Below are 57,671 nucleotides of genomic sequence, written 5' to 3' on the forward strand. Positions count from 1 at the left end.
GTGCCCTGGGAGAGGTCAGCGCCCATGTGCGGGCAATAGGCATCCAGGATGCTGATAGTGCCCTGGCTGTCGGCAAAAGCCACCAGCCGGGTACCGAAGACCTCCAGTGTGTGGGGCTTGCCATCGCGGTAATCTCCGGCATTGCCCAGGCAGTGCCAGCCGCGGGCGTAACGGTGGGTACGCTGGGAGTTTTCGATGTTGATTTCAGCGAGTTTGGTCATTGTTATTGTTCCTCGATTGCAGACTTCGGGGCAGGCCATACCCCCAAGAAATACAGGGTGATCCCATGTCAAACATCATTGAGCAGCCGCGCAAGCAGGGCATCGTTCAATCGGACTAGAGCAAATGCGATCTGCTCGCAGCGGGCGCCCGGTGAGACACGGACGCCCTGCTCCGGCGTTACTGACCGAAGCGGCGGGCGGCCTCAGGGCCGAAATCCTTGGGGCTGAAACCCGGCTTGTTCAACAGGTAACCGTTGCGCTGTTCATTGATCAGGTTGAACGCCAGATAGCTGCCGGCGTTGAGGTCGTAGTACAGGCCCACACCTGCCTGCATTCGGCGGGTTTCATAGGCGTAGAAGAAGTTGAGCATCGAGGTGCGCCACAGCTCGCCACGGTTGTCGTAGTTGTCTGCGAGCATCGGGTACCAGGTATCTTCGTCGATGTACAACTTGCGTTTGCCATACAAGTGGCGATAGCCCGGCTTGAGGGTGCCTTCCAGTTCCCAGACCCGGTGGCGCTCAAAACGCAGGGCATCCGGATTGATGTGTCCGGGCGTCAGCAGATCGGCGTACTTGAGGTTGGGGGCGTGCAGGCGATAGGTGTCGTAGGGAATGAACATCTCGCGCTTGCCGACAATCTTCCAGTCATAGCGCTGCCCCGAGCCATTGAACAGGCGCACTTCGTCGACGGTGATCGAACCGCCGCTGCCCGGAAACGACATATCGAAGCCATAACCTGGCGACTGGCGCACACGGCGCGTGCCCGGATCGTAACGCCAGGCCTGGCGCGGTTCGGTCTTGTCGTTCCAGAATTCGGTGCCGGTGTTGATTTCGCCCTTGTCCCGTTGTGGCAGCAGGGTTTCGTTGAGGTAGTACGCCGAGTTGCCAACGGTATCGCCAAGCTTGCCAGGCTCCAGCGACGGCGCCAGGTTGCGCGAATGCACGCGGCCCCAGTTGATGTTGCCGTCCTTTAGCACATACGCGTTGTCGGAGGTGTATTCCTCGGTCCAGGCGCGCAGGGTGAAGGTAGAGGCGTTTTTCAGCAGCTCCAGGCCACTGCGCGGCACCGGGAATGGCGTGCCGCCGGTCTTGCCCACCACGCCTTCCCCCTCATCCACCAGGCGCGCAATGCTGGCGTTCTCGCGGGTGGCTTTGCACACCGCGTCGTCCATACGGAAATCACGGTGCGACGGATAGACCGGCATCTTGTAGGTGTTCGGGTACAGCTTGAACAGGGCTTTTTGCCCGTCGGACAGCTGCTCGCTGTACTGCGCCATGTTCTGCGCGGTAATCACCAACAGTGGCTTTTCCTCCGGGTACGGATCTATCGGATGGTTGCCCGTGCCCTTGAAATCAACGTGAGGCGGCACCCCCAGCCATTTGCCGCTGAACGCCGGAATACTGCCGTCGGCATTGCCGGCCGTTTCGGCGCCCATACAGGTCAGCTCATTACCCAGGCGTGCGACGTCTTGCGGTGCGGCATTCGCCATGCCGATGGCACAGCATCCCAATAACAAAAAGGCCCGGCCGGGGGACTGATTACTGCCGATCATTTTTTATTCTCCTTATCAAGGTTCGACGTCGGTTCCCAGTATCGACAGGCCAGGTTGCCGGCAGCATCGTCCGCACGGACTAACGCATTCTGCTGCGGGGCGCGCGTCACACCCGGCCCACCGCCGGTGGCTGCGGTGCGCCCAGTGCCACCACGCTGTTGAGCATGATCCGCACCAGTTCGGTCTGACGCCGAACCCCGGTCTTGGAAAAGATCGAACGCAGGTGTGCACGGGCGGTGTTGCGGCGGATATTCAACGCCTCGCTGGCTTCCTCCAGCGACAGGCCGTTGGCCAGTTCCAGGGCCAGCGCGGTTTCCGCAGGGGTCAGGCTGTACAACTGCGAGGTCAACACCGTACTCACCAGAGACTTGCTCACCGCATCACGTACATACACCACCACGGTAGGCTTGCCGCTGCCCTCGTGCAGTTCCCTTGAGGGAATCAACTCCACCACAACGCCCAGGCTGACTTGTCCTGAAGGGCGGGAAATCGAGGTCGCTTCGGCTATCTGGATGCCTCTGCCAGCACCTTGCCTGGCGCGTTGAAAGGCATTGCGCACCAGGCGCGACAACTCCCGATTGTCACTGGGGTAAGTCGCTTCCAGTCGGCCGCCCACGACCTTGAGGCCGTCCTGGCTGTCGAGAATCTGTCGAGCCACGGGATTGAGCTGCACCACACTGCCGTTTTCATCGAGCACGATGGTCGCCACGGCGAGACGGCTGATCGTCTGCGAGTACAGAGTGCCCAGCGACTCGCTGCGGTCCAGTAGCGAGTTCATGTGCAAGGCCCGGCGCAGGTGCGGCAACAACATGGCGCACATGCCCCGCTCGGCATCACCGAAGCCCGGTGCACTGTGCGGGCGATTGATCCGTAAACGGACAACGCCACCATCGGGCAGGCGGATATCGGCACCGAGCATGTGGTAGCAACCATAGGGTTGGCAGTACAACAGGTAAAACGCCGAACGGGCCCATTCGCTATCACTCATCAGGTCGTCGATGGTGAATACCCTGTCGGTGGGAAGGCCATCGAACAGGCTGGACTCGGCGCAGTACGCGTAGTGATTGATGCCGCCCTCACCCAGCTCGATATCGCCTGCAATGACCATTGGAGACAGGAGCGGTTGCTCCTGGACACGCAGGATCAGGGTGACGAAATTGGCCTTGAACAAGGCTCGCACCTGGCGCAACGCTTCGCCCAGGCGGCGAGTGTTCACCGCCGAGTCGTAGATGTCACCGATCAGGCGCTCGTACTCGACCAGCTCAAGGCCCATATGCGCCAGGACATGTGCATTGGGCAAACGTGGGTGCATAAGCATTCCCCCGGCAGAAGGCCTACCGACCGGCAGGCCCTCGGCGCGTCAGTTGAAGGAGCAACGCCTCACGGCAGTTCGAACAGCCCGGCGGCGCCCATGCCGCCACCGATGCACATGGCGATCACCACATAACGCACGCCGCGGCGGCGCCCTTCGAGCAAGGCATGGCCAACCATCCGCGCACCGGACATGCCAAAGGGGTGACCGATCGCAATCGCCCCACCGTTGACATTCAGCCGATCGGCCGGGATCTGCAGCGCGTCACGGCAATGCAGGACCTGACAGGCAAAGGCTTCGTTTATTTCCCACAGACCGATATCCGCCACGGTCAGGCCGAAGCGCTTGAGTAACCTGGGAATCGCGATCACTGGACCGATACCCATTTCCTCGGGGGCGCAACCGGCCACGGCAATGCCGCGATAAATGCCCAGCGGCGTCAGGCCCCGGCGTTTGGCCTGCGCGGCACTCATCAACAGGCTGGCCGAAGCGCCGTCTGAGAACTGCGAGGCATTGCCGGCGGTGACGAACTCGCCCTGCCCGATCCATTTACCGTCCTTGAACACCGGCTTCAAACCGCTGAGTTCTTCCAGACGTGTATTGGGTCGGTTGCACTCGTCTCGCAGCGCCTGCACCCGCTCATGGCCGTCAGGTTGGCCGTCGGCGGCGAACAACAGCTTGTCCACGCTCAACCCGGCGATTTCCTCGTTGAACAGGCCAGCCCGTTGTGCGGCGGCGGTACGCAGCTGGCTTTGCAGGGAATACTCATCCTGAGCGGCGCGGCTGATGCCATAACGACGAGAGACAATCTCAGCGGTTTCAAGCATCGGGATATAGGCACTGGGCATCACGTGCAACACCGCCTCAGACTGGGCGCGGTAGGTGTTCTTGTGCTTGTTCTGGGTCAGCGACAGGGACTCCACACCGCCACCAATCGCAATGCTCATCTCGCCGCTCATGATGCCCTTCGCCGCCACGCCGATACTCATCAGGCCCGAGGCACACATGCGGTCCACGGCCATCCCCGGCACGCTTTGCGGCAAACCGCCGGTGTAGGCGCAGAGCCGGCCGATGTTATAGGCCTGGGTACCCTGCTGCACCGCCGCGCCCATGATCACGTCTTCGACCTCTGCCGGGTCGATGCCGGCGCGTGCCACGACCGCCGCCACCACGTGCCCTCCCAGCACCGGGGCCTCGGTATCGTTGAACGATCCGCGAAATGACTTGGCCAGTGCGGTACGGGCAGTGGCGACGATAACGACTTCATTCAGGTCCATGACGAACTCACTTGGAAATTGGGTTGAAGGTGTAGCGGCTGATGGTGTCGATCACGCAACCGGGTCGCGCCTGACCCTCGACTTCTACGGTGATGCGCACCACCAGTTGCACGGCGTCGCCCAGCTGTTCGGCGCGGATGATCCGGCCGCTGCCGCGCACCCGTGACTCGACCTTCACCGGCGCCGGAAAGCGCACCCGGTCACTGCCGTAGTTGACGCCCATTGCCATGTTGTCGAGGGTCAAGAGTTGCGGCATGAACAGGTTGGCCAGCGACTGGGTCAGATAGCCGTGAGCAATGCAGGCACCAAACGGGCCTCTGGCAGCACGTACCGGATCGACATGAATCCACTGGTGATCACTGGTGGCTTCGGCGAACAGATCAATGCGCTGTTGGGTGATGGTCAGCCAGTCGGTGTGACCCAGGTCCAGGCCCTCGGCTGCAAGCAACCCCTGGGCGGTACTGAAAACGTGACTCATGAGTCGATCCTCACGCTTGTTGCGAACTGACGGACAGCACTTCGCCGACCATATACGAGGCGTAGTCGCTGGCCAGGAACATCATCACGTTGGCCACTTCCCAGACTTCTGCGGCGCGACCGAACGCCTCGCGTCCGGCCAGGCTGGCCAGCAACGCTTCGCTGGAGGCTTTCTTGAGAAAATCATGCAAGGCAATCGATGGCGACACCGCGTTGATGCGCACGCCGAACTCGGCGGCTTCCAGGGCACTGCAGCGGGTCAGCGCCATCACTCCGGCCTTGGCGGCGGCATAATGGGCCTGCTCCTTCTGCGCCCGCCAACCGAGCACCGAAGCGTTATTGACGATGGCCCCAGCGCCGCGCCGCTGCATGTGCGGCAACATGGCCCGGGTCATGCGGAAGGTGCCGGTAAGGGTGACGTCCAGCACGCGCAGCCATTCTTCGTCGCTCATCTCGACGACGCGTTTCTGGCCGCCGAGGCCGGCGTTGTTGATGAGCACATCGACCCCACCCAGCGCCTCTTCGGCGGCCGCCACCAGGGCCTGGACCTCGGCCTCGACGGTGACGTTGCACAGCTGGCCATGGATCGCCTGCAGACCGGTCTCGCCCTTGAGGCGCTGCACCGCCTCCTCCAGACGCCGCGGATGCACGTCGGAAACCATCAAGGCCCGGCAACCCTCCTCGGCACTGCGCCTGGCCGCCGCATAACCGATACCGGCGCCTGCGGCAGCGGTAATCAACACCGACTTGCCGGCCAGCAATTGATGACCGGGAACATAAGGGGGGGCTTGTTTCACAGCGTCTACCTCCGAAGAAATCAGTACGCTGCAGTTGTACGCAGAGGGGGCAAATGGCGCATCGTCAAAACGGGGTATGCCGGGTGCCGCGAACGACACCCGGGTCAAGCGGTGTACAGCCGCTGGATGATCTGGCGCCTTAGCTTCCCCAAACCTTCTGTGCCTTCGGCGCCTGGGCGAGGATCGCGTCGACGGCCGCGCCGATTTCTTCCACCTGCCACAACGCGCCCTTGTCGCGGGTGACGCCAGTGCGCCAGCCGTCGCCCAGGGAAATCCGTCCGCCCTGGCTTTCAAATACCTGGCCACTGACATGGGCCGACGCCGTGCTGCCAAGCCACACCACCAGCGGTGCAACGTTTTCCGCAGCCCAGGCGTCGAAGCTGCCATCCTCGGGCTTCTTCACCACGTCGGGCATGGCGCTCTCGGTCATCGAGGTCCGTGCGGCCGGCGCCAGGGCGTTGGCGGTGACACCGTATCGCGCCAGTTCCGCCGCTTGCACCAGGGTCAGCGCGGCAATACCGCCCTTGGCCGCCGAATAATTGGACTGCCCCACCGAACCTTGCAGGCCGGCACCGGAGCTGGTGTTGATGATCCGCGCATCCACCGGCGTGCCAGCCTTGGCCATGTCGCGCCAGCGTCGGCCAAGAATATTGGCCAGGCAGTAATGGCCCTTGAGGTGGACGCGCATGACCATGTCCCAGTCTTCTTCAGTCAGGCCGATGAACATGCGGTCACGCAGCACGCCGGCGTTATTGATCAGCACATGCACTTCGCCGAAAGTCGCCAGCGCCGCATCGACGATGCGCTGAGCGGTGTCCAGGGTGGTGATGTCGTCGCTGCTGGCAATCGCCTGGCCGCCGTTGAGACGAATCTCCCCCACAACGTCCTCTGCGGCCTGGGCGCGAATATCGTTGACGACCACATTGGCCCCTTGCCCGGCGAACGCCAGAGCATAGGCGCGGCCGAGCCCGCCGCCGGCACCGGTGATGATCACGGTGCGGTCTGCACACATCGTCATGTTTGATTCCTCAGAAAGTGGAGCGGGCCACGCACTCCAAGCGGCGGCCCGCGGGACGCACTACAAGCGTTCGATAATGGTCACGTTGGCCAGGCCGCCGCCTTCACACATGGTTTGCAGGCCATAGCGACCCCCGGTGCATTCCAGTTCGTTGAGCAGCGTGGTCATCAAGCGCGCCCCGGTTGCGCCCAACGGATGGCCCAAAGCGATAGCGCCGCCGTTGACGTTGGTACGCGCCGGGTCGTAATCCAGCTCCTTGGCCCAGGCCATGACCACTGAAGCAAACGCTTCGTTGATCTCGACCCGGTCGATATCGGCCATGCTCAGGCCGCTCCTGGCCAGGGCCCGGTGAGTGGCGGCGATCGGGGCGGTGAGATGCCAGATCGGATCGTCACCGAGCACCGTCAACTGATGAATCCGCGCCCGTGGCGTCAGGTCGTACCGTTTGAGTGCCGCTTCCGAGACCACCAACAGCGCCGCCGAGGCGTCACAGGTCGAGCTTGACACTGCGGCGGTAATGGAAGGGAACCGCGGGTCCACGGGTTGCAACTCGGCCATTTTGGCCAGACTGCTCTGGCGCGGGGTCTCATCCACCGCCAAGCCCTGGTAGCTGACGATTTCCCGGGCAAATCGCCCACTGGCGATAGCCGCCAACGCTCGATCGTGGCTTTGCAGGGCAAAGGCCTCCATCTGTTCGCGGCTGATGTGCCAATGATCGGCGATGCGTTGCGCCGCGTAGAACTGGTTCACCGGCTGCTGGCCAAACCGCGCACGCCAGCCAACGCTGCCCGAAAACGGATCGGCGAAGCCCAGCGGCTGGCCGGCCAGCATCGCCGATGAGATGGGGATCTGGGTCATGGTCTGCACCCCGCCGACGGCGATCACATCCTGAGTGCCGCTCATCACTGCCTGAGCGGCGAAATGCACTGCCTGTTGCGATGAGCCGCACTGGCGATCCACCGTGGTGCCGGGCACCGCCAATGGCAAGCCGGCGGCCAGCCAACTGCTGCGGGCGATGTTGCCAGCCTGTGAACCGATGGTGTCGACGCAGCCGAATATCACGTCGTCGTAGTCCTCGGCGGGAATCACATTGCGCTCCACCAGAGCCTTGAGCACATGAGCGCCCAGATCAATGGCGTGGACCGTGCTCAAGGCACCTTTACGCTTGCCGGTGGGAGTGCGCAGTGCATCAACGATGTACGCTTGGGCCATGACTCATTCCTCGAAAGTATGTCCCGGCCCCAGGCCGGTGGCGTCGGCAAACAGATAGTCGCTGACACGGGTTTTATGAAAGCCGCGCTCGCCCCAGAACGCATCGAGGGCCCAGGCGCGCTTCATGAACATCTGCAAATCCACTTCCCAGGTGTACCCCATCGCGCCGTGCACCTGAATGCCCTTGCGCGCGGCGATCCAGCTGGCCTCATTGGCCGCCAGGCGCGCTTGCGAAACCCACACGCCAGCGTTCACGTCGCCCCGGGCCAAGGCATGAGCGGCGCGGTACAGCACCGGCTTGGCCTGTTCGATGTAGCGCGCGACATCGGCCAGGTGATGCTTGACCGCCTGGAAGCTGCCGATCGGCTTGCCGAACTGCTTGCGCTGGGCGGCGTAATCCACCGACAAGTCGAGCATGCGCTGCGCAAGCCCCAGCAACTGCCCGGCCACCGACAGCGCGCCTCGATCGAGCAAACGTTGCTGCAACCCGCGCCCAAGCTCGCCACCGGCAATGCAGGTTGCCGGCGACGGTGTCCAGGTCACCAGGCCCAGACGGCGCGATGCATCGATGCTCGGCCGGGTCTGCACATTCACCTGTGCACGCGGCACCACGTGGACGTCATCGCCGTCGGTGAGGATCAACACCTCAGCCGATTGCGCATCACTGACCAGGGCATTGACCGGATGCCCGATCGCCATGCGCAGGCTGCCGTCGGCAATGCGTGGCAACAGGTCGGCCCGGGCTGGATGGTCCTGGGGCAGACCGGCGAGCAGCCCGGCGGCGACATAAGCGGTGTCAGACAATGAGTCCGGGATGGCGTAATAGCCCAGCTCCTGAGTCATCAGCGCCCAGGTCACGTCATCCATGCCCAGACCGCCTTCGGCCTCGGGCACTGACAGCGCGGTCAATCCCTGCTCGGCAATCTTGTTGCGCAAGTCGCGGGAGCGACCGATATCGGTCTCCCAGATTTCCCGCAACATCTCCGGTGCGGCTTCGGTCATCAGAAAACGGCTGATGGCTTCGCGAAACGCCAACTGCTCATCGTTGAAGGTGAAGTCCATGGCGGTTCCCTATTTCGGCAAACCGAGCATCCGCTCGGCAATGATGTTGCGCTGGATTTCGTTGGTGCCGGCATAGATCGGTCCGGACTGGGCGAACAGGAAGCCTTCCAGCCAGCCAGCCGCATCGCCCTGCTGCGCACCCTCGCCCAGCAGTTCGCCGCGCGCGCCGAGAATGCGCATGGCGGTCTCGTGCATCTTCAGGTCCAGCTCCGACCAGATGATCTTGTTGATGCTCGACTCGGCGCCGATCTGCTCGCCCCGACTCAAGCGGCCCACGGTGTGATAGGCAGACAACGCATAGGCCTGGGCGCCCATCCAGGTTTCCAGCACTGCATCGCGCAGCGCCGGATCGCGGTCGGCACTGGCGCGGTGAGCCTTGTACAGTTCGACCAGTCGGCGCGCCGTGGCCTGGAAGCGCGCCGGCGAGCGCAGCAGCAGGCCGCGCTCGAAACCTGCGGTGGCCATTGCCACATGCCAGCCCTGCCCTTCGCCACCGATGCGGTTGGCGACCGGTACGCGCACGTCGTCGAAAAACACCTCGGCGAAGGCGTCCTTGCCGTTAAGCGCCTTGATCGGTCGAATGCTCACACCAGGCGCATTCAACGGCACCATGACAAACGACAAGCCGTGATGCCGGGCCGATCCCGGCTCGCTACGAAACAAGCCGAACAGCCAGTCCGCATAAATTGCCCGGGTCGACCAGGTCTTCTGCCCGTTGATCACATAGTGCTCGCCGTCGAGCACGGCTTTGCTGGTGATCGCCGCCATATCGGAGCCGGCATTGGGTTCCGACCAGCCCTGCGCCCACATGTCCAGGCTGGCGGCCATGCGCGGCAGGAAACGTTGCTTCTGCTCCGGGGTACCGAACTCCATCAGAGTCGGTCCCAGCAGCAGCTGACCGTTCTGGTTGACGCGCATGGGTGCCCCGGCGCCGTAATATTCTTCCTCGAAGATCAGCCACTCGATCAGATCGCTGCCGCGACCGCCCAGTTCGGCAGGCCACATCACCATCGACCAGCGGCTTTGGAACAGCTTCGCCTCCCAGGCGCGGTGCTGCTCGAAACCTTCCCGGGTGTCGTAGCTGGCCAGCGGCTCGCTCGGCACGTTGCCGGCAAGCCAGGCGCGTACTTCGGCGCGAAAGGCGATTTGCTTGGGGGTGTAAGTCAGGTCCATGGCTTGATCTCAGAACTTGGCGTCGCGTTTTTCGACGAAGGCCCGGCGCGTTTGCGCCGAATCCGGATTGCTATAGGCCAGCAGGGTGAAACCCTGTTCCCAGCGGTACTTGTCTTCCAGATTGCCGTCTTCGATGCCGTTCAAGGCTTCCTTGGCGATACGGATCATGCCTGGGCTCTTCTGCGCGATTTTGGTGGCAATGGCCAGGGCGGTTTCACGCAGTTGATCTTTGCTGACAATCCGCTCGATGAAGCCGTATTGCAGGGCCTCGGGGGCACCGATGCTGTCGCCGGTAAAGAACAGGTAGCGGACTTTCTGCACCGGGAACAGACGCTGCAGATGCGCACCACCGCCCATGGCGCCACGGTCGACTTCCGGGAGGGCGAAGGTTGCGCATTCGGAAGCGATGACGATGTCTGCTGCCCCGGTGATGCCGATGCCGCCGCCCAGGACAAAACCATGTACCGCGACAATCACCGGCACCGGGTTGCGATGTACGGCCTTGAACGTTGCGTAGTTACCGGCGTTGACCTCGACGATGCGTTCCGGATGCTTGTCCAGTTCCTTGATGTCGACACCGGCGCAAAAACCGCGGCCTTCGGCACGAATCACGATGACCCGCACTTCGGGATCAGCGCCAAGGGCCTCTATCTGCCGCGCCAGCGCCTGCCACTCCTGACTGTCGAGGGCGTTTACCGGCGGTTTGGCGATCACCAGTTCAGCGACCCCCTGATTGAGTTGTGTCGTAAATGCCTGGTTCACAGGGGTTCTCCAATACTGGCGGGGTGAGTCGAGGGTTGCGCCTGGCTGCGCGCCAGGAGTGCGTCCAGGCATTGCCGCGCTTCGCTGGCAATGCCTTCGATGACTTCACGGCAACTGAGCAGTTCGCCGATGGCTGCTGCCACCTGGCCGCTGGGCAGGATGCCTTCGTCGGGGGCGCCATCGACCATCGAGCGCTGCAGGAGCACGGGCTGGTTGGCGGCCATCACCACCTGCGACAGTGCTGAAGGGTCTTCACCCAAGGCACGCAGGAACACCGAGGCCATGTGCCCCAGACTCATGCCGGTCTGTTGCTTCCATTGCCAGGCACTGCCCAGGGCGATGCGCAGGCGTCCTAGCGGGCCGGCGTTTTCCAGGTGATTGATGAAACGGTTTTCGATCATCCGGTGACGCATGCCGTCCACCGCCGTGGTGACCCGCACCCGTTGCGGATCGTTGACCTGCAGATAGCGTTCCAGGGTCGCGGCCGGTGTCGGCGATTCGCGGGTCATGAGGAACCGCGTGCCCATGGCGATGCCGGCACCGCCGGCCGCCAGCACCGACGCCAGGCCGCGACCGGTGGCAAATCCGCCGGCTGCGATCACCGGTACGTTGACCGCCGCCAGCACCTGAGGCAGCAGGATCGAACTGGGCACCCCGCCGGTGTGACCGCCGCCTTCACCGCCCTGTACCGTGATCAGATCGGCACCCAGCTCCAGCGCCTTGAGTGCATGTTTCAATGCGCCGACCGTGGGGATGCACAACACCTTCGCCGCCTTGAACCGAGCAATGGTGTTTTTGTCCGGTCCACGGCCGTAGCTGACAGCGCGCAGCCGGTATTTAATCGCCAGGTCGACGCACTGGCCGGCGTTGTCCTGAAACATATGAAAGTTAAGGCCGAAATTGCTGCCGCCGGTGGCGTCGATCACCCTGGCGATTTCGCCCTCCAACCGATCGGCAGCCAAGGTCGCCCCAGCCAGGAAACCGAAACCGCCAGCCTCGGTCGTGGCGATCACCAGGTTGGCGTCGGCGACCCAGCCCATGGCGGTTTGCACAATCGGGTAACGGCAACCGAGCGCTTCGGTCAGCGGCGTGTCCAGCCAGCGGTTCATTGAGGTTTGTCCTCGGCCTGTTTGTTGGCCCGGGCCATGCCCTTGGCGTCGAAGCCGCCCAGTTTGTCACCGGACAGCAGCTCGTTATGCGCGTGGGCAAAATGGTGCCAGGCGAATACCGCGTCCATCGCCGTGCGCTTGCCTTGCAGGTCTTCGACGTGGTTGATCGCCTGTTTGGTCAAGGCCAGACCCATGCGCGGCTGACGGGCGATGCCCTTGGCCAGGGCATAGGTGGCCTGCTCCAGTTCCTCGCGAGGTACCAGGCGGTTGACCATGCCCACTTGCCAGGCGCGCGTGGCGCTCATGCGATCGCCGGTGAAGAGAAACTCCTTGGCCAGGCGCGGGTTCATTTCATAGGGATGGGCGAAATACTCGACCCCCGGAATACCCATGCGTACCACCGGATCCTGAAAGAACGCGTCGTCACTGGCGACGATCAGATCACAGACCCAGGCCAGCATCAGCCCACCGGCGACACATGCGCCCTGCACCATGGCGATGGTCGGCTTGGGCAGTTCACGCCAGCGCCGACACATCCCCAGGTACACCTCTTGCTCGCGTGCATAGAGCTGCTCGCCACCGGGCTTGTTGGTGTGATCCCACCACAGGTGCGCGCGCTCGAACGGCTTGTCGATGTCCCGTCCAGGTGTACCGATGTCATGACCGGCGGAAAAATGCTTGCCGTTCCCGCGCAGCACGATCACCTTGACGCTGTCGTCATCCACCGCCTGGCGGAAGGCTGCGTCCAGGGCGTAAGTCATCTGCGAGTTTTGCGCGTTATTGAAGGCCGGTCGATTCAGCGTAAGCGTGGCTATCCCCTCGTCCACCTCGTACAGCACCGGGGTGTCGGTCTCGTACGTCGCGTTGTCCTGGCGGACGATGAATTCATTGTCGCTGCGGTGCATGTTCCCTTCCTTGCCCTAGGCGGTACGGATACCGGGTGGGTTGCCCTTGATCGCCGTGGCGCGGTAATCGTGGGGGTCGAGGCGGCGGATCAACGCCAATTGCTCGTCGGTGGGGTATGCGGTTTCGTGCAGCTGCGCTGACTTGAGCAGCGCAAAGCCGGTGTTGTTCTGGACTTGCTCGAAGCTCACTCCCGGATGCAGCGAGCGCACCTGTACCGCCCGCTGCGGGCCGTTGAAATCAAGCACGCACAGGTCGCTGATCACAACATGGATGTCCATCAGGTCGCGGCGCACACCTTCGGGCCAACGCTCGGCCTTGAAGCCGACACCAGAGACCATGTCCACTTCGTCGCTGACGAACACCCGCGTGTTATGGCTGGGCACGAAGAACGAGTTAAGGTGGTTGATGCTGTTGCCCGGCAGGCCGCGCACGCCGAGGATCGCGGTCCTGGGCTTCTGGTAATCGCCGACGCAGGACAGGTTGGTCTGGCCCCAGCGGTCGATCTGGGTCGGCCCGATCATCGCGTGACGACGTCCACCCCAGACGCATTCGAAGACCCGTTCGAACGACAAATAGCCGGAGTACTGCGCAACGAAGTCGCCGCGCGGACCCAGCGGCACAGGCTCCTCTACCAGAAACGCCTCACTGTCCGTCATCAACAGCTCCGGGCTGTGCGTTAGTTTTGCCAGGCTTGCCCCCAGGCGCGGAATCACGCCCAGACCCGAGGCAATCACTTCACCATTGCCACGCCAGGCTTCAGAGGCGGCGACGATCATCAGTTCCGCGAGGGTGAAATCACAGGTTGCAGACATAATCGCTACTCCTCAGAACACGGGAAGGGGCAAGGCGCCCATGGATTCGGCGCCGCCGTTCTGTGCCTGATAAGCCTGTTCGCCACCGGCGACCCAGGTCTGCACATACTCCTGCCAGCCGTCTTGCGCCTGACTGCTGGCGACGTAATCCTTGAGGTGTTTGAGGTCCCAGCCATAGTCAGGGGCGCAAGCGGTCGGGTGCGCACCGAGCGGGGCATGCACCACGCCGCTCACCAGGTAGCGTTCAAACGTGTTGAAGCGAGCCTGCTCGGCGCTCAACGCCAGGCGCTCCTCCAGACGTTCGCAGGAGACGAAGCACTGCTGGGCGGCGCGGGCGAACAGGTGATCGAAATACGGGTCGGGCCCTGTGACCAGGGTATTGCCCAGACGGTCGGCGACGTTGACGTGAACAAATGCTACGTCCAGGTTCAGCGCCGGCATCGCCAGCAGCACCTCACCATCGGCATACGGCGATGCGACGGTCTTGAGTTGCGGGTTCAGGCGCGTGACGTCGGTGGCCAGGCCGCAGCGGGTTGGCAGAAACGGCAGGCGCATCCCCGCGGCGCGCAGCCCCCACTGGAACATCCCTTCATCGAGCTCAAGCAGCTCGAGTTCCCCGGCCTCGCGGGCCTTGCGGTAATAAGGTTCCAGCGGGATGGCATCAAGGGTGGCGAAGCCGAATACCAGTTTCCTGACCTTGCCAGCGGCGCACAACATACCGACTTCAGGGCCGCCGTAGGCGACCACGGTCAGGTCCTTGACCGCCGAGCGCAGGATCTCGCGCACAATCGCCATCGGCTTGCGCCGCGGGCCCCAACCACCGAAACCGATGGTCATGCCATCGCGCAATTGAGCGACCGCATCGGCCGCTGTCAGCTGTTTGTTCATCATGACGACTCCTTACTGTTGGCCGACCGAAAAGTCGTGCCCCCAAATGCTCACGCGGGTGAACTCGAATGCCGAATGTTCGGCCCAATCGACCAGCAATCCGCCGTAGCCGTACTCGAGATCGAAGCCGGACGGGGTCTTCATGTAAAAACTGGTCATGCGGTCGTTGAGGTGCTGCCCGAGGGTGGCTGACAGGTTCACGTCATGGGCCTGCAAACGGTCATGGGCGCGACCGACTTCAGTCATCGAGTCGACCTCGACCATCACGTGCACGCAACCGGAAGGCACCGGGTACTCGGCCAGCGCCAGGCTGTGATGACGGGCGTTCTGGCAATGCAGGAAGTGAATGCGGATGGCTGGCGCGGACAGGTCGGGACGGAAGTTGAAGATGTCCGACAGCGCGAAACCGAGCACGTCCTTGGCAAACGCCAGCGTCGCGTCGAAATTCGGCGCCGGCAGCACGGTGTGGCCCAGGCCCATGTCCCCGGTAATGAATCGCGGCACGCCTTGCGGCGAAACAAACGGCAGGCAATCGGAGCGATGGCCCCAACTCAGTTCATGGCAATTACCCGACGGGTCGATGACCTTGACCAGCGCCTGTACCCCGCGCTGATCGATCTCGGCGGCGCTGCCCGGTTGCCACTCGATACCGGCAGCGGTCAGATGCTCCAGCGCGGCCTGAAACGCTCGCTCGTTGGCCAGTTCCCAACCGGACGCCAGGTACTTCGCCTCACCGCCCTCGACGATCAGCATGCGAAACGGGCGCTCGTCCATCTTCACGTACAGGCCACCGCCTGGCGCTGGCTGCACCTGCATACCCAGCACGTCTTCGGCGTAACGCTGCCACTGGCTGAGGTTTTCGATCTGCGAGACAAAATAGCTCAAACCGCGAATGTCGATCATGCCTGGGTCTCCTTGGCTGATTCGCTTACGTGGCGAGCATTTTGCAAAGCGCGGCCCGCCGCTTCATCGTCCATTGAGACTAAGCAGCGCTGGCCTTCGGCAGAACCGATACCGGCACGGCACCGACGCTCCCATGGCAACGAGCTGCCTTGCAGCTGAACCCGACTACCGCTGGCTGGCCTGCGCAATGAAGGGTCATCAAGGCTGTCGCGCTCTAGTCCGTTTTAATGATTCGAGCCCCCTTCCCCACACCCCAGACTTGGCACACCCATCTGTCTAGCAGGGATACTCCATGGAGTTCGCCTTTACCGAAGAACACTTGATGATTCGCGACAGCGCCGAGCGTTTTCTCGCTCAGGCCAGCGACTCACAGGCGGTGCGCGCCGCAATGAGCCGAGCGGATGCACACGACCCGCTGGTCTGGCAGAAGATCGGCCAGGAGCTGTACTGGCCGGCGCTGATGGTGCCCGAACGCTTTGGCGGCATGGGCCTGGGGTTTGTCGAACTGGCCATCCTGCTGGAGCAAAGCGGCCGCTACCTGCTGGGTTCGCCGTTGTTCGCCACGGCTTGCCTGGCCACCCCGGCCCTGTTGTTGGGGCACAACAAGGCCCTGCAGCAACACTGGTTGGGCGCGATTGCCACTGGCAAGACCCGCGCCACCCTGGCCTTTGCCAGTGTTCCGGGGCTTGCGGGTGACAGCGTACAAACGGTGGCTCAAGCGCATCCCGGAGGCTGGATACTCAACGGCGGGTATGCACAGGTCATCGACGGTGCCTCGGCCGACCTGCTGCTCATTGCCGCGCGCGCCCCCGGGTCGGCGGGCGATCAGGGCATCAGCCTGTTCGCCCTGCCAGGTGATACGCCGGGGGTGATCAGAAGCCCCCTGGCCACAATGGACCAGACCCGTCGCCTGGCACGCATCGACCTGGACCAGGTGCAGGTCGGCGAGGCACAACGACTGGCTGGCCCCGAGCAAGGCTGGGGAATATTGCGCGACACCCTGCTGATCGCTGCCATTGGGCTTGCCGCCGAGCAGACCGGGGGCGCGCAACAGTCCCTGGACCTGACCCTGACGTACATTGCCGAGCGCCGCCAGTTCAACCGCACCATCGCCAGTTTCCAGGCCATCAAACACCGCTGCGCCGACATGATGCTGCAAGTCGAATGTGCCCGCTCGGCCGCCTACTACGCCGCCTGCGTGGCCCAGGAACGCCTGGACCCAGAAGGTGATCCTGCGGTAGTCAAAGAGCTTGAGGGCGCCGCTGCCGTTGCAAAAATCCATGCCAGCGAGGCGTTTTTCCACTGTGCCGCCGAGTCGATCCAACTGCATGGTGGCGTCGGTTTTACCTGGGAATACGACCCTCACCTGTATTTCAAACGCGCCCGCGCCAGCGAACAGCTGCTGGGCACCCCGGCGCTGCACCGCGAGCGGTTGGCGACGCTTCTTTTGGGAGAGCAAGCATGAAAATCGGATTCAGCCGTGCCGACGAAACGTTCCGCGAACAGGTCGTCCAGTGGATGGCCGAGCACCTGAGCGGCGAATTTGCAGCCTTGCGCTTTCGCGGCGGTCCGGGAGACGAACACAGTTTTGCGCAAGAGCGCAAAGCCTGGGAGCGCGAACTTGCCTGTGGCAGCTGGATCGGCGTTGGCTGGTCGAAAGAACATGGCGGACGGGGCCTGTCCATCAGCCAACAAGTGATCTTTCATGAAGAATACGCTCGCGCCGGCGGCCCGGGGCGCATGGGCCACATTGGCGAAGGCCTGGTCGGCCCGACACTGGCCGCCTTCGGCACCCTGGCCCAGCAACAGCGATTATTGCCCGGCATCCTCGACGGCAGCCAGTATTGGTGCCAGGGCTATTCGGAACCGGGAGCGGGCTCGGACCTGGCCAACGTGCAGACCCGGGCAAAACGGGACGCCACCGGCGAGCACTGGTTGATCAGCGGACAGAAAGTCTGGACCTCCCTGGCCCACGAGGCCGATTGGTGTTTCGTGCTGGCCCGCACCGAGCCCGGCAGCCAGGGGCATCAGGGCTTGTCGTTCCTGTTGGTGCCCATGGATCAGGAGAACATCCGCGTCCAGCCGATTCAGCAATTGACCGGTACCAGTGAGTTCAACGAGGTGTTTTTTGATCAGGCGGTTACCAGCGCTGACAACCTGATTGGCCAACCGGGTGATGGCTGGAAGATTGCCATGGCGCTGCTGGGCCTGGAGCGCGGCGTATCCACGCTGGGCCAGCAGATGCAGTTTCACAATGAACTCGATGAAATCATTCGCATCGCCCGCACCAACGGTGCGGCGCGCGACCCACTGCTGCGCCAGCGTATCGCCCAGGCCTGGGCCGGCCTCAAGGTATTGCGCTACAATTCCCTGCGCATGCTGTCGGGTCCGCAAGACGGCAACCTGGGGCGTGAAGCGATGATCTACAAACTGGCATGGTCCACCTGGCACAGCGACCTGGGCAAACTGGCCATGGACGTGCTGGGTGATGCCGGCGAACTCCTAGACGCTGAACCCTACCGACTCAGCCGTTTGCAGTCACTGTTCCTGTTCACCCGCTCCGATACCATCTATGGGGGCAGCAACGAGATCCAGCGTAATGTCATCGCCGAGCGCGCCTTGGGCATGCCCCGCGAACCCCGCCACAAGCAACTCCCCGCCTAAACGACGTGTGGTGCGGCAGGCCTCTGGAATGAAGCCTGACACACCACAGCCTTATCCCACGCCTCAGCTCGAACAGGCTATGGGTGAACGCCAGACCCAAAAGTCGATGAAAGAAACAACGTTGCCCGCGTGTAGAACCCTGATCTTTCAGCGCACACGGATCTTCGGCGCATCGGCTCCACGGCGCAGCGTCTTGAGAAAGCCTTCCAGCGGTGCGGGTTCGGCGATCTCGGGCAAGGCATCCTTGTCCGGTCGCTGTGCCCAGAACGCATCCCAGGAGGGGAACAGCTCATGGAAGCTGCCGGCGTATGGCTCGCGGCCTGGCCAACGCATTTTCAGGCCACCAATGGGGGGGGCGTTCAGATCGGTTGCGTACCAGTAGCACGGCAGGCGACGGCGCAAGCACCAGCGTCCGTCGACACGCTCGTAGTCGTCCCAATACAGCATCTGCATGATCACCCATTGCGGCCCGGTCTCATGCTCATTCTTGGAATACACCACGCCGGTGGCGTGATCGGCATCACTGAACTCGATGATGTGCTGCCCCAAGTGATGGGACGTGCCGTGGAACTGCTTGCGCATGGTTTCGTCCAGCCACACCTTCAGGTGTGCGCGCCCGCTCTTGTCACGGCCGACGCGCACGTCCGGGGCGAAGCAGTTCGCCATCGCGTCCATGTCGCGCATGTCCAACGCCAAGGCGTATTTGCCGGCCAGTTGACGGATCTCATCCAGCGACTCCAGGCGGTCGATGCGCGCGAGCAACGAGCTCGTGTCCTGGCCCATCATTCGAGCACCGTGTACAGATCCGAACCACGACCGCCGTCCACCGCCAGACTTGCGCCGGTGACGTACGAAGCTTCGTCGCTGGCCAGGAACACGATGGCGTTGGCCAGCTCTACGGGCAGGCCGACCCGTTTCATAGGGATGACTTTCTCGGTATTGCTGCGGGTCTTTGGATCGGCCAGCATGCCCGCCGTGGCCGGGGTGTCGACCACACCCGGAATGATCACGTTGCAACGGATGTTGTGCGCTGCGCCTTCACTGGCCGCTGCCCGGCTGAAATTGATCACCGCCGCCTTTGCCGCCGAATAACCGGCCATCCATGCAGTGCCGAACAGTCCACAGATCGAGGCGATGTTGACGATCGATCCGCCACCCTGTGCCTTCATCAGTTGCATCGCGGTACGGGTGCCCCAGAAGGTGCCGTCCACGGTGGTGGTGAAATTGGCGTGCCAATCGGCGGTGGACATGCTGTCGATGCTGCCCCACGTATAGGCCATCGCGTTGTTGACCAGGATGTCCAGGCGCCCGTGACGCTGCGCGGTGGCCTGCAGCGCGTCGACGTAGGCCTGTTCGTCGCTGACATCGGCCACGGCAATCTCGGCCTGACCGCCCTGGGTGTGGATTTTTTCCTGCACACCTTGCAGTGGCCCGATGCGTCGTCCGCACAACACAACTGTGGCGCCCTCTTCGGCGAAGCGCAGCGCAGTGGCTTCACCAATGCCGGAACCGGCACCGGTGACGAAGGCGATTTTTCCTTGTAGACGTTTGCTCATGGGTGTCTCCCTGATCAGATAAAGGCCATACCGCCGTTGACGGCAATGTTTTGTCCGGTCATGAAACTGGCGTCTTCGCTGGCCAGGAATACTGCAACCCTGGCGATCTCGTCGGTCTCGCACATGCGACCCAGGGGTACGTTTTTCAGCAGCGCCTGCATGTAGTCATCAGGGATGCCGGCCATCATCGGTGTGTTGGTCGGCCCCGGCACCAGGGTGTTGACACGTATGCCACTGCAGGCCAGCTCCCGGGCGATCGAGCGGGTCAGGCCCATGACGCCGGCTTTGGCAGCGCAGTAGTGGCTCGGGCCGTCGCCAGTCAGCGCGGCTGTGCTGGAGAGATTGATGATCGCCCCCTTGCGGCCGCCCTTGACCATCAACTTCGCACCCTCGCGACAGCACAGGAAGGTGCCACCCAGATTCACGCCGATCACCCGCGCCCAGCTTTCGTCCGGGGTTTCCAGGAAGCTGTCCAGCGCACCCACACCGGCGTTGTTGACCAGGATATCGAGGCCGCCAAAGTGTTGTTCTGCCTGACCCATGGCGTCTGCGACGCAAGCGCCGTCTGCCACATTGCAGGCGAGTGCCAGTACCTTGTCGCCCAGATCGGCGAGGCTCTCGGCCAGCGCCGCCTGATTCAGGTCGACTGCCACTACCCTGGCGCCTTCAGCAACAAAACCGCGCACGATGGCCTGGCCCATGCCTTGCCCGGCACCCGTCACAAACGCCACTTTATTAAGTAACTTCATTGCAATCTCCTCTCAGCACAACGCTGCGGCCAGCTGCCCTTGCAGTGGGACCGTAACCTCAATGATTAACGGCAAGGGCCTGGGCAGACATCGTCCGATAGGACTACCGCGACGTGGTCTGAACGGACGATGCCAGCGACACCTGGCCGGCCCAGCATGCGTACGCGCACACCCGTCGGGCGCAGCGTTCCCCTTCACTCCATCGCTGTCGTGCCCGACGCGGCTGTGCCTTACGAATCGACAAAAATGGAGAACCCCATGAATCAACCCGTAGACCTGCCTCTGCCCGTCGGCCATTACGCGACCCTGTCCAACGGCCTGCGTCTGCACTATCTGGAAGAAGGTGCAGGCCCGGTAGTGCTGTGGCTGCACGGCAGCGGACCAGGCGCCAGCGGCTTCAGCAACTTCAAGGGCAACTACCCGCGCTTCGTCGCCGCCGGGTATCGCAACCTGGTGCTCGATCTGCCGGGCTTTGGCCGCTCGGACAAGCCTGAGGACGTCCAGTACGACCTGGATTTTTTCATGGACTGCGTGGCCGGGTTCCTGGAAGCCATTGGTGTACGACGCTGCACACTGCTGGGGAACTCACTGGGTGGCGCGATCGCGCTGGGGCTGGCCCTACGCTCGCCGCAACTGGCGCAGAGCCTGATCCTGCTGGCACCGGGCGGCGTCGAGGAGCGCGAAACCTACTTCAAAATGAAAGGTATCGTGCGCATGGTCAGCCTCTTCGGCGCCGGCCCGATCGGCATGGAGGAGATGCGCAGCATGATGAGTCTGCAGCTGTTCGACGCATCGATCTTGCCGGAAAGCCTGCTGCAGGAACGTGTTGCAGTGGCTGTCACCCAACCGAAGAATCTGTTCAGCACCATGATGGTGCCGAACATGGAGGCGCGCCTGGGCGAGATCGAGTGCCCGATACTCGGATTCTGGGGTAGCGACGATCACTTCAACCCTCTCAGCGGCGCCCAGCGCATCATCGAAGGCGCGCAGAACGCACGCTTCGTCGTCCTCAACCGTTGCGGGCATTGGGTCCAAGTGGAACACCGCGAGTTGTTCAACCGTACCTGCATCGACTTCCTGCAGCACGGCTGAAATCCCGACACGGCTGCCGGGTCGTCATCGTCACTCGAGGCGTTTGCCGGTCCGCTGCTGATTCTGGCCGCAGGCCGTATGAGCACGCTTGCTGGCGTTTGCAGACCTGCTGTTGATTCTGGCCGAAGGCCGTGGGGCACGCTTGCTGGCGTTTACAGATCTGCTGTTGATTCTGGCCGAAGGCCGTGGGAGCAAGCTTGCTCGCGTTTGTAGATCTGCTGTTGATTCTGGCCGAAGGCCGTGGGAGCAAGCTTGCTCGCGATCTGGCGCGAAGCGGCAGCAAGTCCTGCGACTGTGGTATGCCTGGAACACCCGAGACCTCTGCATCCACTGCCGGTCCCCGGCAGATCGTCGGCAAGCCGAACTCCCACGCCCTCTGGGCAGAAGCAGGACACGGCGCGCCCTGCGCTGTTGATTCTGGCCGAAGGCCGTGGGAGCAAGCTTGCTCGCGATCTGGCGCGAAGCGGCAGCAAGTCCTGCGACTGCGGTATGCCTGGAACACCCGAGACCTCTGCATCCACTGCCGGTCCCCGGCAGATCGTCGGCAAGCCGAACTCCCACGCCCTGCGGCCAGACTCATAAGCACGCGGCGCTATGGAGGGATCGTTCCCACGCTCCGCGTGGGAATGCAGCCCGTGACGCTCTGCGTCACCCCGCAGGCGACGCGGAGCGTCTGGGGAGGTGCTACCACGCGGAGCGTGGGAGCCATCAAGCGTTGGGTAATCCTGGCTCGTCAGCTCGCCCGTGTTGCATTCGCTCTGATGAAGAAATCCGGACGAAGACATCAGCAAAACGGCCTGAATAAATTTGCGGTCAACCATAGAATCTCCCACGCCCTTCGGCCAGAATCAAAAGCAGGGGGCCGCAACAGGGGGCCATTGCTTCTGCCCGCAGGCCCTCAGATGCCACCCGCTTCTGCCCGGAGGGCGTGGGAGTTGGTTTGCCGACGATCTGGCGCGAAGCGCCAGCAAAGCCTGTTGACGCGATGCACCTGACCCGCCGCGCCGTCTGACTCTACTGCCGGTTCCCGGCAGATCGCTGGCAAGCCAAGCTCCCACGGCCTGCGGCCAGAATCAAAAGCAGGCGGCGTAAGGGGGTCTATCGCTTCTGCCCGCAGGACGAAAGAGGTCGAGCGCTCCCAACCACCGGACGTCAGATGTTCACCCGCTTCTGCCCGGAGGGCGTGGGAGTTGGCTTGCCGACGATCTGGCGCGAAGCGCCAGCAAAGCCTGTTGACGCGATGCACCTGACCCGCCGCGCCGTCTGACTCTACTGCCGGTGCCCGGCAGATCGCTGGCAAGCCAAGCTCCCACGGCCTTCGGCCAGAATCAAAAGCAGGCGGCGCAATAGTCCAAAGCTGCTTGAGGAGCTTGTTTGAAACCATAGAATCTCCTCCAGTGTGGGAGGCGTCTTAGCGTCCGGCCGCGGGCTGTCTGTTCAATTCTGCATCGCCGGGCATGTTCAGCACGCAAGAGGTGCCGCCGGGGGTATACATCATGGCCACACAACGGTTGCAGGCAGTGCAGATTGAGTCGCGACTGGCGCCGCTGGCGAGCTTGTTGACGTAGTCACTTTCGGCCAGCAACACCCGGCCCATGGCAACCAGATCAAAACCCTCGGTCATGATCTGTTCGATGCTTGTCAGGCTCTTGGCGCCTCCCAGGTAAGCCAGGGGCATTTTCACCGCTGCACGCACCTTGCGTGCATGCTCCAGCAGATACAGCTCTCTGAACTCCACCACCGGATCGGTTCGACGCTGAATGGCCATGGCCAGGGCAATGATCTTGTTTTTCTGCTGCACGCGGTTTTCCTTGGGAAACGAGGAACCGAACATGGTCGTGATCGACTCGGCGTTCATCCCGGCGCTGAGCACCAGCAGGTGCGCGCCCTCCTCTTCGAGCATCCGGGCGATCTGCGCGCCGTCTTCGGCACTGTTACCGGCACTCACGCCTTCGGTGATGCTGTACTTGCAGATCACCGCCAGCTCCTGGCCGACCGCATCCAGCACGGCGCGCAGCACCCGGCGCGGAAAACGCAGGCGGTTTTCCAGGCTGCCGCCGTACTGATCGCGGCGCTTGTTGTACAGCGGCGAAATGAACTGGCTGAGCAGGTAGCCGTGACCCATATGGATCTCCACCGCATCGAAGCCCGCCTGACGTGCCAGGCGCGCACCCTGCGCGAAATCACGTACCACTTGTTGCATATCGGCTTCGTTCATTGCCTGTTTGAAGAACATGCCGCTGAGCAGGCCGATCTTGTTGAAGCCGCCACTGGCCGACAGCGGACGCTTGGTGGAGCGTTCGCGAATGAAGGTAAAGCAGCCGCCATGAGTGATCTGCGCGCTGGCAAGACCACCGGCCTGATGCACGCCGTCAGTCAGGGCCTTGAAGTGAGGCAGGCTGGCCTGGCTAAGCGTCAGTTGGTTGGGCAAGGTGCGTCCATCGTTGCTCACTGCGCAATAGGCCACGGTGGTCAGCGCCGTGCCGCCAGCGGCGAGGTCCGAGTGCAGCTTGACCAACTGCCTGGAAGGCACACCCTGGGCGCTCATGCCCTCGTTGGTAGCGGCCTTGATGAAGCGGTTTTTCAGCGTCAGCGGGCCGATGGTAAAAGGGCTGAACGGTGATGCGATCGGACGAGGATTCATGCTACGCCTCTCATTATTGATTTCAGGCTGGATGGGCAGGCAGCGTCGCCAGATCGCGACGTAGCCGCGCGCATCAGAATGTGTACTTGGCGTTGAACGACAGGTAATCGCGGTCTGCCAGCAGGCGACCTTGTGCGACATCCGGCGAACTGAGATAGGCGACATAGGTCATGCCAAACTGGAAATTGCCCAGGTACTTGAAGTCGCCACCCACCGTAAGACGCTTCTCGGCCCTGCCCAGACCCTGATAGGCGCTGCCGTCCACGTTCTGCGTCCAGACCACTTTGGTGGACAGGTCCAGGCCGGTGGCGATGGAGGGATAGTCCATGTACGCGCCGAGGCCCAGCAGGGTCGAACCCCGGGTCTGCGTCGCCGACTCGAGCTTGTCGAACGTACCGTCCACGCCAGGCCCGCCGCCCGTGATGGTCAGGCTGTCGACCCCGGCGATATGTTGATGCACCACTTCGCCAAGGAACGTGGTCTGCTGGGCCAGCAAGCTGGGCCCCAGGATGTAGGAGGCATTGAGGTTGCCTTGCCAGATCTGCCCGGTGGTCGGTGCGCCGTTGTTCAGATAGACCGAAGCCCCGTCGCGGTAACTCAGGTCGCCGGCGTACTGCACCGAATCGCCGACCTTGGAGCTGAAACTGATACCGGTCAACTTGACGTCTTCGAAGTAACCCAGGCGATAGGACATGGCGGTGCCATCATGACCAATGCTCTTGAGCGATGAGTACTGGGTGGCGCCGGTAAAGTCGAAAAACAACGAGCCCACGCGCTCGTTATAGCGGTAATGGAACAGCCCCACCTCGGTGTTCTCGGTAATCCGGTAGCGCACACCCAGGCCCCACTGACCACTGTCGCCGGGCTTTTTCTGACCGGCGTAACCGACCGCCAGGCCATTGGGCAAACGCTCGACCATACCGCTGCCCAGGCGATAGAACTCAGCACCTGGACCGAAAGTGTCGCTGCCGAAGTAGTCGCCGACGGGGTTGAGCTGGGTCTTTTCCCATTCGTACTGGTAGTAGCCGACCAACGCCAGCTTTTCATTCAATGACCAGGAACCGGACACCTGCCCCACCGGCAGGTACGAGTCCTTGGCCTCGGTACCCGGCACGTTGAACTTGGTGGCATCCACCGGGGCCTGGCCCTGGCTGATGTTGGGCCAGAACAGGCTCTCGCCCCAGGCCACCAGATGTCGCCCGGCCTTGAGCGACAGGTACTGGGTTTCACCCACATCGAAGTTGCCATACACGTAGGCATCGAGCAGGCGCGCCTTGCTGCCACTGAGTTTGCGGGTGTCATCACTGAAACCATCGTTGTGCCCGAGTTTGTTCACGGTTTGCAGCGAGTCGTTGTCGTTGCGCTGGTTATACACCTCGTCATGGAAATCGCTGCCTCGCAGCACCGCCCCGAGGTTGTCGTGTTTGAGTTGCAACTCGCCGAACAGGCTCAGGCGATTGTTGATCAATGAGCCGCGTTTGAAGTTGCGCGTGCCGTCGTCGTTGTTCGGGTCATTGAGGTACTGACCGGCCTGTTTGGCGGTACGCATGGATGCGGTGTAATTGACCGTCAGCGACGAATCTAGAAAGGTGTCCTCTCCCAGTTGGATGGTCGGCGCGGCGCTGGCGGTTGCACTGGCGATGCTGATGGCCGTGGTCAACAGTCCCCGACTTGTGATCAGGTTGGCCGAATGGCGAAAAACCGTGTCTCGCGTAAACATGCTCATCTCCGTTTTGTTGTTGTTATTTCTGTCGGTGTCAGCACGGCGCGCAACCAGCGTTTGCGTGCACATCGTCCGTCTGGTCACAAGCCTGCTCATGCCTGAGCGCGTTCAGCCACCAGCGCGCGCAGTTCGTTTTTCGCCACCTTGTTCGATGGGTTCAGTGGCAAGGCGCTGAAAAAGCGCACATGGCGCGGCACTTTGTAGTTGGCCATCTGCTCACGGCTCCAGGCGACCAATTGCGCCTCGTCCAGCTCACTGCCGTGACGAAGCACCACGCAGGCGCAGCCAACCTCGCCCATGCGTTCATCGGCGATGCCGATCACCGAAACCTGGGCAATGGCCGGGTGCCTGATCAGTGCCGCCTCTATTTCCGCCGGGTAGCAGTTGAAGCCGCCAACAATGAACATGTCCTTGAGGCGGTCAGTGATGATCAGGTTGCCCGCTTGATCCAGCCGACCGACATCGCCGGTGTGCAACCAGCCATCGGCATCGATGGCCTCGCGGGTCGCTTCAGGATTCTGGAAATAGCCCTGCATGATGTGAAAGCCTCGCAGGCAGATCTCGCCGGTTTCTCCGGGGCCTAGCAGCTGATTGTGCGGATCACGAATGCTTGCTTCGGTGCCGGCAATGGGGCGCCCGCTGGTGCCGGCGATCACCTGCGCCGAGTCTTGTGGGTCGCAGATGGTCGCCAGCCCGCCGCACTCGGTCAGGCCGTAGGCCGTCGTCACCACGGCAAACCCGAGCTCGTTGCGCATGCGTTCGATCAGGCTTGGCGGGATGCTGGCCGAGCCGGTCACCGCAATGCGCAGGCTCGACAGGTCGGTTTGCTTGAGCAACGGGTGAGCCAGCAGCGACAGATACAGAGTCGGCGCGCCAGGCAAGACGCTGATGCGCTCACGGGCGATGCGCTGGAATACCTGTTCGGCATCGAACACCGCATGCGGCAGGATAGTCGCGCCGCCGATCAGGCACGTCAGCCAGCCGGCCTTGTAGCCAAAGGCATGGAAGAAAGGGTTGACGATCAAGTAGCGGTCGCCTGGCACCAGGCCGATGACCTTGACGTATTCGCTGAAGGCCCGCAGGTTCTGGCCATGGCCGCTCATCACGCCCTTGGGTTTGCCGGTAGTGCCAGAAGTGAACAGCAAATCGCAGATATCATCGGGACCGACCGCCAGTGCACGGCGAATGGCACTGTCAGGGTCGATGGTCGCCGCGCCGCTGAGCAACTGCGCCAGCGTCAGGTCTGAAGAACGACCCTCGGTGACGCCGTCGAGAATCACCTGATGCTCGAGGCTGGCCGGCCGATGGGGCGCGAGCAGCGCCGGGTAGTCGACGTCGAGAAAACGTTTCTGGACAAACAGCAAGCGGCAGCCACTGCGCTCCAGCACATCGGCCGCTTCCGGGCCTTTCATGCGTGTGTTGATCGGCACCAGCACCGCGCCGGTGCATTGGATACCCAGCGCGGCGAGGATCCAGTTCGCGCTGTTCGGCGCCCAGATACCCACCCGGTCACCGGCCTTGATGCCTATCGCCATCAGGCCCCGGGCAACGCGCATGACCTGCTCGGGCAACTGCTCGTAGCGGATGGATTGACCGTTGTCCTCAATGGCCGTGCGGCCTGCAAACTGTTTTGCACTACTGAAGACCAATTGGGCCAGGGTAGCGGGAGCTGTACTCAGGGGCGCGGCAGGGTTCAGGCTCAGATTCATCGTAGGCTCGGACTGGTCATTCAGAGGTTTCATTCGGGGAAGCGAATACGTAACTGCGCGCTGACGGGCACCGCCTGGCAGGCAAGAATCCAGCCTTCGGCCAGCTCGCCCTGGTCCAGTGCATCGTTGTGCAACATCTCGACGTCGCCGCTTTCAAGCGTGCACATGCACGAAGCGCAACCACCGACACGGCAGGCGCTGGGCGGCTTGAGACCGGCACGTTCCATGGCAGCGAGCACGGTTTCACCGCTGTCGCAGGCCAGCTGGTGGTCCTCGCCATCCAGGCGCACCGCCAACTGTGCGGCCACCGCCGCCTCGCTGCTCACCGGTGCCAGCTCACCCTCACCTGGCAATGAGACAAAGCGCTCGACGTGCACCCGCTGTTTCGCAACGCCCAGCTGGTTGAGCGCGCTGACCGCCGCGTCCATGAACGGCGCCGGACCACAGATGAATGCCTGAGCGTGGACCAATGGCCGCGCCAGTTCGGCCAGTTGTCCGATGCTGGGAATGCCCTGCACCGAATCGAGCCAGTGGACGATCTGCAAACGCTGCGCATGGGCGCTGGCCAGAGCCTTGAGTTCATCGCGAAAAATCACCGACGCCTCGTCTCGGTTGGCGTAGATCAGCAGGATCCGTCCGCTGCCGGCGAGCAACGCCGAACGCAGGATGGACAGCACCGGCGTCACCCCGCTGCCTGCGCCAAACAGCAGCAAGTCGCCATCGAGGCTACGTGGCACAAAGACCCCGGCCGGCGGCAGCACCTCCACGCTCTGCCCGACTTGCAGGGTGCCGCACAGCCAGTTCGAGGCGCGCCCGTCGCGCACGCGCTTGACGGTTACCCGCAGCGGTTCATCCAGCAGCGGCGTGCTGGACAATGAATAGCAACGCGGCAGCCAGCCATCCTCAAAGGGCACACGCAAGGTCAGGAACTGGCCCGGTTGGTAGCGAAAGTGTTCGCCCAGATGGGCCGGCACGTCGAACTCCAGGGATCGCGCATCGGCGGTTTCCTCGATGACTCGCGCCACACGCAGGGCAAGATAGTGGTTCATAGGTCAGGTACTCATGACCACCGGCCCGCGTGGCGCGGGCCGGTGCAAATCCAGGGGTGTCGGCACCGGCGTGACGGCCTCAGACGTACGGGTCGGGGTTGGGCAGGCCCATCAGCACCGCGCCATAGCTGCGCCCGTAGGCCATGTAGTTGTTGGCGATATGCCCGCGCGCCTGGTGCAGATCGCGGAACAGTCGCGCCACCGGGTTGCTGCTATAGAGGCCCGAGGCGGCCATGCTGCGCAGCAGATCGTTGACTCGCTCGGCACAGATGTTGGTTACATAGGCCGACTGGTAGCGGTACAGCAGGCGGGTTTCGGTGTCCGGGTACTCGCCGGCCCGGGCCAGGCTCATCAGATGCTCGTAGTTGCGCTCCAGTACAAGGCGCAGGCTGTCCACCGTGATCATCGCTTCGGCAACCGCGGTTTGCGCCACCGGATCTTCGGCTGTACGCGCGCCATGCTTGCCGATGTGCCTGGCGGCGTTGTCGCAGAACTCGTTGATCGCACCTTGCAACGCGCCAATGGCCGAGGTCGAGACGGCGCGCGAGAACACCTGGGCAAACGGGATCGCATAGATCGGATTGGTATTGACCAGGCGGCCGGGCGTGGCCTCAAGGGTCCAGTTGTTGGTGCGCTGCACCCGGTGGGCCGGGACGAATATATCCTCGACCACGATGTCATGGCTGCCAGTGCCGCGCAGCCCCAGCACGTCCCAATTGCGCTCGATCCGATAGTCCCGACGCGGCAGCAGGAAAGTCCCGTGCTCGGCAGCCAGGTCGCCATCGGCAGGCAGGATGCCGCCCAGCAATACCCATTGGCAGTGCTCGCTGCCGCTGGAAAAACCCCAACGCCCACTGATGCGGTAGCCACCTTCGACCACCGTGACCTTTGCCGCTGGCATATAGGTCGAACAGATCAATGTGTCGTGATCATGCCCCCAGACTTCGCGCTGCGTCTCGATCGGATAACGCGCCAGCTGCCAGGGGTGAACACCCATCACACCGTAGATCCAGGCGGTGGACATGCAACCTTCGGCGAGGATGCTCTGGATTTCGAAAAAGGTCCGCGGGTCCACTTCATAGCCACCGAACGCACGCGGCTGCAACGCCCGCAGCAGGCCGGCAGCCTGCATCTGGGCAACGCTCTGCTCCGACACTTTGAGGTCGATGTCGCCCTGCGCCGAGCGCGCTCTGAGCTCCGGCACCAGGCTGCGTGCACGTTCAAGCAGATCACGTTCGTCCTGGGTCTTTTCTCGCATGCTGTGCATCACTCCATTCTCCCGATCTCAACTGCGCCATTGCGCAAGCTGTTGTGGATCATCGGATCGAGCGAGCGATCATTCATCGTCAAAGCGGACTAGGGCGGCTACCCGGGGCCGAGCCACTGGCCGCTGCGGCACCGCTCACACCGCTAGTCCGTTGAGACGATGCCCGGCAGGGGCACGGCTGCCAGACTCGACACACCAAAAGCCGACCCCACGGAGCCAGGGCACATGAGCATTTTGCAGCGTTTCCAGATGCACGGCAGCGTCGCCATCATTACCGGCAGTGGCCGGGGAATCGGCCGGGCGATTGCCCTGGCCTACGCTCAGGCCGGTGCCGATGTAGTGTGCTCGGCGCGTTCGCTGGAGGAGGTGCAGGCAGTGGCCGAACAAGTGCGTGGTCTTGGCCGGCGCGCCCTGGCCATCGCCTGCGATGTCAACGACGCCGAGCAACGTCAGGCGCTGGTCCGCCAGAGCGTGGAGCACATGGGTCGTATCACCCATCTGGTCAACAACGTCGGCGGTGGCGGGCCAAATGATCCGTTGACCCTGACGCCCGAGCAGTTCGCGCAGGTGCTGAACTTCAACGTCGCCACCACTTACGCCTTCTGCCAGTTGTGCGTGCCGCTGATGCGCGAGGCCGGCGGCGGCAACATCATCAATATCAGCTCGGTGGCGGCGCGTTATGCCCAGCGCCATTTCAGCGCCTACGGCACGGCCAAGGCCGCCCTGAGTCATCTCACCCGCCTGCTGGCCCAGGACTTCGCGCCGCAGATCCGGGTCAATGCCGTCGCCCCCGGCCCTACCCTGACTGAAGCGCTGAACGGGGTGATGCCGGCTGCCATGCGCCAGGTCATGGAAGCCAATACCCCACTCAAATGCCTCGGCACCCCGGAGGACATTGCCGCCGCCGCGCTCTACCTGGCCAGCCCCGCGTCGGCCTGGGTCACCGGCAAGATCATCGATGTCGATGGTGGTGCCGACTCGTCGGTCTGGCCCGGCTGAACCGACGCCTTATGCCTGTCCCTGTTGAGAGGGGCAGGCTTTTTTCTTCCTGCCATCTGGAGCCCTCGCCATGGACGCCCATTTGATTAACGCGCTCGGTGACGAGCTGTTCAATGCCCTGCGCAACCGCCAGACCCTCGAGCCCCTGACCCGCCGGTATCCGCAGATCACCCTGGAGCACGCCTATCGAATTTCCCTGCACTTTCTGCAGCGCCGAGAAGCACTCGGCGAGCAGGTGATCGGCAAGAAAATCGGCGTCACCAGCCGGGCGGTCCAGGAAATGCTCGATGTTCACCAACCGGACTTCGGATTTCTCACCAACGCCATGCAGGTCGAGGATGACTGCGATGTCAGCCTGGCCCGCTATAACCTGATCCAGCCCCGCGCCGAAGGGGAAATCGCCTTCATCCTTGGCCAGGACTTGCAAGGCCCCGGCATCAGCGCCGAGGACGTATTGGCCGCGACAGAGTCGGTGGTGCCCTGCTTCGAAATCGTCGATTCGCGAATCCACGACTGGCAGATCCGCATCCAGGACACCGTGGCCGATAACGCTTCATGCGGTGTGTTCGCCCTCGGCACCCAGCGTATCGATCCGCGCACGCTGGATCTGGCTGCCGTGCACATGCAAATGCTGAAAAACGATGAACCAGCAGGGTCAGGTCTGGGATCAGCGGTGCAAGGACATCCCTGCGCAGCGGTGGCCTGGCTGGCCAATACCCTGGGCCAGCTGGGCATTCCATTCCGTCGCGGCGAAATAATTCTCTCCGGTGCCCTGGCGCCGCTGGTGCCTGTGATTGCCGGCGACCGCATCCGTCTGTCCATGAGCGGGCTGGGCGACACCAGCCTGCGTTTTGTCCCGTGATGACCCCCTTCCTCTTCTGGAACCCAAGACCATGAACAAGAAGATCAAATGCGCGCTGATCGGACCGGGCAACATCGGCACCGACCTGCTGTACAAACTGATGCGCAGCGAGGTGCTCGAACCGGTGTGGATGGTGGGCATCGACGCCACCTCCGAAGGCCTGGCACGCGCGCGCGAGCTGGGCCTGAAAACCACCGCCGAGGGCGTCGACGGCCTGTTGCCCCACGTGCTTGAGGACCAGATCCAGATCGCCTTCGACGCTACCTCGGCCTATGTACACGCGCAGAACTCGCGCAAACTCAATGCCCTGGGTGTGTTGATGATCGATCTGACCCCCGCGGCCATCGGTCCGTACTGCGTACCGCCGGTCAACCTCAAGGCACAATTGGGCCTGGGCGTGATGAACGTCAACATGGTCACCTGTGGCGGCCAGGCCACTATCCCGCTGGTGGCGGCAGTGTCCAGCGTGCAACCGGTGGAATACGCAGAAATCATCGCCACCGCTGCCTCCAGGTCAGTCGGCCCCGGCACCCGCAAGAACATCGATGAGTTCACTCGCACCACCTCCAGGGCCGTGGAAAAGGTCGGCGGTGCGAAAAAAGGCAAGGCGATCATCATCATCAACCCGGCCGAGCCTCCACTGATCATGCGCGACACCGTGCACTGCCTGACCGCCAGCGAACCCGATCAGCCGGCCATCACTGCAGCCATCGAGGCCATGATCGAGCAAGTACAGCGCTACGTACCTGGCTACAAGCTGGTCAACGGGCCGGTGTTCGACGGCAACCGGGTGTCGATTTTCATGGAAGTCGAAGGGCTCGGCGATTACCTGCCCAAATACGCCGGCAACCTCGACATCATGACCGCTGCTGCAGCGCGCACCGCCGAGATGTTCGCCGAGGAAATTCTCAAGGGCGAGCGCGTGCTGCACGCCACTGCCCAAACCGCCCAGGCATAAGGAGCCGACCATGGATCTTCGCGGAAAAAGCATCACCGTTCACGACATGTGCCTGCGCGACGGCATGCATCCCAAGCGTCACCAGATCAGCCTGCAACAGATGAAAGACATTGCCAGCGGCCTCGACGCCGCTGGCGTGCCGTTGATCGAAGTGACCCATGGAGATGGCTTGGGCGGCAGCTCGGTCAACTATGGTTTCCCGGCGCACACGGATGAGGAGTACTTGTCAGCGGTGATTCCGTTGATGAAAAAAGCCAAGGTCTCGGCCCTGCTGTTGCCGGGTATCGGCACGGTCGATCACCTGAAAATGGCCCATGAGCTGGGGGTCAATACCATCCGCGTGGCCACCCATTGCACCGAGGCCGATGTCAGCGAGCAGCACATCACGCACGCCCGCGGCCTGGGCATGGACACTGTCGGCTTTCTGATGATGGCGCACATGAACAGCCCCGAAGGCCTGGTCAAACAAGGCCTGCTAATGGAAAGCTATGGCGCCAACTGCATCTACCTGACGGACTCGGCAGGCTACCTGCTGCCGCATGACGTCAGCGCCCGGGTAGCGGCGATGCGCGCGGCACTCAAGCCTGATACCGAGATCGGCTTCCACGGCCACCACAACCTGTCGATGGGCGTGTCCAACTCCATCGCCGCGATTGCCGCCGGGGCCAACCGTATCGATGCTGCCTGTGCGGGTTTGGGTGCCGGTGCCGGCAACACGCCAATGGAAGTGCTGGTGGCGGTGTGCGACCGCATGGGCATCGACACCGGGGTGAGTGTGTTCGGTATCCAGGACGTTGCCGAAGATCTGGTGGTACCGATCATGGACTTTCCTATCCGCAGTGACCGGGATGCCCTGACCATGGGCTATGCGGGCGTCTACGGTTCGTTCCTGCTGTTTGCCAAGCGCGCCGAGAAGAAGTACGGCGTGTCAGCCCGGGAGATTCTGGTCGAAATGGGACGGCGCGGCATGGTCGGCGGCCAGGAAGACATGATCGAAGACACTGCCATGACCCTCGCCCGTCAGCGGCAACAGGCGTAACACCCGCACCTGCCGATTGATCGTGCCCATGCAAGCGTGGGCACGATCAATCCATGCTTAACGCCAATCAGCAACGATCTTGTGTTCCAGCGCAAACGGCTGCGCGGCAATCGTCCGGCGCTGGAACTGCGGCGCTTTTTCGGCGGTGGCCAGCCACAGCATCACGGCGGCCGGTACCTGCGGCGGCGCACTGCCGGCACGCAGCGCGATCAGGCCATTTTCGCCGATGGTGGCTTTGAGCGCCTCGGTGGTGACGACCCCGGGATTGAGGGTGTAGGCGCAGACACCGGCGGCCCCCAGTTCCGTGCTCAACACTCCGGACAGCCGCGACACTGCAGCCTTGCCGGCCCCATACGCGTAACCCCAGCCACCCTTGCCTGGCGCCACCGGAGGGTCGCTTTCGCCAGCGCCGGAGGTGACATTGATGACCACCCCGCCACCGCGCATGACCATGTGTTGGGTGACTGCCTGGGTCAACAGCAACGGCGTGAGGATGTAGCCCTTGAACATCCGCTCCAGGGTTGCGGCTTGCAGATCCATGAACCCGGCGTTGAGGTCGCTGCCCTGGTAGATCGCATTGTTGATCAACACATCGATGCGTCCGTATTCGGCCAGCACCGCCTGGCAGGCCGCCAGCGCCGAAGCGCTGTCCAGCAGGTCCATGGGCACGACCAGTACCCGGCAACCGAGATCGCGCAACGCCTGCGCAGTGCCGTTGAGGCTGCCGGCCAGCGGCGCACCGGCCGCGTCACGAAGGGCATGCTCGTGCTGCTCACCCTCGTTCAGGGTCCGGGCGCTGATCGCCACGTCGAAACCGGCGCGGGCAAATGCCAACGCCGCCTCGCGACCAATACCCCGGCTGGCGCCGGTGATGAATGCCACTTTATTCATGCAGATTTCCTTGGCGTGAATCCGAATCGAATGCTTGAGTCAAAAGCCCACATCAGAAGCGCGAGGCGCGGAGCATGGCGTCACTGCCACCGTCGACAAACACAACGCTGCCATGCACGAAAGAGGCGTGCGGCGATTGCAGGAAAGCGACCATCGCAGCGATCTCGTCAGGACGCCCGGAGCGGCCCAGGGGCGCGACAAAATCCCGGGTCGCCTGGCCAAACCGCGCATCGTCCAGCGACGCCTGGTGCAATGGCGTTGCCACAGCACCAGGCGCCACCACATTCAGACGCAGGCCCTGCTTGCCCCAGCTCAGCGCCAGGCCACGGGCGTACTGACTGATGGCCAGTTTCGAGGCAGCATAGGCAACGTGCGACTGGCCCAGGCTGTTGGCCAGCGCCACCGCCTGGTCTTCGTCGCCGGCGAGCATTGCATCAACCATCGATTGACCATTTGGCCCCGAATGCGTGGCCGCCACCGAACCGATCACCAGCGCGGCCGCTTGCTGGCCCCGGGCCAATGCGCCCTGCAGGCCGTCGAGCAAGCGGCTGACGCCAAAGTAGTTGACCGCCAGCACCAGGCCGCAAGTGGGCGCCGTGACGCCGACTCCGGCACAGCAGATCAGGCCATCGAGAACGCCGTCGCTCAATTCCAGCACTTGGGCGATGGCGGCGTCACGCCCCTGCGGGGTAGAGAGGTCGGCGATCACCTCGGCGTTGCTGCGGTCGATACCGATGACCTGGTGTCCTGCAGCGCGCATGGCGCTGGCGACGGCGGCCCCGATTCCCGAGGCACTCCCGGTAATGGCGGTGATAGGCATAGTGGTTCTCCATGATAGGTCCGCGCAGTATCGACACGGCGATGACCTGACGGCATCGTCCACGCAGACTAAAAAAACTTGCATGAATGCCCGCGACACCGGCGAATAAATGGCCGGTGCGGGGCTGCGGGCTCAGGCCTGGCGATACATCGACACGGCCAGTTGCGGCGGCGGAACCCTGACTTTATCGGCCGCTTTCAACGTCAGCCTGGGCTTGCCCAGGGCTACGACGCTATTGAGCATGATCCGCACAAGCTCGGTCTGGCGGCGCACGCCGGTCTTGGAGAAGATCGAGCGCAAGTGGGCCCGTGCGGTATTGCGCCGGATGTTCAAAGCCTCCGCCGCTTCCTCCAGCGACAAACCGTTGGCCAGTTCCATGGCCAGCGCGGTTTCGGCCTTGGTCAGGTTGAACAGCTGCTTGGTCACCACTTCGCTGGCCAGGGATTTGCTCGACGCATCGCGGATGTACACCAGCGCCGCAGGCTGGCCCTTCTCTTCGGCCCAGTCCAGGGAGGGAATCGATTCGACCACTACCCCCAGATTGACCAGCCCCGACGGCCGCGTGACTGACATGGCCTCGGCGCTTTTCGGTGCATCCGGGTCGAACGCGCTGCGAATCAGGCGTTGCAGTTCGCGATTGTCGCTGGGGTAGGTCGCTTCCAGGCGCCCACCCACCAGCTTCAGGCCGTCGGAACGGGCCAGTATTTCCTCGGCCACCGGATTGATTTGCAGCACGCTGCCGCTCTCGTCCAGCACCAGGGTTGCCACCGACAGCCGACTGATGGCCTGGGAGTACAACTCGCTCAGCGATTCGCTGCGATCAAGCAGGTTGTGCAACTGTGAGGCACGCCGCAGGTGCGGCAGCAAACCGGTGCACAGCGCCCGATCACTGGCTGAGAAGTTGGCTGCGCGTTTGGGGCGGGTGATGCGCAGGCGCAGCTTGCCGCCGTCCGGGGTGGAAATGTCAGCACCCATGAGGTGGTAAACGTCATGGGGGCCGCAGAACATCTTGAAGTAGACGTTATGCTCCCACTCTGCGGAGCTCATGATGTCGTCCACGGTGAAGACGTGGTCCAGCGGCTGATTGGCAAACGGTGTGTTGGTTTGCGGGTAGGTCATGTACCGGACATTCTCGGCAGTTTCGAAGTCGCCGACGATGATCATTACCCCTGTATCAGGCTGGTCCGGCACCCGCAGGATCAGCGTGACAAGGTTGGCGTCGAAGAGCTTGAGAAAGCTCTTGAGGGCCAGGGCCATCCGTTTCGGCTCCAAGGCGCCGTCATAGACTTCGCCGACCAATTCGTTGTAGCGCGCAAGGTCCAGACCAACGCTGGCCAGGGCTTCAGGAGTCAAGAGAACATTGTGCATGGTCGTTTCCTCGCTCGGGTAAGGGCGCGTGGCCCTCCCCTTATTATTTTTATAATTTCGGCTGGGGGGACCTCAGGCCTCCCCCTTCTTGAACGCTTCTTGCCTTCCCGGTCCGCTACCGGACCCCACCTCAGTCTCCCTATGGTCTGCACGCTCCACAATAGGTCCCGCAGGTTTATTTCGTGCTAGGGGGAATCGCTCAGGACAGCGCTGTTTTTGGCCCTGGCTTGAGGCTGTGCCGCCACCGGTTGGCGTATGCGCTGAACAACCAGCGGGCGACCGCGATTGAACCAGGCGGCCAGCGCCGGCAGGAGGAAGATCGCCCCGAGGACGTTGACCAGAAACATGAATGACAGCAACACCCCCATATCAGCCTGGAATTTCAATGGTGCGAACGCCCAGGTGCAGACACCGATGGACATGGTCAGGGCGGTGAACACCGCCGCTGTGCCGCGCTGACACATGGCCTGGTAGAACGCCTCGCGCAGGCTGGAGCCGCGCAGCATTTCGTGCTGGATGCGCTCGTACAGATAAATGCCATAGTCCACGCCCACACCGACACCCAGCGCCATCACCGGCAACGTGGCGACCTTCAGGCCGATCCCGAGCAAGGTCATCAGGGCGTTGCACAGAATCGCGACAATCGCCAACGGCACGAGGATGCACAACACCGCGCGGATCGACAGGAAGGTCAGCCAGCAGAACAACGCGACCGAACCGAACAGCGCCCCCAGCATGATGATTTCGGCGTGTTTGACCGCTTCGTTGGAGGCAGCCATTACCCCGACATTGCCACCCGCGAGCAGGAACTCCACTTGCGGCGAGCTGACCTGGGCAATGATCTGCCGGGCTTCGGCGATTGCGTGGCTGATGGTGCTGCCTTCGTGGTCGGCGAGGAACACCAGTATCTGCATTTGCTGGCAGCCATCGGTCACCAGCCCGTCATCCGGCATGTAGGCACGGGCACCCTGGCTCAGCCCCCGGGACGAGCCAGGGATTGCCGCCCAGCGCGGATTGCCTTCGTTGTTGCCGGCGATCACCCGCTTACCCATGTCCGCCACGCTCTGCACCGACTGCACGCCCGAGACCGAGCGCATGCGGAAATCGAAGGCTTCGACCGCACGCATCACGGCAGGCGACAGGCAACCTTCGTCGACGCCCTTGACCTGGACGAATACCGACAGCACATCGAGGCCGATGGAGTAGCTGTTGATAATCCTGGCGTTGTCCTGGTTGTAGCGCGAATCGGCCCGCAGCTCCGGCGCGCCGGCGCCGATATCCCCCACCGCCAGGTCCCGGGCTTTATAAGCCCCGGCCGACAGCAACAGCAGGCTCACGGCAAACACCGCCAGTGCCGGCCCGGGTTCGGCCAGCGCCGACAGGCGCCACCACAGCCGGTGCCTTCCAGCCGGCCGTGATTGCGCCCGCCGCAATAGCGCCGGTTCCAGGCGCAGGTAGGAAATGATGATCGGCAGCATCAGCTTGTTGGTGATGATCATCAACATCACGCCGATGCAGGCCGTGACGCCCAGTTCGTGGACGATGGGAATGTCGATCAACATGATGACCGCGAAGCCCAGAGCGTTCATCAACAACGCCAGAGAGCCTGGAATGAAAATCTTGCAGAACGCCGAGCGCGCCGCTTGCCTGGAGGTTTGTCCCGTCAGCACGTCTTGCTTCCAGGCGTTGGTCATCTGCACCGCATGCGACACGCCGATGGAAAAAATCAGGAACGGCACCAGAATCGACATCGGATCGATGCCCAACCCCAGCAAAGGCAACAGGCCCAGCAACCAGACCACCGGCAGCAACGCGACCAGCAACGCCACCACCGTCAGACGCAGGGAGCGTGAGTACAGCCACAGCAACAGACCGGTGATCACGAAGGCCACGACAAAGAAACCGATCACCGTGTTCAAGCCCTCGACCACATCGCCCACCAGTTTGGCGAAGCCGACAATGTTGATCTCGATATCGGGGCTGTTGTATTTGCCACGAATGGCTTCCAGACGCTCGGCGATGTCGACATAGGACACCGACCGGCCGGTCTTGGGATCGGTGTCCTGCAGGTCGGCACGGACCATCGCCGACTTCAGGTCATTGGCCACCAGGCGCCCGACTTGACCCGAGGCTGCGGTGTTGCTGCGCACCTGTCCCAGATCCTCAGGGGTGCCGCTAAAGCGCGGCGGCACCACGACGTCGCCAAAAAACCCGTCTTCGGTAATTTCGATGTAGCGCACATTGGCCGTGAACAGCGACGTCACGCTGGGACGGCTGACCCCAGAGATAAAAAACACATCGTCGGTGACTTTGCGCAGGGTTTCCAGGTATTCGGCGTTATAGATGTCCCCCTCGCCTTTCCAGCGCACGCTGACCAAAAACCGGTTGGCACCGGTGAAGTAGCGGCTGAACTTGAGAAAATTGACCATGTACTCATGACGCACCGGAATCTGTTTGTTGAACCCGGGATCGAGTTGCGTGTGAGTGGCGCTGTAGCCCAGACCCAAGGTCACCAGCACAAACAGCAACAGCAGGCCCTTGCGCCAGGCCATCAGGTGGTCGGCACAGGTTTCGACGCAGCGCGTCACCCAGTGTTTATCTTGATTCATCGCTTGCCCCTCATTTACTGGACCACCTGTGTGGCCGCCAGGGCAGCGACGCTGCCACCTGCTCCTTGCAATACACCGCGTTCACCACCGACCAGCAGGCGCGAGCCGACCATCGTCGCCGAGGTCAGGGTGCCAAGCCCGGCCAGCCGCGTGACACCGATCAACGCGCCGCGCGCATCAAGGCGCACCATCGAGCTGCCAGCGCCGACGATCACCAGGCCCGCGTGATCGGGCAGCACCACATGGCCATACAACGGCAGTTGGTTGCCCAGCTTGACCTGGGTCCAGCTCTGGCCGAAGTCGTGGCTCACGAAGACATGCCCACGCATGCCGTAGGTCACCCAGTTCTCGGCACTCAGACGCACGACGCCAAACAGCGAGCCGCTGTAGAACGGTGCCAAGGTCTGCCAGTGTTGGCCGTTGTCGGTGGTACGCAGCACCAGCCCTTGCTCGCCCACCAGCATGCGCCGGCCATCGTCGGCGCCCGCCATGCCATAAAGGTGGGCGCTGTCAATGTCCAGGGGTTGCGGTGTCCAGGTCTGCCCGGCATCACCGGACTGGTAGAACTTGCCGAAGCTGCCAAACGCCAGGACCTTGTCGCCCCCACCGCTCCAGATTCCCAGTAGCGGTTCGCCCAGATCGCCGTCATAACGCGTTTCCTGCCAACTGCTGCCGGCGTCCACCGAACGCAGAATCCAGCCATCGTGACCGACGGCCAACAAGCGCTTGTCATCCAGGGCTATCACAGCGGTCAAGGTGGCGTTCCGTTGCGTGGGCACGCTGGCTGGCTGCCAGCTCACGCCCTGGTCATCGCTGAGCAGGATACTGCCCCGCTCGCCCACGGCGATCACGCGCGAGCCCAGATTGAGCAAGCCATTGATCTGCACCCGGTCCGGACGCGTGGCCAGCACCCCTGCATCCACTGGGGTCTTGGGGAAGAAGGTGTAGCCAATGGTCAAGGCGACCACAATGCAGACAACGTAGCCGATCACCGAGCGCATGATGAACACTCCTGCGCGGGGCACTCGTGCATAGGGCAAGTCATAGGGCCAATCCTCTTGTTCTTGTAGGCGCCAGGGCAAGCAAGGCCATCGAAAGGGCAATGCTTGTGCGCGATAGTCGGCGCAAGGGGTGGGAGGCACATCGTCCAAATGGCCTATGCAATGGCGCGAATGGCGCCGTGGCGGGATGCTTGCGGCAGGCTGATCGAGCGCAGTGGCTCTATCGAAGGGCAGCGCTGGCCAAGGTGCGGCAAACCTGACGGGTACTGCCCGCTCGCCGGCGGCGGCGCCTGTGAAAGCGTCACCGCCGGCAACCCGCCTGCTACCGAGGATCAATCGCCCCGCTATGCATCAGGCGATGTACAGGATCACCAGGTCGTTGATCACCGACGGTCGGTCCTGGCCCACCACATGGGTATTGAGCTCCAGGGTCAGCTGCGTGCCGCGTGCCAGGATCTCGACTTTTTTCACCCGCGCTCGCGCATGGATACGCGAGCCGGCCGGCACCGGTGCCGGGAAACGCAGGCGGTCGGAGCCATAGTTGATCTGCGTGCTGAAACCGCTGATTTCAAAACCCAGCGACAGCTTCATTCGCGACTGCAGCACCTGGACCAAAGCGCCATGGGCGATGGTGCCGCCAAACGGGCTTTGCAGACGTGCCCGCTCGGGGTCGGTGTGGATCCAGTAATCGTCGCCCGACAACCGGGCAAAGGCGTCGATCAGTGCCTGATCGACCAGCACCACGTTGCTCCAGTCGCTGTACTCCTGGCTGACCAGCGCCTGCAACGCCGGACCATCGTTGAGATCGATTTGCCGAACCGCCGGTTGTTCCGCCACCGTCGGCAGGGCATCGCTGTCCAGCGCGGGCAGTAGCTCCAGGCTTGGCGCATGCTTGTCGACGCCGGTGAAGCGCAACAGGCGGTCGCCCTTGGCACCGACTTGCGCGAACACCGGTTGCAACGGCATGCCGATGCGGATCTCGGATTCGTCCAGCCCTACCAGGTTGGTATTGATCCGCACCCCCTGGGACAACTCGACCACCGCCAGTTTCTGCGGCATTTCATCCATGAAGTCCGGCAAGGTGGCGATGCGCGTGACGGTGTAGCTGTACAACGTTGCCGCACCGTCGACATCGCGCCAGCTCAGATCGTGTTCCAGGCAACGCGGGCAATGCCGGCGCGGGTAGAAGTTCCAGTGTTCACAGGCGTTGCATTGCTGGATCGACAGGCGGCGGGATTTCAGGCCTTCCCAGAATGGCGCGGAGATAGGCGTTGCGACCGGCATCGGTTTGTTATTGGACATGTGCTTATGCTCCCTGGAGTATCAATGCGCCCTGCTCACTCATGACCCCGCCGGTGCCTGAGACGTAGACATTGTCGCAGCGCCCCAATTGACGCTCTCCGGCGCTGCCGGCGATCTGCGTCACGGCCTCGATCACCTGGCTCATGCCACCGGCCGAGGCCGACTGGCCAAAACTCAGTTGCCCACCGTGGGTATTCATCGGAAAGTCGCCACGCCAGGTCAGGTCGTGCTCGCGGACGAACGCCATGCCCTCGCCCTTGGCGCAGAAACCTGCGTCTTCAAGGGTCAGCAAGGTGGTGATGGTGTAGCAATCGTAAATCTGCGCGGCGTCGACATCCCTGGGCTTGAGCCCGGCCATGGCAAACGCCCGCTCAGACGCCGGGCCAATGGGCGTGTTCAACATGTCCTGGGCATAGGATGGCGACTTGAATGCCAGATGTTCGCCAAACCCGGTAATGAACGCCGGACGTTTGCGCGCCCGCGCAGCCACTTCCTTGTTGGTGATGATCAGCGCCGCACCGCCGGCCACCGGCATGACGATTTCCAGGACATGCAGCGGGTCCGCCACCCTCCTGCTGGCCAAGACCTGCTCAATGGTCAGTGGCTGGCCGTAGAACATCGCCTGCGGGTTGGCCAGCGCATTGCTGCGCTGATCGACGGCAATCTTGGCCATTGCGCGCTGGTCGTAGTCGTACTGCGCGGCATAACGCTGGGCAATCATGGCGTAACCGGTGTTCTGCCCCATGTGCCCGTAAGGCAGGTCGAACTCGGCCTCCGGTGCGCCATAAGCCGTGCTGTGTCCACCAAAACGCATGGACCGGGCCATCCACCCGGCATCCTCATCAGGCCCCAACGGCGCCATGCGTGCAGGAATGACGCACAGCACCGCCTGGCATAGCCCCAGTTCAATGGCGGCAGCAGCGCGCCAGACCATGCCCACCGAGGTGCATCCACCCAGGTCCACCACTTCAGCGAAGTTCAGGCGCAGGCCCAGGTACTCGGCGGCCATGGCCGGTACGAACACCGAAGCCTCATGAAAATGCGGGCCGTTGATCACCAGTCCATCGAGGTCCGAGGCCTTGAGCCCGGCATCACGCAGGGCCTGGGCTGCCAGATCGGCGACTTGCTCAAGGTGAAACATCCTGGGCGCGGTTGCGTACTTTTCCGGTTTGTACTGTGCGCTGCCAACGATGGCAGCGTGGCCTTTGAGCCCCATAGCCCCTCCATGCCGCGATATCAGGCGGCGGTCATTTGCGAAAATTGTTGATCAGCCGGGAGCGGCAAAGCGCCCCGGCTTCGAGTGGTCGATCAGAAGGTGTATTTCATCGAGAATGTGGCGTAGTCGCGGTCGGCATAGGGACGTTTGATCGGGTCGGCTTCCCCCAGATACCCGATGTACTTCAAGCCCACTTCCAGGTTGCTCAAGTACTTGAAGGTGGTGCCCATGCTCAAGCGTCGGTCACCTGCGACCCCGGAGATGCTCCCGGCCATTGGCGCAGAGCCGCTGAAGACGTCGGAGAAACTCAAAGGCACTTCCAGGTCCCAGCCCTGGAAAACCCCCGGATAACTGAACGATGCGCCGACCGTGAAGGCACTGGCGGACTTGGTGCGATAGCCGCCGCTGGTGCTGTAGGTGTAGTCATTGGAGGGCGCGACCAGACCCGCCACTGCGGGCACCAGGTTGTAGCCTTGCAAGTTGGCGGCGCCCGAGGTGGACTCGACGCTGTCGACCTGCACGCGGATGACTTCGGCAGTCAGCGTGGTCTGGCTGGCCCAGGGGCGGTCCCCCAGGATACGCATTGCCGACAACTGCATTTGCTGGCCTTTGCCCCTGGCCGGCACAGGACCAAGGCCGGTATTGACCATCACCGGCGCACCGTCACGATAAGACCATTCGCCGCCCAGTTGAACATCACCGACCTTGGTCGAGGCGCTGATGCCGGTCAGTTTGATGTCTTCGAAGTACTTGACCCGATAGCCGTTGGAAACAAACGCATAGCGTCCGCCACCCACGGGCAACGGATCGTATCCAACCAGCGCCGTGGCCGGATTCTTGTCGTGGTAGTTGACATGGAACAGCGACAACTCGATCGCCGGAACCGGGCGATAGCGCACCTGAACCCCCCATTGGCCGCCATCGCGCGGTTCGTCGGTGCCGCGATAGGCGATCTTCTGGCCATTGCTCAAGATGAACTCACGGCCTGGCCCGACCACGTCACTGGTCGACAGGAAGCTACCCACCGGCGGCAGTTCGGTGCCTTTCCATTCGTATTGCACGTACGCGCCGAAGGTCAAGCTCGGGTTGAGGCGATAGGAGCCGGAGAACTGGCCCACCGGCAACAACACTTCCTTGACCTCAACGCCCGGCTGCGATGCCTTGACCGCGTCCGAGGGGTTCTGAACGCCGTTCACGCCCGGGTAATACAGGCTCTCGCCCCAGGACTCGATGTGCCGCCCGGCCTTGACGTCGAGCATGGTGTCGTTGTCGAAGCTCCAGCCGCTGAACACATAGGCATCAAGCAGACGAGTGCGCCCGCCGCTGTAGTAGCGGGTATCGCTGGTGAACTCGTCATTCTTGCCCTGCTTGTTCACGGTAGCGGGCGAATCGTTATCGTTTTTGCGGTGGTAGACGTCGTCGTAAAAGGTGCTGCCTCGCACCACGGCGCCATAGTTGTCCTTGCGCAAGATCATTTCGCCCAGAGCGCCCACGCGGTTGGTGGTCAGGCTGCCGCGATCGAAGTTGCGGTTGGCATCGTCGGCATTGACCGTCTGCAATCGACTGCTTGGCTGGCCGGTACGCACGCCGACGCCATAGCTGGTGGTTACCGACCAGTCCATCGTCATGCCGTTGTCGAATTCGAGGGTGTCGCCAGCCCATACCGGCGTGGAACCGAGCGCAATCGCCGCCGCCAGACTGCTGATCTGAAACACGCTTGAAACCATGACCGTAGAGTTATTGTTGTTTTTCTTGATCACACTGACTCTCCTGTGCGGCAACCGGGTGGTTGCCTGGAATGTTCAACCCTGCTGCCGTGCTGCCCGTTCAAAACACCTTGAGGGGTGCAGCGGCACGCGCTGCCCCGACAGCGCGTCGGTAGCGATATCGCCCCTGCTCCTCTTCGCGCTCCAGCGACCCCTCTGCCAGCAGGTAGTTGGCATGCGCCAAGGTTTCGCCAAGCGCCATCAGTTCGTCGAAACGGCCCGACAACCTGGGAAACAACACAGCCACCAGTTCGAGCACGGTGCGCGGCTCGGCACAGCTGGCCAGCATCAGCGCCAGATGCGCGGCGTGGTGCGCCTGCAGCTGATCCAGACGCTGATGCAGATTGAAAAACGGCCGCTCGTGGGCCGGTAGCACCAGCACGCTGTCCGGCAGGGCGCGCAGCTTGTCGATGGAGTCGAGCCAGTCGCGCAGCGGGTCGGCATCAGGCTCGGTGGCGTGCACGCCGACGGTAGAGGTGATGCGCGGTAGCACTTGATCGCCGGAGATCAGCAAGGCGTCTTCGGCGGCGTACAGGCAGGCATGCTCCGGGGAATGACCGCTGCCGATGACCACCTGCCAGGTGCGCCCGCCGATCTGCAGAAGGCTGCCCTCGCGCAAACGGCGGTAATGGTTCAGGGGCGCTGGCAGGAAATGGGCGTTGCTCATCACCGCGAACATTTCCATGCTCTGGGCGTCGTCGACCCCGGCCTTGCGATAGAAATCGAGGAAATCCCAGCCCGGTGGCTGGTCGGCGGGAAACTTTACGTGCAGCGACTGGAACTCGCTCGCGGTCATGTAAACCGGGCAGTGGAAACGCTGCGAAAGCCATGCGGCCACCCCGGCATGGTCGGAGTGAAAATGGGTGCAGACCACCGCCAGAACCGGTAGCCCGGCACACACCTGGGTCAGTACCCGGTCCCAGACGTTGCGGGTCTGCTCGGTGTTCATGCCGGTATCCACCACGACCCAGCCATCGTTGTGACGCAGCAGATACAGGTTGATGTGGTCCAGGCGAAACGGCAGCGGCATACGCAGCCACCACAGGCCGGCTGCCACTTCAAGCACCTGCCCCGAATCGGGTGGCTGTGGCCAGGGATAACGCAGCCCGCTGCGCAGTTCGTGACCGTTGGCGTCCAGGTCAGTCATGGCTGGCCACCGCGAAAGGCGCCAGACCCAGCCGGGTCAGGGCTTCTGGTGAATAGGGCACATAGGTCCGCGCCTGATCATCGCGGATGAACAACGGATCGCTGCAACTGCTCGGGCAGTAGCCCTGGCGCTGCAGGTCGACCTTGCGCAGCTTGAAGCTGGCAGTCAGGTCCGCCGACTGCGTGACCCGCACGAACACCGGGGCGGCGTAACGCGGCAGGCTGGTTTCCGTCAACAGGTACAGGTCCTGCGGATCGAACGCCTGGCCCTGCTGCATCAGCACCGCGGCCATGCCGGCGCGGCCCTCATGGCCCGGGACCTGGACGCCGTAGACATTGATCAGCTCAAGGCCGGCGAGCTCACTCAGGGCGCCCGCCACTTCCAGGGTCGAAACATTCTCGCTTTTCCAGCGATAGGTATCGCCGATGCGGTCGACGAAATAGCAGTAACCGTCGGCGTCTTCACGCAGCAGGTCGCCGGAACTCCAATAGGCGTCACCGTCACGAAATACATTGCGACGGATCTTGCCTTCGGTCGCCTCGGCACTGGTGTAGCCCTCAAAGCGCCCGCCGCCGATCTGCGGGTGATCGACGATAAAGCCCATCGCCTCACCGATTTCGCCCACGTTGCAGACTTGATAGAAACCGTTTTCGTCCCGTGGATGACAGTCGTTTTCGATGTCGTAGCGCACCAGCCGCAGGTTGGTTTTGTTCCAGTCCGGCACCCGTCCGCAGGAACCGAAATAGTTATCGACGTTAATCACTGCGGCATTGGCCTCAGTGGCGCCCCAGCCCTCGAACACCTGGATCGGACCGAAGCGCTCCAGCCAGCGCTGCCAGGAGTCTGGCGACAGACCCGCGCCGAGCATGCAGCGCAGGCTGTGCACACGCTCGCCGGTGCGCGCCGGCTGATTGAGCAAGTAACGGCAGATCTCGCCGATGTACTGGAAGATACTGATCTGGTGCCGGGCCACATCGCTCCAGAACTCGCGCACGCTGAATTTGCGCCGTACCACAATGGCTGCACCGGCGCGCAGCGCGGTCGAGGTCACTGACGTGGCGGCCGCGCCGTGGTACAGCGGCAGGCAGCAATAGAACACGTCCTTGCACGTGGCTTGCAGAGTGATCTGCATTACATCGCCGGAGGACATCCAGCGCATGTGGCTGTAGCGCGCCGCTTTGGGCAGGCCGGTGGTGCCGGAGGTGAAAATCAGCAGGGTTGGGGTCTGCGCGTCGATGTGCGCGCGGATATCCCGAGGGAACGGCGTACGCGGTGCTTTTTCCAGGCGTGCATCGAAATATCCGTCGATGCCCTTGGGCAACGGTCCGATCCACGGGTTTTCCGGGTCGCGGATCAGCCAGCGCGCAAGCTCGGGAAAGCCTTCGGTGGCCTGTAGATTGGCCAGGCATTCCTCGCCGACCACCAGCACCTTGGCGCCAGTGGTGTGCAACGCATGCAACAGCGGACGACCGCTGACCTGAGTGTTGATGAAAGCCACCACCACCCCAAGCTTGACCAGGCCGAACCAGGTGCAGAAGAACTCGGGGCGGTTTTCCATCGCCAAGGCACAGACATCGCCGGCGCGCAGGCCATTGGCGTAGAAGGTGTGAGCCATCTGGTTGGCCCGGGCATCGACTTGGGCGTAACTGAGGGACTGCTCGCCATAGATCAGAAACGTGCGCTCGCCCAGATCATGCGCCCGTTGCTCCAGGCGATCGGCAAGGGTGTAAAAGTCGCCTGGCTTGATCAGCCCCGCCGCCGCAGAGCGTTGGTCGAGTAATGCCTGGGTCTGCTCGCGCGGCACCGGACGGCGCGGCAGGACGGCGGTCAACTCATTCAGGTTCATTGCGCCAGCTCCTGGGCGATCGCTTGAAAGGCGGGGTAATCCGAGTAACCGGCCGAACCCGGCGTGTAGAGGCTCTTGCGATCGAAGCGGCTCAATGGCAGACCTCGTTTCAGACGCTCCACCAGATCGGGGTTGGCGATGAAATGACGGCCGAACGACACCGCCGCGCCCTCGCCTGCTGCCAGCGCGGCACTGGCCGAGAGACCATCGAAACCGTCGTTGAGAATCAAGGGATGCGGGCTGTGTTCGCGTGCCAGGGTGAAGGCATCGAGATCGGTCAGCGGCGAGCGCATGATGTGCAGGTAGGCCAGGGACAGCGGCGCTACGGCCTGGCACAAAGCGGTTGCGGTGGCCGCTGGATCGCGGTCGCTTATATCGTTGTACGGATTACCAGGGCACTGCCGATAGCCCACCCGTCCTGCGCCAATGGCGCTGGCCATGGCCTCGATCACCTCTTTGGCAAAACGCACACGCGCGTCTGCATCGCCGCCGTAGGCATCGCTGCGCAGGTTGCTTTGCGAGGCCATGAATTGCATCGGCAGATAACCGCTGGTGCAGTGCAGTTCGACACCGTCGAAGCCTGCCTGGCGCGCATTCAACGCCGCCTGGCGGTACTCTTCGATGACCTCATTGATTCCTTCCAGGGTCAGCGCTTGCGGCTCATCAGTGTCGACCAGACCGTGGCTGTCGCTGAACACCTGAGTCAGCGCGCGCACCGGCGAAGGCGCCACGGTGGTTGCGCCTGCCGGTTTGTTGTGGCGGCTGGCGGCGCGACCGACATGCATCAGTTGCAGGACGATGCGCCCACCCTCGGCATGCACCGCCTCGGTGACCCGTTGCCAGCCTGCCATCTGTTCGACGCTGTAGATCCCCGGCGTGCGGCAATAGCCCAGGCCGCTGGCGGAGGGCGCGGTACCTTCTGCCACGATCAAGCCGGCACCGGCACGCTGGCGGTAATACTCGACCATATCGCTGCCGGGCACTGCATCGACGAGGGCACGGCTGCGGGTCATGGGCGCCATGACGATGCGGTTTGCCAGTTGCAGCTCGCCCAGGGTGACCGGCTCGAACAGGACGCTCATTGCAATTCCTCAGCTTCTGGTTGTTGTGTGGCTACCGGCGGCCGGCCACCGCGTGGCCAGACGCTGAACTGCCAGCGAATGAGGCCAATGATTGACGCTGAGTGCCAGGGAAACATCGTCCGACAAGACTAGGTGCGCTATCGTGAGCGGCAGCCTGCCGGCGGGTGAAAAATGGTCTGAATGGACGATGAGAAAAACCCCGGACGGACCCAGCATCGCGTCAACCAGAACAAGACCGGGAGCACCCGCAGTGAGCCACTCAACCCCCGTGACATGGAGAACGCATTACGCGCTTTTCGTGCTCGCCAGCATCTATGTGTTCAATTACATCGACCGCCAACTGATGGCGATTCTGATCGAGCCGGTGAAGCATGAATTCGGCATCTCCGATACCGGCATCGGTCTGCTGTCGGGCGTCACTTTCGCGGTGTTCTATACCGTCTTCGGCTTTCCGCTGGGGCGTCTCTCGGACCGCATCGGGCGCAAGCCGGTGATCGCCTTGAGTTGTATCGCATGGAGCCTGATGACCATGCTCTGCGGCCTGGCCGGCAGCTTTCTGATCCTGGTGCTGGCGCGAATCGGGGTAGCGGTTGGCGAGGCCGGGGGCACCGCGCCCTCGGTGGCGATGGTCTCGGATCTGTATCCGGCGCATCGTCGTTCCACCGCCCTGGCGGTGCTGATGCTCGGCTCCAGCCTGGGCGCCATCGTCGGCCTGGGCCTGGGCGGCTGGATCGCCCAACACCACGGTTGGCGCTACGCGTTCTTGCTGATCGGCGCTCCCGGAATCCTGCTTGGCCTGCTGCTGGCGTTAACGGTGCGTGCGCCCAGGCGCGTCATCGCGCTGGGCAATGTTGCGGTGCAACAGGACGGTTGGCTCACCACCCTCGTCGAGCTGTTTCACACACCCTCCTTTCTGTGGCTGGTGCTCACCGGCGGCGCGGCAGCCATCGCCGGCTATGCCATCGGCACCTGGAGCCCGAGCTTCCTGATCCGTTCCCACGGCCTGAACATGCAAGAGGCCGGGTTTCTGGTCGGCGTGGTCGGCGGCACCGGTTCGACCGTCGGCACCCTGGTCTGCGGCATGCTCACCGACCGCATGGCGCGGCGCGATCCCGGCTGGCAGATCGGTGTGCCACTGCTGGGCACGCTGATCAGCATCCCCTTCGCCCTGGCGTATTTCCTCTGGCCGCAAGGCACGGCCTTCCACATCGGCAGCATTGCCGTGCCGCAAGCGTTCCTGTTCTACAGCGCCTTTGGCTTCTTTGGCGTCTGGTGGGCAACGCCGTGCATCAGTGCCATCACCCACCTGTTTCCGGCCACCCGACTGGCTCAGGCCACTGCCATTTTCGTCATGTCCATGACCTTGCTGGGCGTAGGTGTCGGGCCGCTGCTGGTGGGCATGCTCAGCGACTTCTTCGTCCCGACACTGGGCAGTGAATCGCTGCGCTATGCACTTGCTTCATCGGTGTCGTTGCTGGTGCTGGCGAGTGTGTTTCTGGTCATCGCGCTGCCCCGTTACCGCCAGCAGATGAAAAGCCCCGCCGCATTCCTGACACCGGCCCGGACCGCTACTGCCTGAGCCTTTCACGCATCACCGCGCCGCTGTGACCCTGCCAGGTCCGGCGGTTTTTTTTTGAGAATCACCCTGAGCACTCGCGCCGTACCGATCGGCAACGTGCTCGATCGCCGTGCCCAGTGCCTGGACAGCGGACAACGGGCAGCAGGCAACAGGCAACAGGCAACAGGCAACGGGTTGAAGCCGAGCTGTTTCGGGCTGCCCGGATCAAGTTACAAAACCCCGACCACTTCCTTGATCACAGCGCCCTGCCAGGCATCTGGCAGCAACGTATCAAGCTCTATGTTCGCGGCACGCCGCACACCACACCCCTGGTCAGCAACCCCGTCATCGACCTCGACGAAGCCTGGGCAGCGCAAGGGCTCGCCTTCGCAACACCATCCTGCAAGCCACGGACGCCCTGCCCCTGCAAGCTATCGCCGCCAGGCGCAACCTTGATGAGGCCGAACCGTAAATGGGGGGTCTGGCGGTTCAGCTTGGGTGCTTATTCACAGCGGGGGATGATGAGGAACACGAGCCGGCAGCTAATCTCGCTGCAGGGTGCAGGCCAATGACCCTAACGCGTCAAAGCACCAGCAGCACGGTGCAAGATCCGCTGAAAAAAAAGCCCCACCGGAAACCGGCAGGGCTGGGTTACAGCGGTTTGTGACCGGAAAAATCAGCGCCCGATAGCCCGCGCCGCGTCGGCGGTGTACTGGTCCGGGGTGAACTTGCCTTCGTTGAGGATCGGCCCTTTCTTCGCTTCGTTGGACATGCCGTAACCGGTGTACTGGCCAGAGTTCAAGTCCATGAAGAACTGCGACCCGGCCTGCCAGCCACTCATGTCAGGGTGGTAGTAATAGTTGATCATGGCGTGTTTCCACAGCTGCCCACGGGCATCGTAGTTGTCGGCCATCACGGCGTTCCAGGTGTCCTCGTCAATAAACAGCACACGCTTGCCATAGACATGGCGATAGCCTTCCTTCAGGTCCGCCTCCAACACCCAGACCCGGCGCAATTCATAACGCATGACGTCGGGATTGGGGTGATTGGGGGTGAGGATATCCGTGTACTTGAGCGTCCCGGCGTTGGGCTTGAAGGCGTTGGCCGGGCTGTAGATTTCACGCTTGCCGATGAGCTTCCAGCTGAAGCGCTCCGGTGAGCCGTTGAACAAACGGTCTTCGTCGACGGTCATGGTGCCATTGGTACCGATCATCGGCTGATCGAAACCGTAACCGGGCAGTTGCCGAACGCGCCGGGTCGATGGGCTGTAGGACCAGGCTTGTCGAGAATCAACGACGAAGTTGTACGGTTCGTGGGCAATGCTCAGGGTGCCGTTATCGCGAGCCGGTTTGAGCGTCATGTTGTTGCTCATCGCCTGAATCCTGCCGTCGGTATTGGGCTCGACGGTTGGCGAGTTGGCTTGCGAAAGATTGCGGGCATAGGCCCGTCCCCAGCCGATACTGCCATTGGGCAGGACCGAGGCCAGGTCAGTGGTTTTTTCCTCGGTGTAGGCACGTGCCGGCAGTTGGTGATTCCACAGCAATTCCATGCCGTTTTTAGGGAGCGGGAACGGCACCTGACCCAAACCCGTGAAACCTGCTCCGTCGTTGACCAGCTTGGCGTGCAGCGCGTTGTCCATCGCCCGTCGGCAGACGTAATCGGGATAGCGGAAGTCCCGATGGCCCGGATAAATATTCATCTTGTAGGTGGTTGGATATTTTTTCAGCAGGGCCTTCTGCCCCTCGGTCAGGTGCGCCTCGTACTGGCTCATGTTCTGCGCGGTGATGACCAGGATCGGCTTTTCGGCAGCGTAAGGATCGACCGGCTGGTCGCCGGAGAACTTCACATGATTCCAGCCCGGCACTTCACCCAGATACTTGCCGGTGTACGGCGGTATGGTGCCTTCGGCGTTCCCCGCCTGCTCGGCGCCGACGCAGGTCAGATCCTTGCCCAGCCTGGCCGCTTCCTGCGGTGACACTTGGGCGTGCGCATACCCGATCAGCCCGCCATGGGCTGTGACCGCGATTGCGAGCACCAGACCTGTTCTTGTTATTTTCATGTGTTGCCTCCTACGCTGATAAGGCTCTGTCGTGTGGGTCCATTGTTCGTGTTCCACCGGCCCCGACATCGTCTGGAAAGACTAAGCAGGCGTCATGCGCCCAATTTTTCCTGCAGTTGTGCCTTGAGCACTTTGCCGGTGGCGTTGCGTGGCAGTGGTTCGGGCACCCGATAGACCCGCGTCGGCACCTTGTAGGCGGCCAGGCGCTCGGCGATGAATGCGCGGACCTGTACCTCCTGGGGCAGCGCCCAAGCCTCGCCATACACCGCCAGTCCCACCGCCTCCCCCAGCAGCGGGTCGGCGATGGCGAATGCCGCCGCCTCCAGGACACCGGGCATATCCAGGACGCAGGTCTCGATTTCAGCCGCGGAGATGTTCTCGCCTCCGCGGTTGATCAGCTCCTTGACCCGGCCGGTGATGCTGAGAAAGCCCTCGTCATCGAGGTAGCCGATATCGCCAGTGTCGAGCCAACCGTCGCGCAGGCTTTGCGCAGTGGCCTGGGGCAGGTTCCAGTAGGCGCTCATCAGCGTCGGCGAGCGCAGCCAGATCACCCCGCGGGTGCCCGCCGGCTGTGGTTGGCGCGGATCGTCGCCGATGCGTATATCAACGATCGGCAATGCCCACCCCGCCGTCGTCGGCTTGTACACAAACATATCGCCGCCAATGGCGGCGCCGATGCCGTTGCTCTCGGTCAAGCCATAGCCGGCGCCGCCAACGGCATCGGGCTTGAGCTTGAGCATGTTGTCCAGCACTGCGCCGGACGAAGCGCCGCCGCCCAGTCCCAGGCCAAACAGGCTGGCGGTGTGTTCGGTGCCAAAACGCGGCGAGGCTAGTAACTGCTGCATCATCACCGGCGCGCCGTTGAACTGGGTGCAGCGTTCGTCGCGGATCAGGTCGATAGCGTGTTCGACATCCCACTTGTACATCAGCATCAAGCGACGCCCAGCGCCCAACGCCGACAGGAACTGGGCATGCAACCCGCTGACATGGAACAACGGAACAGCCGCCAGCGTGGTGGGCGGGTAGCCGCTGTTGATCACCACGCTGATGCGTTCGGGCGAACTCATGGCGCAGAATGCGCCCTGGAAATCCAGGGCGAACAGCGCCTGGCAGATGGCCCGGTGAGTGGACACGGCGCCCTTTGCCCGACTGGTGGTGCCGGAGGTGTAAAGGATCAGCGCGGGGGTGTCGGGATCGATCTCCAACGCAGGCAACGGCAGTGCCGGGGCGCTGAGCAGCTCGTCAAACCGCAGGCAGTACTCGGGCAACGATTGTGCCTGGGCGTCGACAACGATCGTGGCCTGCAACTCACGCTGCAGATAGTCACCCAGCGTATTCAGGCGCGCCTCGTCGCACAGCAGCAGACACGCACCACTGTCTTGCAGCGCGTACTGCAACTCGTCGCGCAGCCCCCAACTGTTGAGCGGCACGCACACCGCACCGCAGCGCAGGATCGCGGCGAAGGCCACCAGCCAGGCAGGCTGGTTACGCATGGCAATCGCCACCCGATCGCCCGGTTGCAGTCCGAAACGACTGACCAACTGCCCGGCCAGCCGGTCAACCTGATCGTAATATTGGTCGAAGGTCAGGCGTTGGGACTGCCAGACCAGAAACTCACGGTCGCCGTGCCGACGCCCGGCCTCAAGTACCTGCAGCAGGTTCTTGGCAGCGTGACGAAAAAAGCGAGGCGCGCCGTCATCCGGCGTCACCACTTCAAATGGCGCACCTGGGGCGATCAGTTGGCGCCACGCGTGTTGCCAGCGTTCAATGCTCATCTTTGCTTTCTCCAGAACAGCGCGCGTCGCACGCCCAAAGGCGTGCAACGGGACGCTGTTATTCGTTCAAGTGACATCCTCGGGGCAAAGCGGGTGTCAGGCGTGGGCCCCGTAGCGGGCGCAATGAAAGTCCCGATCACCCAGGCAGCTCTGCGCAACCCGCACACGCTTGAGGAACAGGCCGACATCCAGCTCGTCAGTCACGCCAATGCCGCCATGCATCTGTACCGCCTCATTGGCAACCTTGATCGCTGTGTCGCCGGCCTTCCATTTCGCCAGGCTGACCAGTCGGGCACGTGTGCCGGTATCCAGGCTGCTGTCGTCCAGGCTTGCCAATGCGGCCATCAAGGCACTGCGGCTGAGCTGCAGGTCGACGTACATCTGCGCAGCGCGATGTTGCAGGACCTGGAAAGTGCCAATCGCCGTGTCGAACTGCACCCGGGTCTTGAGGTATTGCAGGGTGGTTTCGAACAGGTGCTCGGCCATCCCCAACAGTTCCGCCGCAAGGCAGGTGCGTCCGCGGTCTAGCGCCGTCTCCAGCGCGCCCCAGGCTGCGCCCGGAGCGCCCAGCAGTGCCTCAGGCCCCAGGTGCACGTGGTCCAGTTGCAGGCGCGCGCTGTTGCGCGAATCGATCAGGGGCAAGGCGCTCACGGTCAAACCCGGGCTATCGGCCGGCACCAGGAACAGGCTGATGCCCTGTGTGTCCCCTGCCAGCCCCGAGGTGCGTGCCGCCACCACATAGGCATCGGCACCCAGACCGTCGACCACCCAGAATTTGTCACCGTGCAAGCAATAGCCTGCAGACTCGGCTTTCGCCTGGAGGGCCATGCGAGTCGGATCGTGGCGCGCGGACTCGTCCACGGCCAGGGCCAGGCGCTTTTCGCCGCCGATGACGGCTTGCAACCACCGCGTCTGTTGCGTGGAATTACCTGCCAGGTGCACCAGCGTCCCGCCGAGCACCACGCTGGACAACAACGGCGTGGCCGCGAGATTGCGGCCCAGGGATTCAAAGATCGGGCCCAGGCCCTTGCACCCGAAATCCAGCCCCCCGAGGTCTTCCGGAAACGGGATCGCGCTCCAGCCCAACTCGACGGCCTCTTGCCATAGCTGTGCATCGAAGCCCTGCCCCACCGCGTCATCGCGCAGCCGCCGTTGCGCGCTGACCGGGCTGCGGGCGGCCAGAAAATCCCCGGCGCTGTCGGCCAGCAATCGCTGTTCATCGCTATAACGCAGGCTCATGCGCTGACTCCTTTTTTCGCGTCGGGCAAACCCAGTACGCGCTTGGCAATGACATTGCGCTGGATTTCCGAGGCGCCGCCGGAAATGGTCAGCGCATAACTGTTCAGCCAGGAGCGGGTCACCGCCAGTTGCTGCTCGCTGAACGCCGGACTCTGCCAACCGAATGCGTGCCCGCCCATGGCATCGAGCAAGATTTCGAACTTGTCGCGCTCCTGCTCGGTGTGCACCAGCTTCATGATCGACATCAAGCCGCCGACGTCCTCGCCGGCTCGCGCCTGTTCTCCCATGCGCTGCACGGTCAGGTTGTAGGCGTGCTCATTCATCGCACAGGCTGTGGCCCGCGCCTGCAATGCGTGTTCACTCTGGCTCTGCGGCGCGGGGACGTACTCGCGCATCAGGGCAAGCAGATCAACGTGTGATGGCAGGCTGAATTCACCGAATTTCGACATCGCCTTGCGTTCGTGTTGCAACAGGTATTTGGCCAGGTCCCAGCCGCCGTTCAGCGGCCCGATCAACTGGCTCTTGGGCACTTTCACGCTGTCGAAGAACACCTGGCAGAACGCCGATTTACCGCTGATCAAATCGATCGGCTGCGCGGTCACCCCCGGGCTGCGCATGTCGAGCACGATCAGGCTGATGCCCGCGTGCTTCGGTGCGGTGAAATCGGTGCGGACCAAGGCATACATCCAGTCGGATTTGTCACCGTAGGAGGTCCAGATCTTGCTGCCGTCGACCACGAAGTGATCGCCAGCATCACGGGCGGCCATTTTCAGGCTGGCCAGGTCGGAACCGGCGTTCGGCTCGGAGAAGCCCTGACACCAACGCACTTGCCCGCGGGCGATAGGCGGCAGCAGATCACGTTTTTGTTGCTCGCTACCGAAAGCCAACAGCACGGGGCCGAGCATCCAGATACCCAGGTTGATCTGCGGTGGCCTGCACTTGATGCGGCGCATCTCGCTTTCCAGCACCGCCACCTGCTCGTCGGTCAAACCCGCCCCGCCGTATTCCTCAGGCCACTCCGGGCAGAACCAGCGCTGGTCACGCATGCGCTCGAACCACAGGCGCGCGTCTGCACAGGGAAACTGCGGGTTCTGACTGCCCCACACCACATCGCCTTCAGCCATGGCGGTGCGCATCGACAGCGGACAGTTAGCTTCCAGCCAGGCACGGGTGTCCTGCCGAAATTGCTCGATCGTGTTCATGGATGTCCCCTTCGACTCGCCCCGGGTTCGGCGCGAGCACGGTTTTTTTGTTTTGATGAACCCGCGTCAGCGTTGGGCGCGAGGCATGCCCAGGCCAAACTGGGCGATCAGTTCGCGCTGGATTTCATTGGTGCCCCCGCCAAAGGTCAGCGTGACCGAACAGCGCAATTCATATTCCAGCTCGCCCTGCAGCAGCGCCGCCGCCGAGCCGCTGCGCATCGAACCATTGGCGCCGACGATCGCTGCCAGCTTGCGCAGGATTTCGATCGCCGACTCCGAGCCGAACACCTTGGTGGTTGAACTGAGCGCCACATCCATGCGATCACGCTCCAGATCCGCGGCGATGCGCATGTTGATCAGGCGCATCGCTTCCAGCCGCGCATAACACTCGGCCAACGAGCTGCGCACCCAGGCCTTGTCCATCGCCCGGCGCCCCTGTTCGTCGCGTACCCGTGCCCAGAGGTAGACCCGGCGAAACAGCGCCACCACTTTGTCCGACCAGGTCCCAAGACCCAGGCGTTCATGATTCAACTGTGAGGTGATCAGCTTCCAGCCACCGTGCAATTGCCCCACCAGCATCTCGTCGGGCACCCGCACGTTGTCGTAATAGGTGGCCGTCGTGGGGATGCTGGTAGTGGGAATCAGCGTGTGGGAGAAGCCCGGCGTCGTGGTGTCGACGATCAGCAGGGAAATACCTTTGTGCCGGGCCTGAGTCGGGTCGGTGCGCGCCGCCAGCCAGACGAAGTCGGCCGATTCGGCACCCGAGGTCCACAACTTGTTGCCATTGACCACAAAACCTTCGGCGTCCTGGCGGGCACTGGTTTTCAACACGGCCAGGTCGCTGCCGGCATCGGGCTCGGAGTAGCCGATGGCAAACATGATGTCGCCGGCGGCGATACCTGGCAGAAAACGCTCTTTCTGCAATTCGCTGCCATGGGTCATCAAGGACGGGCCGACCGTGCTGATGGTGACGAATGGCAGTGGTGCCCCGGCGATGT

General features: G+C 62.9%; 48 protein-coding genes (2 of these 48 cut by a window edge). 8 read left to right on the forward strand and 40 right to left on the reverse strand.

From position 1 onward, the window contains the following. From ACI2KS_RS21600 to ACI2KS_RS21675, 16 genes are all read right to left on the reverse strand, one after another. A protein-coding gene (locus ACI2KS_RS21600) for a Rieske 2Fe-2S domain-containing protein (RefSeq protein ID WP_404623041.1) crosses the window boundary here: on the reverse strand, positions 1–221 show its 5' end (the start). Its footprint begins 820 nt before the window's first position; the window shows 221 of its 1,041 coding nt (coding positions 1–221); it begins with the start codon at positions 219–221; the stop codon falls past the left edge of the window. Between the two features lie 178 nt (positions 222–399). After that, complete coding sequence (locus tag ACI2KS_RS21605; RefSeq protein ID WP_404623042.1) at positions 400–1,773, reverse strand: DUF1329 domain-containing protein; 1,374 nt, start codon at positions 1,771–1,773, stop codon at positions 400–402. Between the two features lie 106 nt (positions 1,774–1,879). Beyond that, the gene (locus ACI2KS_RS21610; protein ID WP_404623043.1) at positions 1,880–3,085 is read right to left on the reverse strand and encodes a helix-turn-helix transcriptional regulator; all 1,206 of its coding nucleotides are present in this window, start codon (positions 3,083–3,085) and stop codon (positions 1,880–1,882) included. Between the two features lie 68 nt (positions 3,086–3,153). Then, entirely contained in the window at positions 3,154–4,362 is a 1,209-nt protein-coding gene (locus tag ACI2KS_RS21615) for an acetyl-CoA C-acyltransferase (RefSeq protein WP_404623044.1), read from the reverse strand. 7 nt (positions 4,363–4,369) lie between these two features. Continuing rightward, entirely contained in the window at positions 4,370–4,840 is a 471-nt protein-coding gene (locus tag ACI2KS_RS21620; protein ID WP_404623045.1) for a MaoC family dehydratase, read from the reverse strand. 10 nt (positions 4,841–4,850) lie between these two features. After that, positions 4,851–5,636 (reverse strand): SDR family oxidoreductase, encoded by a 786-nt coding sequence (locus ACI2KS_RS21625; protein ID WP_404623046.1) that lies wholly within the window; start codon positions 5,634–5,636, stop codon positions 4,851–4,853. Between the two features lie 139 nt (positions 5,637–5,775). After that, a complete protein-coding gene (locus ACI2KS_RS21630; RefSeq protein ID WP_404623047.1) occupies positions 5,776–6,654 on the reverse strand; it encodes an SDR family oxidoreductase in 879 nt (292 codons plus the stop codon). 60 nt (positions 6,655–6,714) lie between these two features. Further along, entirely contained in the window at positions 6,715–7,866 is a 1,152-nt protein-coding gene (locus ACI2KS_RS21635; protein ID WP_404623048.1) for an acetyl-CoA C-acetyltransferase, read from the reverse strand. Positions 7,867–7,869: 3 nt separating this feature from the next. Continuing rightward, positions 7,870–8,928, reverse strand: coding sequence for an acyl-CoA dehydrogenase family protein (locus ACI2KS_RS21640; RefSeq protein ID WP_404623049.1), 1,059 nt, complete (start codon positions 8,926–8,928; stop codon positions 7,870–7,872). A gap of 9 nt (positions 8,929–8,937) precedes the next feature. Beyond that, positions 8,938–10,101, reverse strand: coding sequence for an acyl-CoA dehydrogenase family protein (locus ACI2KS_RS21645; protein WP_404623050.1), 1,164 nt, complete (start codon positions 10,099–10,101; stop codon positions 8,938–8,940). A gap of 9 nt (positions 10,102–10,110) precedes the next feature. Then, positions 10,111–10,863 carry an enoyl-CoA hydratase family protein gene (locus ACI2KS_RS21650; protein WP_404623051.1) on the reverse strand — a complete coding sequence of 251 codons (753 nt, stop codon included), beginning with the start codon at positions 10,861–10,863 and terminating at the stop codon, positions 10,111–10,113. Beyond that, entirely contained in the window at positions 10,860–11,972 is a 1,113-nt protein-coding gene (locus tag ACI2KS_RS21655) for an NAD(P)H-dependent flavin oxidoreductase (RefSeq protein ID WP_404623052.1), read from the reverse strand. Before ACI2KS_RS21655 ends, ACI2KS_RS21650 begins: the two co-directional genes overlap by 4 nt. Continuing rightward, on the reverse strand, positions 11,969–12,877 hold the full coding sequence (locus ACI2KS_RS21660) for an enoyl-CoA hydratase (RefSeq protein ID WP_404623053.1): 909 nt from the start codon (positions 12,875–12,877) through the stop codon (positions 11,969–11,971). The genes ACI2KS_RS21655 and ACI2KS_RS21660 overlap by 4 nt, the downstream gene beginning before the upstream one ends. Positions 12,878–12,892: 15 nt before the next feature. Further along, positions 12,893–13,690: a CoA-transferase subunit beta gene (locus ACI2KS_RS21665; protein WP_404623054.1), complete on the reverse strand. Its 798-nt coding sequence runs from the start codon at positions 13,688–13,690 to the stop codon at positions 12,893–12,895. 12 nt (positions 13,691–13,702) lie between these two features. Beyond that, positions 13,703–14,578 carry a CoA transferase subunit A gene (locus tag ACI2KS_RS21670; protein WP_404623179.1) on the reverse strand — a complete coding sequence of 292 codons (876 nt, stop codon included), beginning with the start codon at positions 14,576–14,578 and terminating at the stop codon, positions 13,703–13,705. 12 nt (positions 14,579–14,590) lie between these two features. After that, on the reverse strand, positions 14,591–15,481 hold the full coding sequence (locus tag ACI2KS_RS21675) for a VOC family protein (protein WP_404623055.1): 891 nt from the start codon (positions 15,479–15,481) through the stop codon (positions 14,591–14,593). A 292-nt stretch (positions 15,482–15,773) separates the two neighbouring features. Between ACI2KS_RS21675 and ACI2KS_RS21680 the strand changes: the two genes are divergently transcribed. Together ACI2KS_RS21680 and ACI2KS_RS21685 are read left to right on the forward strand one after the other, a co-directional pair. Next, positions 15,774–16,946, forward strand: a complete 1,173-nt coding sequence (locus ACI2KS_RS21680) for an acyl-CoA dehydrogenase family protein (protein WP_404623056.1) — start codon at positions 15,774–15,776, stop codon at positions 16,944–16,946. Next, positions 16,943–18,145 (forward strand): acyl-CoA dehydrogenase family protein, encoded by a 1,203-nt coding sequence (locus ACI2KS_RS21685; protein ID WP_404623057.1) that lies wholly within the window; start codon positions 16,943–16,945, stop codon positions 18,143–18,145. The genes ACI2KS_RS21680 and ACI2KS_RS21685 overlap by 4 nt, the downstream gene beginning before the upstream one ends. A gap of 147 nt (positions 18,146–18,292) precedes the next feature. Here ACI2KS_RS21685 and ACI2KS_RS21690 read toward each other — a convergent pair whose 3' ends face one another. Genes ACI2KS_RS21690 through ACI2KS_RS21700 form a run of 3 tightly spaced genes read right to left on the reverse strand, consistent with a single transcriptional unit; the run spans position 18,293 to position 20,450 of the window. Beyond that, complete coding sequence (locus tag ACI2KS_RS21690; RefSeq protein ID WP_404623058.1) at positions 18,293–18,928, reverse strand: nuclear transport factor 2 family protein; 636 nt, start codon at positions 18,926–18,928, stop codon at positions 18,293–18,295. Then, complete coding sequence (locus ACI2KS_RS21695; protein WP_404623059.1) at positions 18,928–19,701, reverse strand: SDR family NAD(P)-dependent oxidoreductase; 774 nt, start codon at positions 19,699–19,701, stop codon at positions 18,928–18,930. Before ACI2KS_RS21695 ends, ACI2KS_RS21690 begins: the two co-directional genes overlap by 1 nt. A 14-nt stretch (positions 19,702–19,715) precedes the next feature. Beyond that, positions 19,716–20,450, reverse strand: coding sequence for an SDR family NAD(P)-dependent oxidoreductase (locus ACI2KS_RS21700; protein ID WP_404623060.1), 735 nt, complete (start codon positions 20,448–20,450; stop codon positions 19,716–19,718). Positions 20,451–20,708: 258 nt separating this feature from the next. On the opposite strand from ACI2KS_RS21700, the gene ACI2KS_RS21705 reads away from it, so the two are divergent. Next, positions 20,709–21,542: an alpha/beta fold hydrolase gene (locus ACI2KS_RS21705; protein ID WP_404623061.1), complete on the forward strand. Its 834-nt coding sequence runs from the start codon at positions 20,709–20,711 to the stop codon at positions 21,540–21,542. Between the two features lie 1,411 nt (positions 21,543–22,953). Here ACI2KS_RS21705 and ACI2KS_RS21710 read toward each other — a convergent pair. The 5 genes from ACI2KS_RS21710 to ACI2KS_RS21730 form a co-directional block, all read right to left on the reverse strand. Further along, a complete protein-coding gene (locus ACI2KS_RS21710; RefSeq protein WP_404623062.1) occupies positions 22,954–24,186 on the reverse strand; it encodes an NADH:flavin oxidoreductase in 1,233 nt (410 codons plus the stop codon). 73 nt (positions 24,187–24,259) lie between these two features. Next, positions 24,260–25,906, reverse strand: coding sequence for a DUF1302 domain-containing protein (locus ACI2KS_RS21715; protein WP_404623063.1), 1,647 nt, complete (start codon positions 25,904–25,906; stop codon positions 24,260–24,262). 95 nt (positions 25,907–26,001) lie between these two features. After that, the gene (locus tag ACI2KS_RS21720) at positions 26,002–27,618 is read right to left on the reverse strand and encodes a FadD3 family acyl-CoA ligase (RefSeq protein ID WP_404623064.1); all 1,617 of its coding nucleotides are present in this window, start codon (positions 27,616–27,618) and stop codon (positions 26,002–26,004) included. Between the two features lie 29 nt (positions 27,619–27,647). Continuing rightward, entirely contained in the window at positions 27,648–28,667 is a 1,020-nt protein-coding gene (locus tag ACI2KS_RS21725; protein ID WP_404623065.1) for a 2Fe-2S iron-sulfur cluster-binding protein, read from the reverse strand. Positions 28,668–28,746: 79 nt separating this feature from the next. Next, positions 28,747–29,934 (reverse strand): acyl-CoA dehydrogenase family protein, encoded by a 1,188-nt coding sequence (locus ACI2KS_RS21730; protein WP_404623066.1) that lies wholly within the window; start codon positions 29,932–29,934, stop codon positions 28,747–28,749. A 225-nt stretch (positions 29,935–30,159) separates the two neighbouring features. Here ACI2KS_RS21730 and ACI2KS_RS21735 point away from each other — a divergent pair, with 225 nt between their 5' ends. From ACI2KS_RS21735 to dmpG, 4 genes are all read left to right on the forward strand, one after another. Continuing rightward, positions 30,160–30,933 carry a glucose 1-dehydrogenase gene (locus ACI2KS_RS21735; protein ID WP_404623067.1) on the forward strand — a complete coding sequence of 258 codons (774 nt, stop codon included), beginning with the start codon at positions 30,160–30,162 and terminating at the stop codon, positions 30,931–30,933. A gap of 70 nt (positions 30,934–31,003) precedes the next feature. Continuing rightward, the gene (locus ACI2KS_RS21740) at positions 31,004–31,795 is read left to right on the forward strand and encodes a fumarylacetoacetate hydrolase family protein (protein WP_404623068.1); all 792 of its coding nucleotides are present in this window, start codon (positions 31,004–31,006) and stop codon (positions 31,793–31,795) included. Between the two features lie 31 nt (positions 31,796–31,826). Next, positions 31,827–32,753, forward strand: coding sequence for an acetaldehyde dehydrogenase (acetylating) (locus tag ACI2KS_RS21745; RefSeq protein ID WP_404623069.1), 927 nt, complete (start codon positions 31,827–31,829; stop codon positions 32,751–32,753). A 10-nt stretch (positions 32,754–32,763) separates the two neighbouring features. Further along, a complete protein-coding gene (gene dmpG / locus ACI2KS_RS21750) occupies positions 32,764–33,792 on the forward strand; it encodes a 4-hydroxy-2-oxovalerate aldolase (protein ID WP_404623070.1) in 1,029 nt (342 codons plus the stop codon). 57 nt (positions 33,793–33,849) lie between these two features. On the opposite strand, the gene ACI2KS_RS21755 is transcribed toward dmpG, so the two are convergent. The 11 genes from ACI2KS_RS21755 to ACI2KS_RS21805 all read right to left on the reverse strand — a co-directional run bounded on the left by ACI2KS_RS21755 (position 33,850) and on the right by ACI2KS_RS21805 (position 48,840). Next, on the reverse strand, positions 33,850–34,683 hold the full coding sequence (locus ACI2KS_RS21755) for an SDR family NAD(P)-dependent oxidoreductase (protein ID WP_404623071.1): 834 nt from the start codon (positions 34,681–34,683) through the stop codon (positions 33,850–33,852). A gap of 52 nt (positions 34,684–34,735) precedes the next feature. Continuing rightward, complete coding sequence (locus ACI2KS_RS21760; protein WP_404623072.1) at positions 34,736–35,503, reverse strand: SDR family oxidoreductase; 768 nt, start codon at positions 35,501–35,503, stop codon at positions 34,736–34,738. Between the two features lie 132 nt (positions 35,504–35,635). Then, the gene (locus ACI2KS_RS21765) at positions 35,636–36,871 is read right to left on the reverse strand and encodes a LuxR C-terminal-related transcriptional regulator (RefSeq protein ID WP_404623073.1); all 1,236 of its coding nucleotides are present in this window, start codon (positions 36,869–36,871) and stop codon (positions 35,636–35,638) included. 185 nt (positions 36,872–37,056) lie between these two features. Next, positions 37,057–39,480 carry an RND family transporter gene (locus tag ACI2KS_RS21770; protein ID WP_404623074.1) on the reverse strand — a complete coding sequence of 808 codons (2,424 nt, stop codon included), beginning with the start codon at positions 39,478–39,480 and terminating at the stop codon, positions 37,057–37,059. Positions 39,481–39,494: 14 nt separating this feature from the next. After that, positions 39,495–40,481: a WD40/YVTN/BNR-like repeat-containing protein gene (locus tag ACI2KS_RS21775; protein WP_404623075.1), complete on the reverse strand. Its 987-nt coding sequence runs from the start codon at positions 40,479–40,481 to the stop codon at positions 39,495–39,497. A gap of 351 nt (positions 40,482–40,832) precedes the next feature. Further along, complete coding sequence (locus tag ACI2KS_RS21780) at positions 40,833–41,783, reverse strand: OB-fold domain-containing protein (protein WP_404623076.1); 951 nt, start codon at positions 41,781–41,783, stop codon at positions 40,833–40,835. Between the two features lie 4 nt (positions 41,784–41,787). Then, the gene (locus ACI2KS_RS21785) at positions 41,788–42,999 is read right to left on the reverse strand and encodes a thiolase family protein (RefSeq protein WP_404623077.1); all 1,212 of its coding nucleotides are present in this window, start codon (positions 42,997–42,999) and stop codon (positions 41,788–41,790) included. A 92-nt stretch (positions 43,000–43,091) separates the two neighbouring features. Then, the gene (locus ACI2KS_RS21790) at positions 43,092–44,759 is read right to left on the reverse strand and encodes a DUF1302 domain-containing protein (protein WP_404623078.1); all 1,668 of its coding nucleotides are present in this window, start codon (positions 44,757–44,759) and stop codon (positions 43,092–43,094) included. 67 nt (positions 44,760–44,826) lie between these two features. After that, positions 44,827–45,912 carry an MBL fold metallo-hydrolase gene (locus ACI2KS_RS21795; RefSeq protein ID WP_404623079.1) on the reverse strand — a complete coding sequence of 362 codons (1,086 nt, stop codon included), beginning with the start codon at positions 45,910–45,912 and terminating at the stop codon, positions 44,827–44,829. Continuing rightward, positions 45,905–47,758 (reverse strand): long-chain-acyl-CoA synthetase, encoded by a 1,854-nt coding sequence (locus tag ACI2KS_RS21800; RefSeq protein ID WP_404623080.1) that lies wholly within the window; start codon positions 47,756–47,758, stop codon positions 45,905–45,907. Before ACI2KS_RS21800 ends, ACI2KS_RS21795 begins: the two co-directional genes overlap by 8 nt. Further along, positions 47,755–48,840 (reverse strand): alkene reductase, encoded by a 1,086-nt coding sequence (locus ACI2KS_RS21805; RefSeq protein WP_404623081.1) that lies wholly within the window; start codon positions 48,838–48,840, stop codon positions 47,755–47,757. Before ACI2KS_RS21805 ends, ACI2KS_RS21800 begins: the two co-directional genes overlap by 4 nt. 250 nt (positions 48,841–49,090) lie before the next feature. Here ACI2KS_RS21805 and ACI2KS_RS21810 point away from each other — a divergent pair, with 250 nt between their 5' ends. After that, the gene (locus tag ACI2KS_RS21810; protein ID WP_404623082.1) at positions 49,091–50,419 is read left to right on the forward strand and encodes a spinster family MFS transporter; all 1,329 of its coding nucleotides are present in this window, start codon (positions 49,091–49,093) and stop codon (positions 50,417–50,419) included. Between the two features lie 655 nt (positions 50,420–51,074). Here the strand turns inward: ACI2KS_RS21810 and ACI2KS_RS21815 are convergent. The 5 genes from ACI2KS_RS21815 to ACI2KS_RS21835 all read right to left on the reverse strand — a co-directional run. Then, positions 51,075–52,457 (reverse strand): DUF1329 domain-containing protein, encoded by a 1,383-nt coding sequence (locus ACI2KS_RS21815; protein WP_404623083.1) that lies wholly within the window; start codon positions 52,455–52,457, stop codon positions 51,075–51,077. A gap of 92 nt (positions 52,458–52,549) precedes the next feature. After that, positions 52,550–54,232, reverse strand: a complete 1,683-nt coding sequence (locus tag ACI2KS_RS21820) for a class I adenylate-forming enzyme family protein (RefSeq protein WP_404623084.1) — start codon at positions 54,230–54,232, stop codon at positions 52,550–52,552. A 96-nt stretch (positions 54,233–54,328) separates the two neighbouring features. After that, on the reverse strand, positions 54,329–55,471 hold the full coding sequence (locus ACI2KS_RS21825) for an acyl-CoA dehydrogenase family protein (RefSeq protein WP_404623085.1): 1,143 nt from the start codon (positions 55,469–55,471) through the stop codon (positions 54,329–54,331). Further along, entirely contained in the window at positions 55,468–56,673 is a 1,206-nt protein-coding gene (locus ACI2KS_RS21830) for an acyl-CoA dehydrogenase family protein (RefSeq protein ID WP_404623086.1), read from the reverse strand. The genes ACI2KS_RS21825 and ACI2KS_RS21830 overlap by 4 nt, the downstream gene beginning before the upstream one ends. Before the next feature lie 66 nt (positions 56,674–56,739). After that, a protein-coding gene (locus ACI2KS_RS21835) for an acyl-CoA dehydrogenase family protein (RefSeq protein WP_404623087.1) crosses the window boundary here: on the reverse strand, positions 56,740–57,671 show its 3' portion. 238 nt of this gene lie beyond the right edge of the window; only the last 932 of its 1,170 coding nucleotides appear in the window; the start codon falls outside the window, past its right edge — the gene reads right to left on this strand; its stop codon occupies positions 56,740–56,742.

Source organism: Pseudomonas sp. NPDC087358 (assembly GCF_044900785.1).
Taxonomy (GTDB): domain Bacteria; phylum Pseudomonadota; class Gammaproteobacteria; order Pseudomonadales; family Pseudomonadaceae; genus Aquipseudomonas.

Excerpts from the sequence above, each read along its gene's own strand:
- ACI2KS_RS21730 (WP_404623066.1), bottom strand. The coding sequence starts at position 29,934 with ATGCACAGCATGCGAGAAAAGACCCAGGACGAACGTGATCTGCTTGAA.
- ACI2KS_RS21780 (WP_404623076.1), bottom strand. The coding sequence starts at position 41,783 with ATGTCCAATAACAAACCGATGCCGGTCGCAACGCCTATCTCCGCGCCA.
- ACI2KS_RS21710 (WP_404623062.1), bottom strand. The coding sequence starts at position 24,186 with ATGAATCCTCGTCCGATCGCATCACCGTTCAGCCCTTTTACCATCGGC.
- ACI2KS_RS21740 (WP_404623068.1), top strand. The coding sequence starts at position 31,004 with ATGGACGCCCATTTGATTAACGCGCTCGGTGACGAGCTGTTCAATGCC.
- ACI2KS_RS21715 (WP_404623063.1), bottom strand. The coding sequence starts at position 25,906 with ATGTTTACGCGAGACACGGTTTTTCGCCATTCGGCCAACCTGATCACA.
- ACI2KS_RS21830 (WP_404623086.1), bottom strand. The coding sequence starts at position 56,673 with ATGAACACGATCGAGCAATTTCGGCAGGACACCCGTGCCTGGCTGGAA.
- ACI2KS_RS21785 (WP_404623077.1), bottom strand. The coding sequence starts at position 42,999 with ATGGGGCTCAAAGGCCACGCTGCCATCGTTGGCAGCGCACAGTACAAA.
- ACI2KS_RS21620 (WP_404623045.1), bottom strand. The coding sequence starts at position 4,840 with ATGAGTCACGTTTTCAGTACCGCCCAGGGGTTGCTTGCAGCCGAGGGC.
- ACI2KS_RS21635 (WP_404623048.1), bottom strand. The coding sequence starts at position 7,866 with ATGGCCCAAGCGTACATCGTTGATGCACTGCGCACTCCCACCGGCAAG.
- ACI2KS_RS21745 (WP_404623069.1), top strand. The coding sequence starts at position 31,827 with ATGAACAAGAAGATCAAATGCGCGCTGATCGGACCGGGCAACATCGGC.
- ACI2KS_RS21630 (WP_404623047.1), bottom strand. The coding sequence starts at position 6,654 with ATGACGATGTGTGCAGACCGCACCGTGATCATCACCGGTGCCGGCGGC.
- ACI2KS_RS21605 (WP_404623042.1), bottom strand. The coding sequence starts at position 1,773 with ATGATCGGCAGTAATCAGTCCCCCGGCCGGGCCTTTTTGTTATTGGGA.
- ACI2KS_RS21615 (WP_404623044.1), bottom strand. The coding sequence starts at position 4,362 with ATGGACCTGAATGAAGTCGTTATCGTCGCCACTGCCCGTACCGCACTG.
- ACI2KS_RS21645 (WP_404623050.1), bottom strand. The coding sequence starts at position 10,101 with ATGGACCTGACTTACACCCCCAAGCAAATCGCCTTTCGCGCCGAAGTA.
- ACI2KS_RS21700 (WP_404623060.1), bottom strand. The coding sequence starts at position 20,450 with ATGAAGTTACTTAATAAAGTGGCGTTTGTGACGGGTGCCGGGCAAGGC.
- ACI2KS_RS21800 (WP_404623080.1), bottom strand. The coding sequence starts at position 47,758 with ATGAACCTGAATGAGTTGACCGCCGTCCTGCCGCGCCGTCCGGTGCCG.
- ACI2KS_RS21655 (WP_404623052.1), bottom strand. The coding sequence starts at position 11,972 with ATGAACCGCTGGCTGGACACGCCGCTGACCGAAGCGCTCGGTTGCCGT.
- ACI2KS_RS21690 (WP_404623058.1), bottom strand. The coding sequence starts at position 18,928 with ATGGGCCAGGACACGAGCTCGTTGCTCGCGCGCATCGACCGCCTGGAG.
- ACI2KS_RS21825 (WP_404623085.1), bottom strand. The coding sequence starts at position 55,471 with ATGAGCCTGCGTTATAGCGATGAACAGCGATTGCTGGCCGACAGCGCC.
- ACI2KS_RS21735 (WP_404623067.1), top strand. The coding sequence starts at position 30,160 with ATGAGCATTTTGCAGCGTTTCCAGATGCACGGCAGCGTCGCCATCATT.
- ACI2KS_RS21725 (WP_404623065.1), bottom strand. The coding sequence starts at position 28,667 with ATGAACCACTATCTTGCCCTGCGTGTGGCGCGAGTCATCGAGGAAACC.
- ACI2KS_RS21760 (WP_404623072.1), bottom strand. The coding sequence starts at position 35,503 with ATGCCTATCACCGCCATTACCGGGAGTGCCTCGGGAATCGGGGCCGCC.
- ACI2KS_RS21705 (WP_404623061.1), top strand. The coding sequence starts at position 20,709 with ATGAATCAACCCGTAGACCTGCCTCTGCCCGTCGGCCATTACGCGACC.
- ACI2KS_RS21670 (WP_404623179.1), bottom strand. The coding sequence starts at position 14,578 with ATGAACAAACAGCTGACAGCGGCCGATGCGGTCGCTCAATTGCGCGAT.
- ACI2KS_RS21660 (WP_404623053.1), bottom strand. The coding sequence starts at position 12,877 with ATGCACCGCAGCGACAATGAATTCATCGTCCGCCAGGACAACGCGACG.
- ACI2KS_RS21795 (WP_404623079.1), bottom strand. The coding sequence starts at position 45,912 with ATGACTGACCTGGACGCCAACGGTCACGAACTGCGCAGCGGGCTGCGT.
- ACI2KS_RS21805 (WP_404623081.1), bottom strand. The coding sequence starts at position 48,840 with ATGAGCGTCCTGTTCGAGCCGGTCACCCTGGGCGAGCTGCAACTGGCA.
- ACI2KS_RS21770 (WP_404623074.1), bottom strand. The coding sequence starts at position 39,480 with ATGAATCAAGATAAACACTGGGTGACGCGCTGCGTCGAAACCTGTGCC.
- ACI2KS_RS21755 (WP_404623071.1), bottom strand. The coding sequence starts at position 34,683 with ATGAATAAAGTGGCATTCATCACCGGCGCCAGCCGGGGTATTGGTCGC.
- ACI2KS_RS21765 (WP_404623073.1), bottom strand. The coding sequence starts at position 36,871 with ATGCACAATGTTCTCTTGACTCCTGAAGCCCTGGCCAGCGTTGGTCTG.
- ACI2KS_RS21675 (WP_404623055.1), bottom strand. The coding sequence starts at position 15,481 with ATGATCGACATTCGCGGTTTGAGCTATTTTGTCTCGCAGATCGAAAAC.
- ACI2KS_RS21695 (WP_404623059.1), bottom strand. The coding sequence starts at position 19,701 with ATGAGCAAACGTCTACAAGGAAAAATCGCCTTCGTCACCGGTGCCGGT.
- ACI2KS_RS21720 (WP_404623064.1), bottom strand. The coding sequence starts at position 27,618 with ATGAATCTGAGCCTGAACCCTGCCGCGCCCCTGAGTACAGCTCCCGCT.
- ACI2KS_RS21685 (WP_404623057.1), top strand. The coding sequence starts at position 16,943 with ATGAAAATCGGATTCAGCCGTGCCGACGAAACGTTCCGCGAACAGGTC.
- ACI2KS_RS21775 (WP_404623075.1), bottom strand. The coding sequence starts at position 40,481 with ATGCGCTCGGTGATCGGCTACGTTGTCTGCATTGTGGTCGCCTTGACC.
- ACI2KS_RS21610 (WP_404623043.1), bottom strand. The coding sequence starts at position 3,085 with ATGCACCCACGTTTGCCCAATGCACATGTCCTGGCGCATATGGGCCTT.
- ACI2KS_RS21665 (WP_404623054.1), bottom strand. The coding sequence starts at position 13,690 with ATGTCTGCAACCTGTGATTTCACCCTCGCGGAACTGATGATCGTCGCC.
- ACI2KS_RS21820 (WP_404623084.1), bottom strand. The coding sequence starts at position 54,232 with ATGAGCATTGAACGCTGGCAACACGCGTGGCGCCAACTGATCGCCCCA.
- ACI2KS_RS21680 (WP_404623056.1), top strand. The coding sequence starts at position 15,774 with ATGGAGTTCGCCTTTACCGAAGAACACTTGATGATTCGCGACAGCGCC.
- ACI2KS_RS21815 (WP_404623083.1), bottom strand. The coding sequence starts at position 52,457 with ATGAAAATAACAAGAACAGGTCTGGTGCTCGCAATCGCGGTCACAGCC.
- dmpG (WP_404623070.1), top strand. The coding sequence starts at position 32,764 with ATGGATCTTCGCGGAAAAAGCATCACCGTTCACGACATGTGCCTGCGC.
- ACI2KS_RS21640 (WP_404623049.1), bottom strand. The coding sequence starts at position 8,928 with ATGGACTTCACCTTCAACGATGAGCAGTTGGCGTTTCGCGAAGCCATC.